57 protein-coding genes, 1 tRNA gene and 2 pseudogenes (2 of these 60 running past the window's edge) are annotated in these 55,986 nt (G+C 56.9%); 21 read left to right on the forward strand and 39 right to left on the reverse strand.

The features are described 5' to 3' along the window. The 3 genes from D109_RS0124540 to D109_RS0124550 form a co-directional block, all read left to right on the forward strand. Positions 1–621: the final stretch of an aldehyde dehydrogenase family protein gene (locus D109_RS0124540; protein ID WP_017479211.1), read on the forward strand. The gene continues 822 nt to the left of window position 1, outside the view; 621 of the gene's 1,443 nt are visible here — the last part of the coding sequence; the start codon falls outside the window, past its left edge; it ends in the stop codon at positions 619–621. A 262-nt stretch (positions 622–883) separates the two neighbouring features. Beyond that, positions 884–2,071 carry a cyanate transporter gene (locus D109_RS0124545; protein WP_017479212.1) on the forward strand — a complete coding sequence of 396 codons (1,188 nt, stop codon included), beginning with the start codon at positions 884–886 and terminating at the stop codon, positions 2,069–2,071. Positions 2,072–2,208: 137 nt separating this feature from the next. Continuing rightward, positions 2,209–3,144, forward strand: coding sequence for a LysR family transcriptional regulator (locus tag D109_RS0124550; protein WP_032869002.1), 936 nt, complete (start codon positions 2,209–2,211; stop codon positions 3,142–3,144). A 47-nt stretch (positions 3,145–3,191) separates the two neighbouring features. On the opposite strand, the gene D109_RS0124555 is transcribed toward D109_RS0124550, so the two are convergent. The 3 genes from D109_RS0124555 to D109_RS0124565 all read right to left on the reverse strand — a co-directional run bounded on the left by D109_RS0124555 (position 3,192) and on the right by D109_RS0124565 (position 5,774). Beyond that, positions 3,192–3,554 carry a 5-carboxymethyl-2-hydroxymuconate Delta-isomerase gene (locus tag D109_RS0124555; RefSeq protein WP_017479214.1) on the reverse strand — a complete coding sequence of 121 codons (363 nt, stop codon included), beginning with the start codon at positions 3,552–3,554 and terminating at the stop codon, positions 3,192–3,194. Between the two features lie 70 nt (positions 3,555–3,624). Beyond that, on the reverse strand, positions 3,625–4,812 hold the full coding sequence (locus tag D109_RS0124560) for a low temperature requirement protein A (RefSeq protein WP_017479215.1): 1,188 nt from the start codon (positions 4,810–4,812) through the stop codon (positions 3,625–3,627). A 26-nt stretch (positions 4,813–4,838) separates the two neighbouring features. Beyond that, positions 4,839–5,774, reverse strand: coding sequence for a LysR substrate-binding domain-containing protein (locus D109_RS0124565; RefSeq protein ID WP_017479216.1), 936 nt, complete (start codon positions 5,772–5,774; stop codon positions 4,839–4,841). A 61-nt stretch (positions 5,775–5,835) separates the two neighbouring features. On the opposite strand from D109_RS0124565, the gene D109_RS1000000134300 reads away from it, so the two are divergent. Further along, a complete protein-coding gene (locus D109_RS1000000134300) occupies positions 5,836–6,081 on the forward strand; it encodes a hypothetical protein (RefSeq protein WP_152416404.1) in 246 nt (81 codons plus the stop codon). Here the strand turns inward: D109_RS1000000134300 and D109_RS0124575 are convergent. The 6 genes from D109_RS0124575 to D109_RS0124600 form a co-directional block, all read right to left on the reverse strand. Then, positions 6,036–7,361 (reverse strand): MFS transporter, encoded by a 1,326-nt coding sequence (locus D109_RS0124575; protein ID WP_017479218.1) that lies wholly within the window; start codon positions 7,359–7,361, stop codon positions 6,036–6,038. The two genes, D109_RS1000000134300 and D109_RS0124575, sit on opposite strands and share 46 nt — an antisense overlap. Positions 7,362–7,419: 58 nt before the next feature. After that, positions 7,420–8,742 carry an MFS transporter gene (locus D109_RS0124580; RefSeq protein WP_017479219.1) on the reverse strand — a complete coding sequence of 441 codons (1,323 nt, stop codon included), beginning with the start codon at positions 8,740–8,742 and terminating at the stop codon, positions 7,420–7,422. 74 nt (positions 8,743–8,816) lie between these two features. Next, complete coding sequence (locus D109_RS0124585) at positions 8,817–9,695, reverse strand: SMP-30/gluconolactonase/LRE family protein (protein WP_026078202.1); 879 nt, start codon at positions 9,693–9,695, stop codon at positions 8,817–8,819. 69 nt (positions 9,696–9,764) lie between these two features. Then, positions 9,765–10,697, reverse strand: a complete 933-nt coding sequence (locus D109_RS0124590; protein ID WP_010176558.1) for a 3-keto-5-aminohexanoate cleavage protein — start codon at positions 10,695–10,697, stop codon at positions 9,765–9,767. Positions 10,698–10,780: 83 nt separating this feature from the next. Continuing rightward, entirely contained in the window at positions 10,781–11,569 is a 789-nt protein-coding gene (locus D109_RS0124595) for an SDR family oxidoreductase (RefSeq protein WP_017479221.1), read from the reverse strand. Continuing rightward, positions 11,566–12,288, reverse strand: coding sequence for a GntR family transcriptional regulator (locus D109_RS0124600; protein ID WP_003211913.1), 723 nt, complete (start codon positions 12,286–12,288; stop codon positions 11,566–11,568). The genes D109_RS0124595 and D109_RS0124600 overlap by 4 nt, the downstream gene beginning before the upstream one ends. Before the next feature lie 134 nt (positions 12,289–12,422). Here D109_RS0124600 and D109_RS0124605 point away from each other — a divergent pair, with 134 nt between their 5' ends. Then, on the forward strand, positions 12,423–12,812 hold the full coding sequence (locus D109_RS0124605; RefSeq protein WP_017479222.1) for a VOC family protein: 390 nt from the start codon (positions 12,423–12,425) through the stop codon (positions 12,810–12,812). Between the two features lie 126 nt (positions 12,813–12,938). Here the strand turns inward: D109_RS0124605 and D109_RS1000000134660 are convergent, their stop codons facing one another. Further along, a complete protein-coding gene (locus D109_RS1000000134660; RefSeq protein WP_017479223.1) occupies positions 12,939–13,085 on the reverse strand; it encodes a hypothetical protein in 147 nt (48 codons plus the stop codon). A 198-nt stretch (positions 13,086–13,283) separates the two neighbouring features. Here D109_RS1000000134660 and D109_RS0124615 point away from each other — a divergent pair, with 198 nt between their 5' ends. Next, positions 13,284–14,576: an MFS transporter gene (locus D109_RS0124615; RefSeq protein ID WP_017479224.1), complete on the forward strand. Its 1,293-nt coding sequence runs from the start codon at positions 13,284–13,286 to the stop codon at positions 14,574–14,576. A 12-nt stretch (positions 14,577–14,588) separates the two neighbouring features. After that, entirely contained in the window at positions 14,589–15,347 is a 759-nt protein-coding gene (locus D109_RS0124620; RefSeq protein WP_017479225.1) for a substrate-binding domain-containing protein, read from the forward strand. Here the strand turns inward: D109_RS0124620 and D109_RS0124625 are convergent. Then, positions 15,339–16,241, reverse strand: a complete 903-nt coding sequence (locus D109_RS0124625) for a LysR family transcriptional regulator (RefSeq protein ID WP_017479226.1) — start codon at positions 16,239–16,241, stop codon at positions 15,339–15,341. The genes D109_RS0124620 and D109_RS0124625 overlap by 9 nt on opposite strands. A gap of 230 nt (positions 16,242–16,471) precedes the next feature. Here D109_RS0124625 and D109_RS0124630 point away from each other — a divergent pair, with 230 nt between their 5' ends. Next, positions 16,472–17,323: a hypothetical protein gene (locus D109_RS0124630; RefSeq protein WP_026078203.1), complete on the forward strand. Its 852-nt coding sequence runs from the start codon at positions 16,472–16,474 to the stop codon at positions 17,321–17,323. Here D109_RS0124630 and D109_RS1000000135365 read toward each other — a convergent pair. From D109_RS1000000135365 to D109_RS0124670, 9 genes and pseudogenes are all read right to left on the reverse strand, one after another. Further along, positions 17,292–18,155, reverse strand: coding sequence for a methyl-accepting chemotaxis protein (locus D109_RS1000000135365; protein ID WP_371103596.1), 864 nt, complete (start codon positions 18,153–18,155; stop codon positions 17,292–17,294). The genes D109_RS0124630 and D109_RS1000000135365 overlap by 32 nt on opposite strands. Further along, positions 18,150–18,941: pseudogene (locus tag D109_RS1000000135370) on the reverse strand (MCP four helix bundle domain-containing protein); the annotation flags it as partial. The gene D109_RS1000000135365 and the pseudogene D109_RS1000000135370, both read right to left, overlap by 6 nt. A gap of 138 nt (positions 18,942–19,079) precedes the next feature. Further along, entirely contained in the window at positions 19,080–19,463 is a 384-nt protein-coding gene (locus D109_RS1000000135020) for a DUF6124 family protein (protein ID WP_017479229.1), read from the reverse strand. A 503-nt stretch (positions 19,464–19,966) separates the two neighbouring features. After that, a complete protein-coding gene (locus D109_RS0124645; protein ID WP_017479230.1) occupies positions 19,967–20,734 on the reverse strand; it encodes an anti-sigma factor in 768 nt (255 codons plus the stop codon). After that, on the reverse strand, positions 20,731–21,228 hold the full coding sequence (locus D109_RS0124650) for an RNA polymerase sigma factor (protein ID WP_050555085.1): 498 nt from the start codon (positions 21,226–21,228) through the stop codon (positions 20,731–20,733). Before D109_RS0124650 ends, D109_RS0124645 begins: the two co-directional genes overlap by 4 nt. Before the next feature lie 59 nt (positions 21,229–21,287). Then, positions 21,288–21,839: a tetratricopeptide repeat protein gene (locus D109_RS0124655; protein WP_017479232.1), complete on the reverse strand. Its 552-nt coding sequence runs from the start codon at positions 21,837–21,839 to the stop codon at positions 21,288–21,290. A gap of 43 nt (positions 21,840–21,882) precedes the next feature. Beyond that, on the reverse strand, positions 21,883–22,440 hold the full coding sequence (locus D109_RS0124660; protein ID WP_017479233.1) for a cytochrome b: 558 nt from the start codon (positions 22,438–22,440) through the stop codon (positions 21,883–21,885). Between the two features lie 76 nt (positions 22,441–22,516). Further along, positions 22,517–22,951, reverse strand: coding sequence for a DUF86 domain-containing protein (locus D109_RS0124665; RefSeq protein WP_017479234.1), 435 nt, complete (start codon positions 22,949–22,951; stop codon positions 22,517–22,519). Continuing rightward, the gene (locus D109_RS0124670) at positions 22,941–23,336 is read right to left on the reverse strand and encodes a nucleotidyltransferase domain-containing protein (protein WP_017479235.1); all 396 of its coding nucleotides are present in this window, start codon (positions 23,334–23,336) and stop codon (positions 22,941–22,943) included. Before D109_RS0124670 ends, D109_RS0124665 begins: the two co-directional genes overlap by 11 nt. A gap of 241 nt (positions 23,337–23,577) precedes the next feature. On the opposite strand from D109_RS0124670, the gene D109_RS0124675 reads away from it, so the two are divergent. Further along, the gene (locus D109_RS0124675; protein ID WP_017479236.1) at positions 23,578–25,041 is read left to right on the forward strand and encodes a site-specific integrase; all 1,464 of its coding nucleotides are present in this window, start codon (positions 23,578–23,580) and stop codon (positions 25,039–25,041) included. Positions 25,042–25,136: 95 nt separating this feature from the next. On the opposite strand, the gene D109_RS0124680 is transcribed toward D109_RS0124675, so the two are convergent. After that, positions 25,137–25,685 carry a hypothetical protein gene (locus D109_RS0124680; RefSeq protein WP_017479237.1) on the reverse strand — a complete coding sequence of 183 codons (549 nt, stop codon included), beginning with the start codon at positions 25,683–25,685 and terminating at the stop codon, positions 25,137–25,139. Between the two features lie 141 nt (positions 25,686–25,826). On the opposite strand from D109_RS0124680, the gene D109_RS0124685 reads away from it, so the two are divergent. Further along, entirely contained in the window at positions 25,827–26,606 is a 780-nt protein-coding gene (locus D109_RS0124685) for a hypothetical protein (RefSeq protein ID WP_256219575.1), read from the forward strand. Between the two features lie 267 nt (positions 26,607–26,873). On the opposite strand, the gene D109_RS0124690 is transcribed toward D109_RS0124685, so the two are convergent. Further along, positions 26,874–27,497 (reverse strand): recombinase family protein, encoded by a 624-nt coding sequence (locus tag D109_RS0124690; RefSeq protein ID WP_017479239.1) that lies wholly within the window; start codon positions 27,495–27,497, stop codon positions 26,874–26,876. Between the two features lie 424 nt (positions 27,498–27,921). Continuing rightward, on the reverse strand, positions 27,922–28,131 hold the full coding sequence (locus D109_RS0124695) for a hypothetical protein (RefSeq protein ID WP_017479240.1): 210 nt from the start codon (positions 28,129–28,131) through the stop codon (positions 27,922–27,924). A 376-nt stretch (positions 28,132–28,507) separates the two neighbouring features. Here D109_RS0124695 and D109_RS0124700 point away from each other — a divergent pair, with 376 nt between their 5' ends. After that, positions 28,508–29,368 carry an AbiJ-NTD4 domain-containing protein gene (locus D109_RS0124700; RefSeq protein ID WP_017479241.1) on the forward strand — a complete coding sequence of 287 codons (861 nt, stop codon included), beginning with the start codon at positions 28,508–28,510 and terminating at the stop codon, positions 29,366–29,368. Between the two features lie 728 nt (positions 29,369–30,096). On the opposite strand, the gene D109_RS0124710 is transcribed toward D109_RS0124700, so the two are convergent. Further along, entirely contained in the window at positions 30,097–30,717 is a 621-nt protein-coding gene (locus D109_RS0124710) for a hypothetical protein (protein WP_017479243.1), read from the reverse strand. 739 nt (positions 30,718–31,456) lie between these two features. Between D109_RS0124710 and D109_RS0124720 the strand changes: the two genes are divergently transcribed. The 4 genes from D109_RS0124720 to D109_RS0124735 all read left to right on the forward strand — a co-directional run bounded on the left by D109_RS0124720 (position 31,457) and on the right by D109_RS0124735 (position 37,622). Then, complete coding sequence (locus D109_RS0124720) at positions 31,457–31,708, forward strand: helix-turn-helix domain-containing protein (RefSeq protein WP_017479245.1); 252 nt, start codon at positions 31,457–31,459, stop codon at positions 31,706–31,708. Positions 31,709–32,056: 348 nt separating this feature from the next. Further along, positions 32,057–32,272, forward strand: coding sequence for a hypothetical protein (locus tag D109_RS0124725; RefSeq protein ID WP_026078206.1), 216 nt, complete (start codon positions 32,057–32,059; stop codon positions 32,270–32,272). Positions 32,273–32,544: 272 nt separating this feature from the next. After that, positions 32,545–34,353: an NACHT domain-containing NTPase gene (locus D109_RS0124730; RefSeq protein ID WP_081585385.1), complete on the forward strand. Its 1,809-nt coding sequence runs from the start codon at positions 32,545–32,547 to the stop codon at positions 34,351–34,353. A gap of 488 nt (positions 34,354–34,841) precedes the next feature. Next, the gene (locus D109_RS0124735) at positions 34,842–37,622 is read left to right on the forward strand and encodes an NACHT domain-containing protein (RefSeq protein WP_026078207.1); all 2,781 of its coding nucleotides are present in this window, start codon (positions 34,842–34,844) and stop codon (positions 37,620–37,622) included. An 85-nt stretch (positions 37,623–37,707) separates the two neighbouring features. Here the strand turns inward: D109_RS0124735 and D109_RS01000000132130 are convergent. From D109_RS01000000132130 to dapA, 6 genes and pseudogenes are all read right to left on the reverse strand, one after another. Further along, positions 37,708–38,561: pseudogene (locus D109_RS01000000132130) on the reverse strand (hypothetical protein); the annotation flags it as partial. 412 nt (positions 38,562–38,973) lie between these two features. Beyond that, positions 38,974–39,063, reverse strand: a tRNA-Ser gene (locus D109_RS0124745). Positions 39,064–39,146: 83 nt separating this feature from the next. After that, on the reverse strand, positions 39,147–39,860 hold the full coding sequence (purC, locus tag D109_RS0124750) for a phosphoribosylaminoimidazolesuccinocarboxamide synthase (RefSeq protein WP_003211975.1): 714 nt from the start codon (positions 39,858–39,860) through the stop codon (positions 39,147–39,149). 28 nt (positions 39,861–39,888) lie between these two features. After that, on the reverse strand, positions 39,889–40,647 hold the full coding sequence (locus D109_RS0124755; protein WP_003211977.1) for an MBL fold metallo-hydrolase: 759 nt from the start codon (positions 40,645–40,647) through the stop codon (positions 39,889–39,891). A 4-nt stretch (positions 40,648–40,651) separates the two neighbouring features. After that, positions 40,652–41,767, reverse strand: a complete 1,116-nt coding sequence (gene bamC, locus D109_RS0124760; RefSeq protein WP_017479250.1) for an outer membrane protein assembly factor BamC — start codon at positions 41,765–41,767, stop codon at positions 40,652–40,654. Positions 41,768–41,784: 17 nt separating this feature from the next. Further along, on the reverse strand, positions 41,785–42,663 hold the full coding sequence (gene dapA / locus D109_RS0124765; RefSeq protein WP_010176584.1) for a 4-hydroxy-tetrahydrodipicolinate synthase: 879 nt from the start codon (positions 42,661–42,663) through the stop codon (positions 41,785–41,787). Between the two features lie 261 nt (positions 42,664–42,924). Here dapA and D109_RS0124770 point away from each other — a divergent pair, with 261 nt between their 5' ends. Together D109_RS0124770 and D109_RS0124775 are read left to right on the forward strand one after the other, a co-directional pair. Further along, positions 42,925–43,485: a glycine cleavage system protein R gene (locus tag D109_RS0124770; protein ID WP_003172487.1), complete on the forward strand. Its 561-nt coding sequence runs from the start codon at positions 42,925–42,927 to the stop codon at positions 43,483–43,485. A 10-nt stretch (positions 43,486–43,495) separates the two neighbouring features. Next, positions 43,496–43,969, forward strand: a complete 474-nt coding sequence (locus tag D109_RS0124775; protein WP_017479251.1) for a peroxiredoxin — start codon at positions 43,496–43,498, stop codon at positions 43,967–43,969. Positions 43,970–44,099: 130 nt separating this feature from the next. Here the strand turns inward: D109_RS0124775 and D109_RS0124780 are convergent, their stop codons facing one another. Together D109_RS0124780 and D109_RS0124785 are read right to left on the reverse strand one after the other, a co-directional pair. Continuing rightward, positions 44,100–45,170 (reverse strand): AI-2E family transporter, encoded by a 1,071-nt coding sequence (locus tag D109_RS0124780; protein ID WP_017479252.1) that lies wholly within the window; start codon positions 45,168–45,170, stop codon positions 44,100–44,102. A gap of 40 nt (positions 45,171–45,210) precedes the next feature. After that, positions 45,211–45,450, reverse strand: a complete 240-nt coding sequence (locus tag D109_RS0124785) for a sulfurtransferase TusA family protein (RefSeq protein ID WP_003211989.1) — start codon at positions 45,448–45,450, stop codon at positions 45,211–45,213. 95 nt (positions 45,451–45,545) lie between these two features. Here D109_RS0124785 and D109_RS0124790 point away from each other — a divergent pair, with 95 nt between their 5' ends. Then, entirely contained in the window at positions 45,546–46,979 is a 1,434-nt protein-coding gene (locus D109_RS0124790) for a M48 family metalloprotease (protein WP_017479253.1), read from the forward strand. 67 nt (positions 46,980–47,046) lie between these two features. Here D109_RS0124790 and D109_RS0124795 read toward each other — a convergent pair whose 3' ends face one another. The 4 genes from D109_RS0124795 to rpoE all read right to left on the reverse strand — a co-directional run bounded on the left by D109_RS0124795 (position 47,047) and on the right by rpoE (position 50,903). After that, positions 47,047–48,483 carry a DegQ family serine endoprotease gene (locus D109_RS0124795; protein WP_026078208.1) on the reverse strand — a complete coding sequence of 479 codons (1,437 nt, stop codon included), beginning with the start codon at positions 48,481–48,483 and terminating at the stop codon, positions 47,047–47,049. A 246-nt stretch (positions 48,484–48,729) separates the two neighbouring features. Then, entirely contained in the window at positions 48,730–49,686 is a 957-nt protein-coding gene (locus D109_RS0124800; RefSeq protein WP_017479255.1) for a MucB/RseB C-terminal domain-containing protein, read from the reverse strand. 16 nt (positions 49,687–49,702) lie between these two features. Continuing rightward, positions 49,703–50,290 carry a sigma-E factor negative regulatory protein gene (locus D109_RS0124805; RefSeq protein WP_003172479.1) on the reverse strand — a complete coding sequence of 196 codons (588 nt, stop codon included), beginning with the start codon at positions 50,288–50,290 and terminating at the stop codon, positions 49,703–49,705. A 31-nt stretch (positions 50,291–50,321) separates the two neighbouring features. Beyond that, on the reverse strand, positions 50,322–50,903 hold the full coding sequence (gene rpoE / locus D109_RS0124810; protein ID WP_003172477.1) for an RNA polymerase sigma factor RpoE: 582 nt from the start codon (positions 50,901–50,903) through the stop codon (positions 50,322–50,324). A 467-nt stretch (positions 50,904–51,370) separates the two neighbouring features. On the opposite strand from rpoE, the gene nadB reads away from it, so the two are divergent. Then, the gene (nadB, locus tag D109_RS0124815; RefSeq protein ID WP_017479256.1) at positions 51,371–52,987 is read left to right on the forward strand and encodes an L-aspartate oxidase; all 1,617 of its coding nucleotides are present in this window, start codon (positions 51,371–51,373) and stop codon (positions 52,985–52,987) included. On the opposite strand, the gene D109_RS0124820 is transcribed toward nadB, so the two are convergent. Together D109_RS0124820 and D109_RS0124825 are read right to left on the reverse strand one after the other, a co-directional pair. Further along, entirely contained in the window at positions 52,956–53,408 is a 453-nt protein-coding gene (locus tag D109_RS0124820; RefSeq protein WP_017479257.1) for a hypothetical protein, read from the reverse strand. The genes nadB and D109_RS0124820 overlap by 32 nt on opposite strands. Further along, entirely contained in the window at positions 53,392–53,646 is a 255-nt protein-coding gene (locus tag D109_RS0124825) for a succinate dehydrogenase assembly factor 2 (RefSeq protein ID WP_003212000.1), read from the reverse strand. Before D109_RS0124825 ends, D109_RS0124820 begins: the two co-directional genes overlap by 17 nt. Positions 53,647–53,785: 139 nt before the next feature. Here D109_RS0124825 and D109_RS0124830 point away from each other — a divergent pair, with 139 nt between their 5' ends. Both D109_RS0124830 and D109_RS0124835 read left to right on the forward strand, forming a co-directional pair. After that, positions 53,786–54,727: a folate-binding protein YgfZ gene (locus D109_RS0124830; RefSeq protein WP_017479258.1), complete on the forward strand. Its 942-nt coding sequence runs from the start codon at positions 53,786–53,788 to the stop codon at positions 54,725–54,727. A gap of 36 nt (positions 54,728–54,763) precedes the next feature. Next, positions 54,764–55,585 (forward strand): HDOD domain-containing protein, encoded by an 822-nt coding sequence (locus D109_RS0124835; protein WP_017479259.1) that lies wholly within the window; start codon positions 54,764–54,766, stop codon positions 55,583–55,585. Here the strand turns inward: D109_RS0124835 and D109_RS0124840 are convergent, their stop codons facing one another. After that, a protein-coding gene (locus tag D109_RS0124840) for a sensor histidine kinase (RefSeq protein WP_017479260.1) crosses the window boundary here: on the reverse strand, positions 55,586–55,986 show its final stretch. Its footprint extends 985 nt past the window's final position; only the last 401 of its 1,386 coding nucleotides appear in the window; its start codon lies beyond the right edge, outside the window — the gene reads right to left on this strand; its stop codon occupies positions 55,586–55,588.

The following is a 55,986-nucleotide window of genomic DNA, read 5'->3' on the forward strand; positions in this document are numbered from 1 at the left end:
GGCGGTGGTTTCTTCAACGCCGGGCAGATGTGTTCCGCTACCAGCCGGGTGTTGGTAGCCGACGAATTGGCGGACGAATTTCTGACCCGTTTGCAGGCCAGGGCCGAGAGTATTCGCGTGGCGGACCCGTTTGCCGAAGACGTGGAAATGGGCGCGCTGGTCAACCGTGCGCAGTACCAGCGGGTGCTGGGGCATATCGAGCGGGGGGTGCAAGCCGGCGCGAAGTTGCTGTGTGGTGGCGGGCGCCCGGCGGATTTGCCTCACGGGTATTTCATTCGCCCGACGGTGTTTACCGAAGTGCCGCTGGACAGCGCGTTATGGAACGAAGAAATTTTCGGCCCGGTGCTGTGCGTGCGCAGCTTTGCCAGTGAAGCCGAGGCGGTGGCGCTGGCCAATGACAGCGAGTTTGGTTTGGTGGCCAGCGTGCTGAGCGGCAACCCGGAAACGGCTGAGCGGGTGGCCAATGCGTTGCAGGTAGGTTTGGTGTGGATCAACGCGCCGCAGGTGATCTTCCCGCAAACGGCGTGGGGTGGTTACAAGCAGAGCAGCATCGGCCGGGAACTGGGGCCGTGGGGGTTGCAGGCGTTTCAGGAGATCAAGCATGTGATTCGGGCGGTCTGAAAACCACCACACAACACTGTGGCGAGGGAGCTTGCTCCCGCTAGACCGGGCTGGCGATCCAGTGCGAAGCGCTCTCAAAAATCTTGGGGCCGCTGCGCAGCCCAGCGGGAGCAAGCTCCCTCGCCACAAAAGCTTTCCTCACCACAAGGGTCCTTGGCAGAAAAGCCCACCCGCATTTTTTCAATAGCCCCAACGACTTTCTCATTTGCCCCCCTCCCCCACGCCCGGCCTAATACTGCCCTTGTCAGTTCAAGGCTCGCCCATGGAAAACGTCCGCGCAAAACCCGCTACCGCCCTTTGGCTGATGATCAGCGTCGTGCTGGTGGCTCTCAACCTGCGCCCGTCGATGGCCGCCGTCGGCCCGTTGTTGTCGTCGATTCGCGCCGACGTGGCCCTGAGTTTCAGCACCGCCTCCCTGTTGACCATGCTGCCGGTCATGGCCATGGGCCTGGCGATGTTTTTTGGCATGGGTGTGGCCAAGCGGTTCGGCGAACATCGCAGCATTATGCTGTCGCTGGTGGTGATCGGCCTGGCCACGGTGTCGCGGTTGTTCCTGGACTCGGCGGTTGAGCTGATCCTCAGCGCCATCGCCGCCGGCGTAGGCATCGCGATGATCCAGGCGCTGATGCCCGCGTTGATCAAGTCTCGCTTCAGCGACAACGTTTCCCTGTTCATGGGCCTGTACGTCACCGCGATCATGGGCGGCGCTGCCCTCGCCGCTTCGTTCTCACCGTTTATCCAGGTGCAAACCGACAGTTGGCGCATCGGCCTGGCGATCTGGGCGGTTCTCGCCGTATTGGCGCTGGTGTTCTGGTACGCCCAACGCTCGGCGTTGCCGCCACTGCCCCAAGCCGGCTCAGGCCCACAGGAATCATTCTTCGGCAATCGCCGGGCCTGGTTGCTGGCGATCTTTTTCGGGCTCGGCACCGCGTCCTACACCTGCGTGCTGGCCTGGCTCGCGCCGTACTACGTGGAACAAGGCTGGAGCGAGCAGAACGCCGGCCTGTTGCTGGGCTTTTTGACGGCCATGGAAGTGGTCTCTGGCTTGATCACCCCGGCCATCGCCAACCGGCGCCGGAACAAGCGCGGTGTAGTCGCGGTGCTGCTGGTGCTGATCATCGCCGGCTTCTGCGGCCTGATCCTTAGTCCGCAGCACCTGAGCCTGCTGTGGCCGTGCCTGCTGGGCCTGGGGATTGGCGGGCTGTTTCCGATGAGCCTGATCCTGTCCCTCGACCACCTCGACAACCCGCGCCGCGCCGGTGGCCTGACCGCCTTTGTGCAGGGCATCGGCTATTTGATCGCCGGTGTTTCGCCGCTGATTGCCGGGATGATCCGCGACCAACTGGGCAGCTTCGAATGGGCCTGGTGGTCACTGACGGCCGTGGTGGTGGTGATGCTGCTGATCGTGCTGCGTTTCGACCCCCGGCATTACGCTCGGCATATTCGCTGAGGTCGTGTTGTAAACATTATTTGTCTCACCTCAAACAGAGAAAGGTCCGACAGAGCTTTCTATTGGTACGAGCGTTCCGTTAACATTTTGTATTGTCTTGTACCAAGTTCGGTACAAAGCGCTTGCGGACGGAACGGATGCTAAACAGCAACTTGCTTAGAAAGCTCGATATGCAGGACCTGATGGTGTTTGTCGCTGTTTACGACCAAAGCAGCGTCACCGAGGTCTCCGAAACCCTGTTCGTCAGCCAGTCCACCGTGAGCTACAGCCTGAAGAAGCTGCGCACCAGCTTCGAAGACGAGTTGTTTATCAACACCCGGGCGGGCATGCGTCCTACGTACAAAGCCGCCACCATGTACGGGCATGTGCAGAAAATCCTCGAAAGCATCAACCTCTGCCATGCCGGCAGCCAGGCCTTCGACCCCACCCAGAAGGCCGTGACCTTCAACGTCTGCGCCCCCGAATACTTCGAACAGCTGATCCTGCCGCGCCTGCTGAAAAACTTCGACCACGCCGACCTGCCGGTGATCGTCAATGTGCAGAAGCTCGAAACCGAGATCCCGGCCGACGCCTTGCGCGACGGGCGCCTGGACCTGGTGATCTGCTTCGGGCCGCACTTTCATCGCGAGCACAGGGACATCAAGACTCAGATGCTGCTGGAAGACGACCTGGTGTGCGTGTTCGACAAACAGTCGGCGCCCCGGGAACCCGCGTTCAGCCTGCAATCCTTCGTCGCACGGCGCCATGTGTTCCCCACGCCCTGGAGTTCCGACACCAACATGATCGACGGCTGGCTGGCGCGCCAGGCTCACAAACGCCAGGTGATCGCCCGGGCCAACAGCTACAGCGCGGCGCTGAAGATGATCACCGGCACCGACTTTATCGTCACCCTGCCCCGTCGGGTGCAGAAGCTGCTGGCGGACAAAACCCTGTTCGGCCATTGCGAAGCGCCGAACGGTTTGCCGGGATTTACCCTGGATATGCAGTGGAATGAACACAGCGAGCAGGACAGCGCCAACACGTGGTTCAGGGAGCAAGTGGTGAAGGTGTGCGCGGATCAGAGGTTGCTATAACCCCCTGTGGCGAGGGAGCAAGCTCCTTCGCCACAGAGTATTGCCCGTCAGCCAATGGTGATTTTGCTGTAGGAATCGCGATCCATGTCTACCAGCAGGACGCTGAGCTGAACCTGCAAATCCGTAGGCCATTCGCCCAGGTCCTGCAGCGCTGCCAGCAGGCTTTCCGACAACTGTTTCTTGACCTGGGGTGAACGCCCGCTGAGCAGCGACAGTTTTACCGCGATAAACGCGCGCGGGCTCAAGGACGTACCGACCTGAAAGGTCTCCACCTTGACCGCCCGGCTTTTGATATCAAACTCGGAACCGAACTGCCCGGACGCCATCAGCACGTTGTTGAGCCGCAACAAGGTTTTCTCAACGGCCAGCTCTGTGAGGTTGGCGGTATATTCCAGATGCAGATGCGGCATGAAAGGCTCCGAGTTGTTGTAGGAAAAGAGCCATACATATAGCACGAGGCCGGGTCGAATCAGACCGCTTTCAATGTGAAACTTCGGTCAAGCTGCGCAGCGAGCGGTTTTCCCAGATTGCCACCATCACCAATACCGCCGAAGTCAGCGCCCCCAGTACCAAGGCCGAAAACACCTGCTGCAATCCTAACGGCAACAACACCAGCAACATCAGCAATCCGCCCAGGTGCGAAAGCGGTGGCAATGGCCGGTCGCTCATCACCCACTTGAACAACGCACTGCCCAGCAGGAACAACCACGGGCCGGCGATGATCGCCACCACGCCCGCCTGGCTGGCATGCCCCGGATGCACCAGCACCAGTTCGTCGGCCACGGCGCTGACGATAATCCCGGCGACGATCAATACATGCAGGTAGGTGTAGGCAATCCGCGCCTGGCGGCCGGGGTCGGCGGAGCTGGCGATGCGATGGTGGGCACGCTCGGCGCCGCTGTCGAAATAGATCCACCACAGGGCGATGCTGCCCACTACCGCCACCAGGAAGGCCGCCAGCCCGTCCACGCTCCAGGGCAACTCAGCGAAGGTCGCGCCAGTCACCAGCAACGACTCACCCAAGGCGATGATCACAAACAGGCCGCAGCGTTCGGCCATATGGTTGCCTTCCACATTCCAGTCCGCAAGCGTCGAGGGCCCAAGCCCCGGCACCCAGAAATACACCGACGGGGAAATCAATTCGATCAACAGCGCCAGGGCCCAGAAGGCCAAACGCTGTTCACCTTCGAGCAGCGCGCCGGTGATCCAGAACACCCCGGAAAACAGCATCCACGCCAGGATCCGCTGGAAATTGCGGGTCATGTTCAGGGGCTCGCCGCGCACCGCCCACAGGGCAAACAGCGTACGTCCTACCTGCATGAATACATAGGCACCGGCGAACAGCAGGCCACGGTCGGTAAACGCCTTGGGAATCGACGAGGACAACAGCAGGCCCGCCACCATCAAGCCGAACAGGCCGATGCGGATCGGGATTTTTTCCGGGTCCAGCCAGTTGGTGACCCACGAAGTGAAGATCCACACCCACCACACCGCGACCATCATCAGCGCTACCTGCACCGCGCCGCCGATGGACAAGTGGGCGAGCAGCGAATGGGACAACTGGGTCACCGCGAACACGAACACCAGGTCGAAGAACAACTCGACCATGCCAACCTTGCCGCTGTCATGACTGCCGCGCCCACGCAGCAAGGACCGGGATGGGGTCATGGGTGGATCTCCCTGAAAGGTTTATCTCAAGAGTTGGGGGCGACTACCGGCAGCATGTCCCGCTCGCTCATGAACGCCTCGAGTCGCGAACGCATCCAGCGTTCCGCCGGGTCGGTATCCACATGGCTGAGCCAGACCATGGACAAATCCAGGGTCGGGGTTTCGAACGGGAACGGCTCGCAGAACAGATGCCCCCCGGCGGCCATGGCCTGGGCGGTGTAGTCCGGCAGGCTGGCGATCATGTCGGTGCCGGCAAGCAGCGCCGGCAGCGCGCTGTATTGCGGCACCGAGAGCACCACGTGGCGTTTGCGACCGATTTCCGCCAGCCACTCATCGGCAAACCCGGACACGTTGGCGGTGTGGGACACCAGCACATGGGGCCGTGCGCAGTATTCGTCGAGGGTCAGGGGTTTGTCCGAGGCGTCCGCCCGCAGCAAACAGGGGCGGATATGCCGCAACAGCTTGCGCTTGGCATTCGCCGGCAGGCCGCGGGTCTGGGTGATGCCGACGGTGATATCGCCGGAGGCCAGCAGGTCCGGAATGCGCCAGTAATCCACATGCTGCACCACGAACACCACCAGCGGCGCCTCCTGGCGCAAGGCCCGCAGCAGCGGCGGCAGCAGGCCGAACTCGACGTCGTCGGACAGGCCGATGCGAAAGGTCATGGTGCTGATGGACGGGTCAAAATCGTGGGTCAGGCTCAGGGCCGACGACAAGGAATCGAGGGCCGGCGACAGGTGCTTGATGATTTCCTCGGCCCGCGCGGTGGGCTCCATGCGGTGGCCGACGCGAATAAACAACGGGTCATTGAACAAGGTGCGCAGGCGGTTGAGGGCCGAACTGATGGTGGGTTGGCCGAGAAACAGCTTCTCCGCCACCCGGGTCACATTGCGCTCGAGCATCAAGGTTTCAAAGACCACCATCAAGTTGATGTCGGCCTTGCGTAATTCATTGCGATTCATCGGCGCTCGCCCCACTGCCCTGGATAAGCCGCAGTTTAGAAACACCCGGGGCCCTGCGTCTATGCGCACACTGTTCAACACGGGGCTTTGGGACTATAAAGCAGCTTCCAAGGCTTGCGAGAACACCATCGTGCTGGTCATTTCTGCCTTGAGCGTCCTGGTTGCCGGGATTTTGCTCTGGGCCATCAAATTCATCGCTCATCCCACCGCCAGGACACTGTTACGGGCATTTGTCGGTTTATGCCTGGCAGCCGTCGTGGCTTACCTGGTGCTGGCTTCCGGGTTTCCGACCTCATTGCTGGTGTGATCCGGCTCCTGTCCCTGGCGCAAACGCAAGGCGGCCAACGCGGCCACCACCAGCACCACGGCGATCACTTTCAAACCGTTCATGGCGTTGCCAGTGCTCATCTCGATCGCGCCCATCACCGACGGTCCGACAAACCCGCCGAGCAATCCGCAGGCATTGACGAAGCCCAGCCCGCCCGCCAGTGCCACGCCCTTGAGGCGCGAAGCCGGGTAGAGAAAGATGATCGACTGCACCACAAAGAACATCACCGCCGACACACAGAAACCCAGCAGGCTGAACACCGGCCCCGACACCGAGGCAATCCCCAACCCCAATGCCATGGTCAGCAAGCCGGTAATCAACAGCCGCCGGGCACGGGTGGGCGTGGTGGCAAAACGCGGCAGCAACACGGCGCCGGCCGCTGCGGCAATCCACGGCAATGAGGTCAGCAAGCCGACACTCATGGTGCTCAACTCACCGTACTTGCTGATGATGCTCGGCAGGAAAAAGATCACGGTGTAGATCGTGATCTGATGGCAAAAATACACAAAGATCGCCAGCAGGATCTGCGGTGTCAGCCAGTTCTTCAGGGAATGCCCGCCCTCGCCTGCGCCCTCTTCGGTCTCCATCGCGATGCGCTGTTCAATCCCGCGCGCCTCTTCGGCCGAGAGCCAGGGTGCCTTGCTCGGGCGGTCCGGCAACTTGCACCACACCACCCAGGCAAACGCCACTGCTGGCAAGCCTTCGAGCAGGAACATCCACTGCCAGCCATGCCAGCCGAGGATCCCGTCCATGCGCATCAACGCCGCGCCCACCGGGCCGCCGATGATGTTGGCAAAACACACGCCGAGCAGGAAATACCCGGTGGCCCGCGCCCGTTGCTCGCGGTTGAACCAGTAGGTGAGGTACAACATCACCCCGGGAAACAGGCCGGCTTCGGCAATGCCCAGCAGCAGGCGCAGGATATAGAACGAAGTCTCACCCTGGACGAACGCCATGGCCGCCGAAATCAGGCCCCAGGTCACCATGATCCGGGCAATCCAGAACCGCGCGCCGACCTTGTGCATGATCAGGTTGCTGGGGATTTCCGACAGCGCATAGGTCAGGAAGAACAGCCCCGCCCCCAGGCCGTAAGCCGCCGCTGAAATCCCCAGGTCAACGTCCAGGTGGTGCTTGGCCAAGGCGATGTTGGTGCGGTCCAGAAAGCTCAGCACGTAGGCGATGATCAGCAACGGCATCAGCTTGACGAACATCAGTTTGTTCAACTCCCGTGGTTCACGGGCAGTGTTGGCAGTCTTCATCGGGCATTCCTCTTGGCGCCCCGCCAGCGCAACAGTTGGGGGGCGCATCGGTGTTGTTCTAGGGTTCGAGTTGCGCAACCAGCGCCGGCGGGCGATGGGAAAACAGTTGCAGCAGCGCCCCGCCCAGGGCACAGCCGGCCATCACGAAGAAGCACACCGTGTAGCCGTGCAAGGTGGTCCAGCCGCCGCCCATGGCAATCAGGCTGCCCATCAGCACCGGCGCCAGGCCGCCGCCGATAAACATCGCGGTGGTAATGATGCCGTTGGCGGTGGAAGTCGCCGACGGCTCGGCCGAGTCGCAGGCCACCGCGTAGTAGATCGGCCACACCGCATTGGCCACCAGGCCGAACAGCAGTTGCACGACGATGATCAGTGTCAGGGTGTTGGCGAAGTAGAACGCACCGACACTGGCGGCCATCCACACGCCGCAGATGATCAGGGTGACGCGTCGGCCAATGATGTCCGACAGCGACGGCCACACCAGTTGCCCGAGAATCCCGGTGAGGGTGAACACCACGCTCATCCCCGCCGATTCGGCCAGGGACAACCCGGCGATGTTGTACAGGTACGCCGGCAGCACGATGTTGACGCCCATGTACACCACTTGGGTCAGCATCGTATTACCCGCCGTCAGGGCGATATTGCGATTGCGCAACGTGGCAATAAACGTGCGCCAGGCGTGGCCTTTCACTTGGCTGGTGGGTGCGTTGTCCGGCGGGGTCATGCCCTTGGCAGCGATGTCGACGTACAACGCGGTGATGCGTTCGGCAGTGGAATACCGCGCCCAGAAAATCATCAGCGGCAACGCCACCACAAACGCGAAGAAGAACACGTAGCGCCAGTTGTCTTCGCCAAAGGTGCTGATGACAAAGCTGGCGACGATGCCACTGAGCATGGCGCCAATCGGGTAACCGGTGTGGTGCGCACCCAGGGCAAAACCACGACGCTCCACCGGCCACCATTCGGCGGTGTTGCTCACGCCCACCGGCTCGCCCCAGCCTGCGCCGAGGTTGACGCCGACCCGCAGCGCGATAAAGGTCGCGAGGTTGCCGCTCAGGGCCTTGAACCCGGAGAGAAGCGAGATCGCCGTGTAGCCCAGCACCAGCGGCACCTGGAACCGCGCGCGCTTCCAGCCACCGCCGTAGCGGTCGCTCCACATCGAGCCGGGAATATCCAGCAGGGCCAGGGCGAGCATGATCACTGTGGCCATGGTGCCCCACTGATCGGCGGATAAATCGAAATGCTTGGAGATGGTCGGCCCCAGCCGCAACACGATCTCACGGTCGTAGGCGTTGAGGATCCAGATCATCCAGCACACCAGCAGCGACACCCAGGAGTGCCGGTGAATACTGCGCAGCGAGGCTTTTTTCAAGGTTGCCATGGGTTTCTCCAGGCGCGCGAGGGCGCGCACTGACACAAGGTTGCGAAAGGAAAGTGCCTTGTTGAAAAAACGCGCTAGCTGGCGAACCGTCGCTCGGCTATTCCTTGCACGCCCAGCCCGGAGATCGCAAAAAGCGCCCCGCGCTGCTGACCGTCGGCCGGGAAACGCGGCAACGGCGGCTTGGCCATGGAGGTGACGAACAGGGTGTCCAGGTTCGGCCCGCCGAAGGTCAGGCTGGTGACCTTTTTCACTGGCATCTGGATGATCCGGTCGACCTGGCCATTAGGTGTGTAGCGCACCAGTTTCCCGGCGTAGACCAGCGCCTGCCACAGACAGCCTTCGGCATCCACGGTGCAGCCGTCGGCGGCGCCACCACTGCGGGTGTCGACCTTTGCGAAGGTGCGTCGATTGCTCACCGCTCCCGTGGCGAGGTCGTAGTCGTACGCCCAGATCTCGCCGGACCAGGTGTCGCAAAAGTAGAAGATGTCACCCGACGGGCTCCAGCACGGGCCGTTGGACACGATGATGCCTTCGTCCAGGGTGTGCAGGCTCAGGTCCGCATCCAGGCGGTAGAGTTTGGCGCTGGCGCTGTCTTCCAGAGTGTCCATGGAGCCGAAGACAAAGCGCCCTTGGCGGTCGACCTTGCCGTCGTTGAGGCGGTTATTGGGCAGTGCGGGTTCCGGGTCGATGACCAGCGTCAGTTCGCCGCTGTTCAGGTCAAGGAGGTGCACGCCGTTTTGCAGGGCGACGATGGCTTGCTCGCCACTATGGCGCAGGGCCATGGAGCCGATTTTCTGGCCCACGTCCCAGGCGCGCAGTTCGCGGCCATCCTCGGTGCAGCGCAGGATCCGGCCGTCGGCGCTGTCGATCCAGTACAACCGTTGTTGTTCGACGTCCCACACCGGGCCTTCGCCCAGGGTGGTCTTCACGTCCACAAGCACTTCGATACGCATGGTGTTATCCCCTTTTTTGTTGTTGTGCGGGATGGACATGGCCGCGCCGTGACGCGGCCGGTTTATCGCTTAGAAGTTGACCTGGTCGCGCCCTTTCAGCCCGAGGATTTCCCGCGCTTCATCCGGCGTGGCGACCCGGTGGCCGAGGGCTTCGATCACTGTGCGAATGCGCCGTACCTGGTCGGCGTTGGACGCGGCGAGCTTGCCCGGGCCATCCCACAGCGAATCTTCCAGGCCGACCCGGGCGTTGCTGCCCATGGACAGGCCCATGGTGGCCAACGGGATCTGCCCACGGCCGGCGCCGAGGATCGACCACACGTAGTCGTCGCCAAACAGCCGGTCGGCGGTGCGGCGCATGTGAGCGAGGTCTTCTGGATGGCCGCCGATACCGCCGCGCAAACCGAATACCGACTGGATAAACAGCGGTGGCTTGAGCAGGCCGCGCTCCAGGAAGTGGGCGGCGGTGTACAGGTGGCCAATGTCGTAGCACTCGATTTCAAAACGTGTGCGGTTCTCGGCGCAGGAATTGAGGATGTGGGTAATGTCGCGGAAGGTATTGCGAAAAATCCGGTCGTCGCTTTCTTCCAGGTACGGACGCTCCCAGTCGTGCTTGAACTCGGTAAAGCGGTTGAGCATTTCATAAAGGCCGAAATTCATCGAGCCCATGTTCAGCGAGGCCAGTTCCGGCTTGAACTGCATCACCGGTTGCAGGCGCTCTTCGACGCCCATGGTCGGTGCGCCGCCAGTGGTGATGTTGATCACCACGTCGCTGGCGGCTTTGATCTGCGGCAAAAATTCGGCGAACAGCGCGGGGTCCTGGCTGGGACGGCCATCGATGGGATCACGGGCATGCAGGTGGACAATGGCGGCGCCGGCTTCGGCGGCACCGATGGCGGCGTCGGCAATTTCCTGCGCGGTGATCGGCAAATGCGGCGACATCGACGGCGTATGGATGGCACCGGTGACGGCGCAGGTGATGATGACAGGACGATTTTTGGACATGACGATTCTCCGACTTTTATTCTTATGAAAAAAAATCCCGGGTGTGGCTTGTGTGTTCTTCCTTGGCTAAACGCTGACGCGGCCTACAGGTATTCGACGTTACCGTCGACACTGATCGCTTGGCCGGTGACATTGCGGGCGGCGGGCGAGCAGAGAAACAAGGCCATGGCCGCGACGTCTTCGGCGGTGACCATGCGCTTGAGGGAGATCTTGTTGAGGTATTCCTGGCGCATCTCGGCTTCCGGTACGCCGACCTGCTCGGCACGGGCGCGGATCACGCCGTCCATGCGCGGGCCTTCGACGATGCCGGGCAGCAAGGCGTTGACGCGAATGTCGCTTTCGCCCAGCTCCGAGGCCAGGGATTTCATCAGGCCGACGATGGCCCATTTGGTCGCGGCGTACGGCGTGCGCCAGGCGTAGCCGAGTCGCCCGGCGACCGAGGCGATATGCAGCAGATGGCCGTGGGACGATTCCTTGAGCATCGGCACTGCGTGGTGGGCAAAGCGGTATTGCGCCGTCAGGTTGATGTTGATCGTGGCTTGCCACTCGGCATCGCTGATGGCGTCGATACCGCCAGTGGGCCCGGCAATCCCGGCGTTGTTGACCAGCACATCCAGCCCGCCGAATTGCTCGCGCTGCACCTGGAACACCGCCTCGATCTGCGCGGCATCGCTCACGTCGGCACGGGTGGCAACGGTGCCCGGGTACTTGTCGCGAAACGCCGCCAGGGCCGGTTCGCTGATATCACACACATGCACCTTGGCGCCCGCCTCCAGATAGGCCGCCGCCAACACTTCACCGATACCGGCAGCCCCGCCGGAAATCAACACACGTAACCCAGGATAGGGCTGCAGCCGCTGTAGGACACTCATGCACGTTTACCTCCTGAAACAGACGACCGCGAACGGTCGTTCTTGACGAGCAGGCGCGCCAGGGAATCGGCGGCCTGCATGATGTCATCGGTCACGGCAGCGCGGGCGCCAGCGCCATCGCGGGCGGCCAGGGCCTCGACGATGCGCGTATGCGCCTCCATCGAGCGCTGCAAGTGAGCTTTATCGGGAGCGACCAGGGCAAAACACGGGCCCATGTGCAGCCAGAAGTTTTCCACGGCGGCCATGGTCAATTCGGCTTGGGCGACGGCATAGATCCGACGGTGAAAGGCGAAGTTGGTCCACAGGTAGCGGGAAACGTCGACCTCGTCGGCGGCCTGTTGCATCTGTTGGCAGAGGTCAGAGATTTCGTCGAGGTCGGCTTTTTCCAGGAGCAACACGGCTTTTTCTGCCAGCAAACCTTCCAGGGCGACCCGCGCATCGCGGATTTCCCGCAGGCGTTCGACCGTCATCATGCGTACCCGCAGACGGGAGGTTTCGGTGACTTCAAAAGCGTTTTCGGCGCTGAGGCGCTGGAGGGCTTCGCGCACCGGCATGGGGCTGGAGCCGAGGGCTTCGGCGAGGCCGCGGATGGTGAGTTTCTGGCCGGGCTGGAAACGACCACTCATCAAGGCTTCGCGAATCTGGCGATAGACCTGGTCTTGCAAGGTGTCGCGGGACACTTGGCGCAAGGTGGGAAGGAGGAGCGGGCCATCTGTCATGAGTCAAAACCTGTGTTGTCGTTCTTATGGCTCCAATATGTGATCACAAATCAAATATGTCAAATAGTTTCCCGTTGACCATGAGTGTGACGCTGACTTAAATGGGCTCTCTCTCAAGCAAGGACCGCTGAACCATGAAATTCGCCTACACCATCGTCTATGTGCCGGACGTCGCTGCCTCCCTGCAGTTCTTCGAAAAAGCCTTCGGTTTGAGTCGTCGTTTCCTGCATGAATCGGGGACGTATGGCGAGTTGGAGACGGGTGGCACCACCCTTTCCTTCGCGGCCCATGAGTTGGGCGAGATCAACTTCAAGGGCGGGCATGTGGAGGCGCATGCCTCACAGCAGCCGCTTGGGATGGAGTTGGGGTTTGTTACTGAAGATGTGTCAAAGGCCCATGCCAGAGCGCTGGCGGCGGGTGCGAAAGAGCTTGCTGCGCCGAGCACCAAGCCTTGGGGGCAGGTGGTGTCGTATGTGCGGTGCCCGGATGGCACGCTGGTGGAGTTGTGTACGCCGATTCAGTGAATTTTAGCCAGGTTGAACGTGGCGAGGGAGCTTGCTCCCGCTGGAGTGCGAAGCGCTCCCAAAAATCTTGGGGCCGCTGCGCAGCCCAGCGGGAGCAAGCTCCCTCGCCACAGTGAATTGCCTGCATCAGGGCTTGAGCGGGCGCTCCTGGTCGCGCTCGGACAGTTCGGTGCCATCGTCCGGATGCTTCCAGGTCTGCGGCTTTTCTTCCTCGCGACGCTGCCTGGCGCGCTCCTGCTCCAACTCATCACGTTGCTTGTGTTCGTTGCTCATACCCACCTCCCGTCCGTAAGAATTGGACACAATGGACAAGCATAGATGAGGGAGCGGTTTTGTGTGATCCCAGTCATTGATAACCAAGGCACATCAATCCATGTAAACAACTCACTTATCATTTCTAAATGTGTCAGCCACTATCCGCGGTCTTAAGCGAAACAAGCACTTCAAAAAGAACGCTGGAGACACAAGAAAATGCAAAACCCTTCACGACCTGACTCTGCCCGCTCAAAAGTCGGCGCGGTCTTTCGCGTCACCTCCGGCAACTTTCTCGAACAGTTCGACTTCTTTCTGTTCGGCTTCTACGCCACCTATATCGCCGCTGCCTTCTTCCCTGCCGCCAATGAATTTGCGTCATTAATGATGACCTTCGCCGTGTTCGGCGCGGGCTTTTTGATGCGTCCGCTGGGAGCCATCATCCTCGGCGCTTACATCGATGATGTGGGCCGTCGCAAAGGCTTGATCGTGACCCTGGCGATCATGGCCAGCGGCACCCTGCTGATCGTACTGGTACCGGGCTATCACACCATTGGTTTGTGGGCACCGCTGCTGGTGTTGATGGGCCGTCTGTTGCAAGGCTTCTCGGCCGGTGCCGAACTGGGCGGTGTGTCGGTGTACCTGGCCGAAATGGCCACACCGGGCCGCAAGGGCTTCTACACCAGCTGGCAATCGGGTAGCCAGCAGATCTCCATCGTGGTCGCGGCCGCCCTGGGTTATGGCCTGAACCAGTGGATGGAACCGGCCGTGGTTGCCGATTGGGGCTGGCGCATTCCGTTCGCCATCGGCTGCGTGATCATCCCGTTCATCTTCGTCCTGCGCCGCAACCTGCAGGAAACCGAAGAGTTCGCCAACCGCAAGCATCGCCCCACCATGCGCGAAGTGCTGGCCACCCTGGTGAAGAACTGGACCATCGTAATCGGCGGCATGATGATGGTGGCGATGACCACCACTGCCTTCTACCTGATCACCGTGTACGCGCCGACCTTCGGCAAGACCGTGCTTAACCTGACTACCTCCGACGCCCTGCTGGTGACCTTGCTGGTAGCCGTGTCGAACTTCATCTGGCTGCCCATCGGCGGCACCCTGAGTGACCGTTTTGGCCGCAAGCCGGTGCTGATCGCCATGACCGCCCTGACTGTGCTGACCGCCTACCCGGCACTTTCCTACGTGGTCAATGCGCCAAGCTTCGCGCATATGCTGGAAACCCTGCTGTGGTTCTCCTTCCTGTACGGCATGTACAACGGCGCGATGATCCCGGCCCTGACCGAAATCATGCCGGTGGAAGTGCGCGTGGCGGGCTTCTCCCTGGCCTACAGCCTGGCGACCGCGATCTTCGGTGGTTTTACCCCAGCGATCTCAACCTGGTTTATTCACGAGACGGGCGACAAGGCATCGCCGGCCTACTGGCTGATGTTCGCCGCACTGTGCGCCCTGTGCGCGACGTTTGCGCTGTATCGCCGCGCCAGTGCCCGTCTGCAAGTTGCCTGAGGAATCACGCTGATGAAAACCCTATTCAAAACACTGGCGGCACTGGCAATCGGTTCGCTGGCGATGGTCGCCCACGCAGAAGAGCTGAAAGTCATGACCTCCGGCGGCTTCACCGCCGCCTACAAGTTGCTGGGTGCGCAATACGCCACCCAGAGCGGCGACACTCTCGACACCATCCTTGGTCCGTCGATGGGCAAGGCGCCGGAAGCAATTCCCAACCGCCTGGCCCGTGGCGAACACGCCGACGTGGTGATCATGGTCGGCTACGCCCTGGACGAACTGATCAAGCAAGGCAAGGTCGACAAAGCGTCCCGCGTTGAACTGGCGGACTCGCGCATCGGCCTGGTGGTCAAGGAAGGCGCAACCAAGCCTTCGATTGCCACCGATGCCGAACTGAAGACGGTACTGACCAACGCCAAGTCCGTCGCGTACTCGGACAGCGCCAGCGGCGTCTACGTCGAAAAGGAACTGTTCAAGAAACTCGGCATGCCGCCCAAGGGCACCATGATCGAACGCATCCCGGTGGCCTCCCAGGTCGCCAAGGGTGACTACGAGGTGGGCTTGCAGCAGGTGTCCGAACTGCTGCCGATTCCAGGCGTGACCTACGTCGGAAAAATCCCTGAAGACGTGCAGTCCGTCACCCGTTTTGCCGCCGGCATTCCGGTGAACGCCGAACACCCCGAGCAGGCGAAAAAACTCCTGCAATTCCTCGCCTCGCCCCAGGCGCAACCCGTGGTGCAATCCACCGGCCTGGATTCGGTCTCACACTGACCGGAACGGCATCTCCCGCGTCAACCGCTCCAGTTCCAGTGCCGCCGGCGTCAACGTACGCCCGCGGCGCTTGATCAACCCCACGTTGCGCACCACCTCCGGCTCCACCAGCGGCACACTCGTCAGAATCGGGTGCTTGCCGCCTGGCATCGCAATCGACGGGACCATCGCCACCCCCAACCCCGCCTCCACCAGCCCGATCATCGTAGTGACGTGATGGGTCTCGCAGATGCTGGGCTTCTTCACCCGCACCCCGCGCAGGGCCTGGTCGAGCAAGAAGCGATTGCCTGAGGTCTTGTCCACGGTGATGTAGTTGTGCTCGTACGCCTCGGCCCACGTCACACTGGCGCGGTCCGCCAGCGGATGCTCCCGGCGACAGGCCAGCACATACCGCTCCTGCAACAACAGCTCGAACTCCACGCCGTCCGCCAGGCTGCCGCTGAAACTCACGCCGAAATCCGCCTCGCCGCTTTCCACCGCCGCACACACCTCGCCCGCACTCGCGTCAAATACTCGCAGACGAATCTTCGGATAGAGCTTGTGGAATTCGGAAATCACATGGGGCATGAAGTAATACGCCGTGGACGGCACGCAGGCGATGGTGACATCGCCCATGCGGGTCGAGGCGACGTTGCTGATGCCCATCAGGGCGATGTCCAGGTCATCGAGCATGCGCTCGACCTGCGGCAGAAAGGCACGGCCAACCATGGTCAGGCTGACCCGGCGCGTGGTGCGTTCGAAGAGTTTGACGCCGAGGGCAGATTCGAGCTTTTCGATGCGCCGGCTGAGGGCCGGCTGGGAGATACGAATGGCTTCGGCCGCCGCACGGAAACTGCCCTTCTCTACCACGGCACGGAAGGCTTGGAGGTCGTTGAGGTCGAAGTTGATGATCATCGAGTAGGCCGTTGGGTAGTCGCGGGTGACGTCATTATGGGGGACAGCGGCTTGTACCCGCCTGAAAAAAGCAAGGTGATGTTGGGCCCTGTGCTTGATACGGTGGCGGACGCGTGCAAATCCTCTTCACAAATACCTATCGGCAGTCATCAATGGATAAAACAATAAAAAGGGCTCATGCAACCCACTCGCCTTATCGAGCACTCCGATCGGGTTTATGGCTATCGGGCCTGCTGTGCACCGTCACCCTGGGCTTCTTCGCCTGGCAAAGCTTTTACCCGGTCAGCGCCGCCGATGGCTGGAGTGTTCAAGTAGTCCACCGCGATGTGGAAAAGGCCGCATCACTGATGCCGATGCCCGACGGCTCGCTGATGGTGAGCCAGGAATTGAGCAACGGGCTTGGCAGTATCGTGCGCATCTTGCCCGACGGAAAACGCGAACTGGTGGTAGGCAATCTCTCCAAGCCCGATGGCATGGTCGCCACTCAGGGCGGCTGGGTGTTCAGCCAGGAAGTGGATGGCGCGCCGGTCAGTTTCCTCAAGGACGGCGTCGTCACTGAGCTGTTCAGGGGAGACAGCGTGCAAGGGCTGTGGGACGACGGTGAGTACCTCTACGCCATCGAAGACCGCAAGGTAGCTGCCCGGATCCTGCGCTATCGCTGGAGCGACAAGACACTGAGCGTCGTGCGTGACCAACTCAGCGAAGGCGAGTCGATTGTTCGCTGCACGGATGGGCGCATGCTCTACACAGAAAAGAAGAAGGGCGTGGTCCGAGAGCTGACCAGCGACGGCAGCGACCCGGTGGTGCTGGGCCAACTGAACAAACCCACCTTCCTGATGTGCGATGAACGCGGGTTATGGATCAACGAGGATTCCACACACCGCGCGCGTTTGTTGTTGATCGACAAGCAAGGACGCCAGCAGACGATTCTGTCTTTCCTGAAGGCGCCACAGTCGATTGTGCGTACGACAAAGGGAACGTACCTGGTGGCCGAAGGGGGTCGTGACCGTATCCTGGAACTGGTGCCGTCCGTGACACGGGCAGACCCGGTTACAGCTGAAACCGCGCCACCGCCTCGTTGAGCGACACGGCCAAGCGCGCCAGCTCTTGGCTCGACCCGTTGATCTGCCCCGCTCCCGAAGACGATTGCGCGGACAGGTCACGAATATTGACGATGTTGCGATCCACTTCCTTGGCCACTTGCGCCTGCTCCTCGGCGGCGCTGGCGATGACCAGGTTGCGCTGGTGAATCTGATCGATGGAGTCGGTGATCTGGCTCAATGCGCCACCGGCGCCTTCGGCCAGGATCAAGGTTTCGCTGGCACGCTGGGTGCTCGACTGCATTGAGGTCAGTGCCTCGCTGGAGCCACTGCGCATCGCGGTCACCATCTGGTCGATTTCCAGGGTCGATTGCTGGGTGCGATGGGCCAGCGCACGCACTTCGTCGGCCACCACTGCAAAGCCACGCCCGGACTCACCGGCACGCGCAGCCTCGATGGCGGCGTTCAGGGCCAGCAGGTTGGTTTGCTCGGCGATGGAGCGAATCACATCAAGCACCTTGCCGATGTCCCGCGATTGATCGGCGAGGTTTTGCACCAGGTTCGAGGTTTCACCGATGTTGGTGCTCAGCGCCTGAATCGCGCTGACGGTTTCGCCGACGCGCTGCTGGCCGTCGCGGGCCGTTTCATTGGAGAGGCGGGTGGATTCGGAGGTGGAAACGGCATTGCGTGCCACCTCATCGGCGGCGGAGGTCATCTCGTTGACCGCCGTGGCGGCTTGCTCGATTTCAGCGGTCTGCTTTTGCAGGCTGCGGTTGCTCTGGTCGGTGATACCGTTGAGGTCGGTGGCCGAGGCCGCCATTTGCCCGGCCGACTGGCGAATCAACTGCAAGGTACCCCGCAGGCTGCCTTGCATGCTCTGCAGTGCCACGAGCAGGCGCGTCACTTCGTCGTCGCCGGTGACTTCAACGGTCTGGGTCAGGTCGCCCCGAGCGACGTTTTCCGCGGCACGCACCGCGTGGCTCAGGGGCCCCACAATGCTGCGCGTCAGCAACCACGCCAGGGCCACGGTGCTCAACGCCGCCAGCAGCACGAAGCCGAAGACCATCGTGCGTGAGCGGCTGTACTGCGCCTGCGCGGTCTGGCCCTGCAGGTTGATCTGGGCGTTGTAGTAGTCGGCCAAGGCATTGAGCTGATTGCCGGAACCGTCGACCACGGTTTTCATGTCCACCAACAGCAACTTGTTCAGCTCGGTGGTCTGCTGCTTGTCGGCGAGGATGAATGACTGAGTGAGACCTTGCTGATACTGACGCAGGGAGACCTGGAACTGATCATAAAGATTGCGTACCTCGGGGGTATCAATCACCGCATTCAGGTCGGCCAGTTTCTTCGTCAGGTCCTGGCTGCGGGTGTCCATCTGGCTACGGTATTGCGAGAGGCTCGCCGGGTTGGGATCAAGGGCCATGCGCAGGGAAATGGTGCGGATGCGCAGCATGATTTCGCGAATGTCCGAGACCAGGCGCATCTTGGGCACCAGGCCACTTTCAACCTGCACGGCGCTTTCGCGGATGCTCGCCATGTTCGAGAGTGCAAAGAACCCCAGCAGCGCCACGAGCAAGGCAATCAAGGCAAAACCGAGACCCGCGCGGCGGGCGATGGACAGGCTGCGGAGCGACATGGCGATTGTTCTCATTATTGGCATACGACATCGTATGACAGAGTTTCGGCCAGCCAGGGCAGGACTTGAGCGCAATTCGTGCAAGTTGCCAGATATAAAATTTCCCACGAAAAAGCCCGCTGGCTTTTAGCTACAGCGGGCTTTGCGGGGCGTCGTTGGCGTTCACGGGTTGGCGGGTTTATCAGCTGCAAATTGACGGTCGAGTACCGAGTCGACCAACGCCTGAGCATTCTCGATCAACTGGGCCAGCCCCATGGTTAATCGATAGTGAATGCTGTCTTGGCCATCGGCGCAGCGGTAGGCCGTTTCCAGCGCTGACGACAGGATTTCGGTGGCGTTGGCCAGTGCTTCTTCGGTGCCTACATCCGCACCTACGAGGAAGATTTTGCGTGGTGGGCGCTCGTCGATTTCAGCCGATTCGGGCGCAGGTTCACTCAGGTAATAATCAAGCGCTCTTTGCGCCGCGTCGGACATTTTTCCGTCAGTGAGTTTGTCGTGCGCGCGAGCGCCGAAAGAATCAGGGGGATTGGGGGTAATCTTTTTCATGGTGTAGCTCCTGTATGTAATCGGAGCTGCCATTCCCCTGCTGTCAAACAGGATTGGGTGGCAGCTGTACGCGGGTTGACAGACCGGTATACAGGACCCGGCGCACCCGAAGATGCCCCACGTACAGCCGCCATAAAACGACGCCACAGCTAAAGCAGCCTGTAATCGTATGGAGGTTGTACACCTGTAAATCGGTCTGTCAAAACCGGTCGCCATGGAGGCGACGGGGCGAAGGTTACCGCCGTGCCTCTGGCAGCGCAACCCTGCACTGGCAGCTAAAGAATCAGGCTACAGACATCACTGAAAGGATGTAACTAGCAAGGCACCTTGCGCCCTCTTGCCTCCTACTGCGATGACTATCTGTTACTAACCGTTATCGGGCCTGATGCCCACAGTCGGGCCGAGTGGGGCTCATTTCTGCGCACCGTGCATAGCGATGGGGTTGCGCCTTGGATACTCGGGCGAGTCGTCTATCCCGATAGTGATGATTGAGTGTCGTATTTCTAGGCGGACAACGCCTTCTCGGCACTGCGCGCCATGATCTGCAAATCTTCAAACGGATTTCTGCCAATCAACATGAAGGCGTGAGACGGGCTGGACCAAAACACCACGTTCATGCCCCGGCGCTGTTCGGTGGCCATGGCCACGGCTCCTTTCTTCGCCGCCGTAATGCACAGCGCCAGCGGGCCGTGCCGCGCGTCGAGGTAAGTCAGTTGGCCGATCAGTACGCCGTCATAATCGAGGATTTGTGCACGGCGAAATTCGGCGCCGGGCAGGTGCACTGCATCCGGGCTCAACGGCAGGCCGAGCTGGCTCCCGACCGAACTCAGTTGGGCGATATGGGAGTCGGGGTCAGTGCTGAGGTTTTCCAGGGTCCGGGGCGTGTAGAGCGCCATGTATTCGGCGACCGAGGCACGCCAGCCCGAACCGGGCTCTGGTCGGGGCCAGGTCATGAACAGTCGATCAGCGACCACGCCGGCCACCGCAAAGCTTGCCGCAACCGCGAGAAACCTGCGCCGACTCAGGGTGGGTGTTTGTGCTGCCGGCAAGGCGCCGAGCATCGCCTGCAAACGTTCGGCAGGGGCTTGGTCGAGAACCGAATCAAAGGCGGATTTGAACGGTAACTCACCACGCTTGAGCTGCTCCAAGCGGGCGGTCACGATGGGATCGATGCCCAGCAGGTTATCGATAAGCTGGCGCTGCTGCGGGTCTAACTCGCCGTCCAGATAAGCCACCAGCAGTTCATCCGACGGTGGTGTATTTTGAGTCATCGTCGTTCTCCGCTCGATTTATCCAACAAGCCGCTTGAGTGCGCCGTTTCAGCCAGTTTCAAGCGCGCAGCGGCCAGCCGGCTCATCACCGTTCCCACGGGAATATGCAGGACTTCGGCAATTTCCTTGTATGAAAGCCCTTCTACGTAGGCCAAAAACACCGTCTCCCGCTGGGCTTCAGGCAACGCATTGACGCGCCTGATCACCTGCGCGGCCAGCACTTGATCCTGGGCCAGGGTTTCGCCGTCGAATGACAACTCCTGCTCGGCATCGACAAACCCCTGCCCTTGCCGTACCCGTTGTGAGCGCAATTCGTTGAGCCAGATCGAATGCATGATCGTCAGCAACCAGCGGTCCAGCCGCGTGCCGACCATGAACTGGCCTGCACGCTCCAGTGCCCGCACGCAGGTGGCTTGCACCAGGTCATCCGCCACATGCTTTTGTCGCGACAGCACCAACCCGTATCGCCATAAACGTGGCAATAGCTGGCTCAACTCACGGCGCAACTCAGCGTCTTGGGTGATGGTGATCTCCCGACTGTTCGCTCACGGGTTCAAGCCTGAGGCGCGGCGGCGATGGCTTCGGCCAGGTCTTCGTATTCTTCGCAGGTGGTGCTGCACAAGGCTTTGATTTTCACCAGTTGCTCCTGGGCCAGGTCCACACGGCCCTTGATGACGTAGGCCTCACCCAGGTACTCACGGACTTGTGCGTAGTTGGGGTCCAGTGCCACGGACTTCAGGTAGTAACTGATGCCTTCATCGGTGCGCCCCAGTTTGCGGGTGGCGTAGCCGCGGTAGTTCAGGGCCTTGGCGGTGTTCGGGTTCTGCAGGGTGTCGAGCAGTGACAGGGCTTCTTCATAACGCCCATCCTTGGCCAGGCGATAGGCGTAGTCGGTGCGGTCGGCGTCCGACGTGGCTTTGCTGGTTTGCAGCACGCACTTGCCGGTCTTGGTATCCCAGACCTGGCCTTTGGGGCAATTGGGTTTGGGTGGCGCCGACTCGTCACCGGAAGCGTGAGCCTGCCCGGCCAGTAATGCGGCGGCCATACAGGCACCGAAGAACAGAGCGGTGCGGTAACCAACGGCGTGTTCGGGACGATTCTTCATGGCGTTCATGCTCCGTAACGATAGGAAAAGTACAGCAGCAAACTCAGTGTTGAAGATCGCCCCGAGGGCCGGGCAGCATGCGGCGCAGCGTGCTGTCGCGCTGGATGTAGTGATGCCACAGCGCGGCGCAGGCATGCAGCCCCGCGAGCACGATGATCGCCCACGCGACGTTGTTGTGCAGGCCACCCAGGGTGCCACGCAACTCGTGATCAATCACAAATGGCGCGGGGACGGGGAACAGGCCGAAAAAGCTGAAAGGCTCGCCTTGGGCCCAGCGGAACAGGAAGCCCAAGATCACCTGCATCAGTAGTAACAGGTATAGACAGCCGTGGGCGATTTTGGCGGCCACGTTAAGCGCTGGGTGATTGTCGGCCCTTGGGTGATTGCCGCCAAACAGACGCCAGAGGATACGTGCAGCGATCAGCACTGCCATGGCGATGCCGAGGGAGATATGGACGGATTGCAGGCCCTTGCGCAGCGGCGTGCCTTTTTCCAGGTTTTCCCAGATATGGGCGCTGGCGAACATGAAGATCACCAGGGTGGCGGTCAGCCAGTGGAAAGTGCGGGTCAGGCGGTCGTAGCGGTCGGCGGGGCTGTTCATGGGCGTTTCCTGGGTGGTCTGTGTGGTGAACACCGCAGCAGGAAAACTTATTCAGAGGGAGAGTAAAATTCACAGATTAGACCTGTTTATTTTCCAACCCCGCATCCTTGGTCAAAATATGCGAACTAAATGCTAGAAACTCCCCCAGGTGTTTTGTGATGATCGCTACGGTAATCGGCAGTTGAAGCGTCTGGTACTCGTGAACAGCAATGTTACGGAACCCGACCATGTTCTTCAGGTTGGTCAGCAACGCAGGATTGACCCAACCGCCCTGGCATAACAACTCAAACACGTCACGAGCGCCTTGTGGAACGCCCAGGCGGTCACGACGAATCAAGTGCTGGCCCATGTCCAGCGCTGCCTCACAGGCACGCTGAATATTCAAAATCGCCGCATCCTGGCGCGTGAAATCTGTGGCGAAGCTGGTGGGATCTTTATCGTATTCCTGACGGGCGCGCGCAACGCACCGCTCAATGCTGGCTGCTTTATTGATGAGAACATCATCGACCATAAACTTTCCCTTCCTTCTGGATATCCGCCAACAACTCAGCCCTTGCCGTGTCCAGCGCGGTTTTTTCGCTCAGGACGTAGCTCTCGAATAGACCCGCCTGGACGTTCCCGGACCAGAGCCGACGCCCAGTGGTCAATACTTGGTATTGCATTACTGTTGAGGCTGCGCGCAAATCAAGCAAGTCGACTGGAACTCCAACTATATCGGCCAACTCCCCGGAGAGCTGCCATAGCAATAAAGGCTCGACCACTCCCGCAGAAAGGACCGCAACATCCAGATCACTCTCACTACCTGCCTCACCCGTCACTTGGCTACCGAACACATACACAGCCAATAGTTCGGGAACTTCAGCCTGCAAACGCGCCAGTACTTTTTTAAAATTCATGACTGATGTCCGAAGCGCCAATTAACGAAGACCGTAGCAGAATTCATTATGCAGTTTCTGACTGAAAGCAAAAAACCCCCGACAACATTGAAGTTATCGGGGGTTTTTCATTTTTCAATAATGGCGGAGAGATAGGGACTCACCACCCGCCACGAAAAAACCCATTAACCATTGTACCACAGGGCTTTCCATGTGAATCTACGTAGAATCTTTACGTAGAATTGGCCGCTGGTAGGTGATCATGGCAAAGGCAAACAACCTAGAACTCCAAGGCGGCACATACCACGTAAGGCTGGACGTTCCGAAGGACGTACGGGAAGCATTTGGCGGTCGCCGGGTGCTATCCCAATCGTTGAAAACGGGATCGAGAGAAGAGGCACTATACCGTCGCCTGCCTATCCTTCACGCTTGGAAAAGTCAGATAAAAATCGCACGGCAAGGCAAACAGTTGCCGGATGGTTGGCAAGACAACGTAGCCATGATGGTTGAGCAACTTGACCAAATGGCTACTAGCGCCAAACGAGAAAGAATCGGCGAGAAAATCCCACCTCTGCCAGTCCCTGATCCCGAAGCGGTGAAGCAGGCGATGGAAAACCCGGAGGTAGTAGCAGCCCTTAAAGCGATGATTGAGCGCCGCAGTGGTGAGCCAATGGGGATGATCAGGCTTGAGGATGACCTAGCCGACATGTTCAAGGGGTTTGTGGGAAGACGACTTACCGAACGTCACAACCTCACTCCTGATCAGAAGGACGAACTGGCAGTCCTCATCAAAGACCCTTCCAGTTACAAAGCTCGCTCCCCTATCACCAAGACACGTCTGGCAGCATTCCGCACATACCGCCTTGAACATCACGTAGCACTCAAGACGGTTAACCAGCAGGAAGCGAAACTGTTGAGCCTATCGGACCATCTTCAACAATCCGGTAGTCCTCTCGACTTCGATGCAGTTAGCACTTGGTTGCAAGGTATGACGCTCAGCAGCAAAACCAAGCAGCAATACCTGCTCGCGGGTAGTCAATTTTGGCAATGGGCAAGCACACATGAGCCACAGTGGCGTCAGAGCTACAAAGGTCAAGTGAACCCCTTCGAGAAACACACCCTTCCCACCATCAAGGGCAAGGCCAAGAAAGAAGCAGCACGGAAAGCATTCACCATTGAAGAGATTGGCAGCCTTCATGCGGCGGCAAAGGAACAGGGCCTAAGCACACTTGCAGACTTGATCCTGTTGGGGGCTTACAGCGGCGGGAGAATCGAGGAGTTATGCCAGCTTCGCACGGAGAACTTGATCACCCTCGAAGGCGTGACAATGTTCGATATCACGGATTCAAAAACTGTCGCCGGAATCAGACAAGTCCCTGTTCATCCCCAGCTAAAGAAGCTCGTTGCGCGCCTTACCGAAACCTCTACCGATGGATTCTTGGTGCCGTCCGAAAGCAAGAACAAATACGGCATTCGATCAGATGCACTGTCCAAGGCATTTGGCAGATTGAAAACTGCCAACGGGTTTGGAAGATCGCACGTATTCCACTCGATCCGTGCGACGGTTATCACCCAGCTAGTGCGTGCAGATGTGCCAGACAGATTGATCAGAGAGCTTGCTGGTCATGAATCGGGGACGGTGACGTTCGATGTCTATAGCAAGGGCTCATCACCCAAGCAGAAGCTTACAGCGATCAAGAAGCTGCCCACGATCCCAAGCCGTTAGCTGCCCTTGACTGAATCCTACAGCTCACGACCACCCGCCTACACAATCCTTGAAGGCATAAAAAGGTCTAGCATCTGAAGGCTTGCAGAGAACAACTAAGTCCGTCTTAAATTATCCGGATGCAGCGCATACCTTCGCCCTGCTGGGGTGAGGCCAATATAGACCGCGTTACCAGCCAGCTCATCACCGACAAGGCCGCGTGTGGTCAGGACATCTAGAGCGGCTTGTACTGGTAACGGTGTTGTACCGACGCGCTCCTGAAGATCCCTTCTACTGGCGTGCATGTTGTTCTCCAGAAAGCCTGCAATCGTCATCAATACCATATGCTCAAGGTCGTTCAGGGGCGTGTCTACTGGATGCCTCAGCCGGTGAATTTCGCCCTCTGATCGCCGTAGCTCCATCAGTGCGTACGCAAGCGCGGCAATGACGCTCAGACCAGAGATGGTCGTACATACCAAAAGCCAAAGGGGCATCGGAACCTCCTGAAAAAGCCACTCACTACGCTGGACAAGCCAGTCCCACAAGTTTGCCAGAATCGTTATGTCGAGATAGGCATCAAGAATCTTAGTCAGAAGCCAAGTAGCGACGATGCCGCCGATGGGGAGGAGTACAGATTTCTTTAAACTGAAGTTCCAAATAGACATTTATCCGCGCGCCATCCCTGATTTAGTGGCGAGAGGATAGCATTTACGAAAGTCGCGGGTGCACAGCGTGTCAGATGTGCATACTCAGCCTGAAACCGTATTGAGCGCGAGGCGAAGATGGGCACCAAAATGAAAAGGACCTTGGACGAATTCGTTGCCGGATATCAGACCCCCACAGAAAGTGCGTGGATCAACGATCTAGCTATAAGAAGCTTTAGGGATATAGGGGATGGTGATTATATAGCTGCACGACTCGCGCTCAGGGCCGGTCTGCCGACTCAGGCTATTTGGTCCGGATTGCAGGCAATAGAGAAGTATTTAAAGTGCATGCTCCTGTTGGGCAGGGTTAGTTCCAAGAACGTAGGACACAACCTCAACAAGGGCCTGCAGCTCGTAAATGAACGGTTACGATTCGATATTTCGCTTCCGGACCATGAGCGAAGAGTCTTCGAGCATCTAGCCGATTCGGAGGGCGATAGGTATTTAGTATCCTCAGTCTTCTTGCTTCACGACGAACTGCCGGGGCTCGATGCGCTCATTTGGCGACTCCGACAGTATTGCGTCCCGTTGGATATAAAGCACTACAACGACACGCCAAACGAGTCTGTACTCCTAGCCAACCTCGCGGAGCTTAGAGAAAGACTTGAAGGTGCTCCAACTGACGGCTACATCCCTAATGGATTGCTGGAGAAAGTTTTAGCAGAAGAAGGCAAACCCGCCCATGAGGGCCTTGTCTGGCGTAATGCAATGTTCGGCAATGCTGAACCTATTTCCCCTGGTGCAGGGCTGAACCCTTTTGTCGCTATAAATTCGCCCTTGTATCTTCATCCTGAAATCGCACGCCCTGTGAGCGAGTTAATCAGATTGCCTGCCGGGGCACTGCAAGCCTTTGAAACGTTAGCTGCTACCAAGAAGAGGTAATTTTCAGCCATATCTATTGCCCGCCGCTGAACTAGGATCGCAACTCAATGGGCGATTGGCTTGTGGCGGGGGGAAATAACCAAGCCCCCCAGAAATTTGCTGGAACGGCTTAACCGTGGACGCTGACGGTCATCGAAAGCAGTTGCTTCCTGAAAATAAGTCTTGTGCGCCGTGCCGTCGGGATCGCTTCTGGCAGGCGTCGAGCCGAGTGCCTTGGTATCAAATGGAACGAAGCCCGCTCAAGGCGGGCTCTGTGGGGCGTCAAAGTCAGGCTTTCAATTCACGCTTGATCCTATAAACCGTAGCAACACCACAATCCGCCAACTTGGCTACATCATCAGCCGATAGGGTTGGGTTCTTCACGATCAGTGCCTCTACTTTCTTCCACAATTCGGCATTCTTGCCCTTACCGGCTGGCTTCCAGTTGGGATCTTCTGCTCGCTTCTTGGCTAGTCCTTGGTTGATCCGTTCAACACGCTTCTCTTGATCAAGGCGGGCCATGGTCGCCATCAGGTCAAGCAGCATGTTGTTGATCACCTCCATGATTTGCCCAGTTATGCCTTTGTCCTCAACCATCATGTGGGAGGTGGGCAGGTCAGCGATCACCAAGCGAAGGCCCTTCGCCTTGATAGCGGCCCTTAGCGTGTCCCAGTCGCCCATGGAAAGACGGCTCAGCCGGTCTACAGACTCGCAAAGGAGGATGTCTCCCGGTTGAGCTACATCGAGCAGCCTCATCAGTTCAGGGCGGTTGAGCTTCGTCCCACTGATGTTCTCGGCGTAAACGCCTGCAATGGTGAGGTCCTTCCCAACGGCGAATGCTTCAAGGGATCCCTTGGCACGATTAGCGTCCTGATCCTTGGTCGATGCACGAAGGTAGAGGTGGGCGTTCATGGCTGGCTATCCTTTAGCCAATCGATTTGATAGATCAAGGATAATCTATCCGATAACAAAGAGTGGATAGGTATTTGATAGTTGATTTATCTATCGGACGGGCGGTTATCCGACTACTAGAGAAGTCTACTTCTTTGATAGAGATCCAGAGAAAAGGCGAGAAAGCAAAAGCCTCCCCGCCTGAGTGTCATTTCTTCTTGCCGCCGCTCGGTGGCTTCTTCGGAGCAGGATTGTCTTTTTCTTTCACCGTCTCCCTTGGCCTCTTCTCTGCCTCTCGCTCCGTTACATATTCCCCAGTAACCGCATCACGATATCTTGTAGGCATATCAGCTCCTTGGTAGCACGTCGCCACACCGGCGACCATACCGAGGCTAGTTCAGGGAGCTGGGTTAGCAAGGTTGAAGAAACGAGTTTTCAGGCTGGCCTACCGACGCAGCACGCGGATGGCACCGGCGATGCCTTCATTGCTTGTATTGAGAGTTTCAAGGGCGCCAGCAATGTTGCTGTGAGCTGCCTCCGCCCCCTCTTCACGAAGCCACAGGGCTATCTCTTCGATGCAAGCGCCCAAAGCGTTCTGGTTCAGCATAAGCAACTCCAAGGCATCGGCAGTCACTTCGTTCAGGTCATCGTCCATGAGGCATCCTCGGCTGTGGTGCCCGAAATCCTAGACCATCGGCGAGCCGGCCGGGGCCGAGTGTTGCCGTCCGTGGAAAAACGGTGATTCAGGCCCAGAATCGGCATTCTGGTGCTAAAACCTCGATTTGAGCGTAGTCACGGGAAAAAGCTTAACCCTCGCCCCACACACCCCATGGAAACACTAGCGTTCAGCCCTATCGCCTTAGAACTCCGATCTTGGGGCGCCCCCTCGTGCGGGAGGTTATCGTGGGGATATTAGGGGTTTCAGCGGAGGTTTCACTGGGGATATACCGCCACATCGCCAGCATGGATAATGACGTGAGAAAGGAAGCGGATAGTCGGCTCTCCTAGATAATCGTACAAGTGAGGTAGCGATGGATTTCTCACAGCGCATGGGATTTCGGACGGCAGCGAAAATCATCCAAGTTGATGAGATCGACGATGATCTACGTATAGGGCTGTGGAACGCCGTATTTACCCATTACCTAGGGCGATTTGCTCATCGGTATGTGGGTAGTACTGCTACCCGTGGCTCAAACATGGAAGAATTCATGTCTGCGATCCACTCCCGCTACTTCAAAGAGCGCCTTGATCAATTGCCAGTCTTGTACTCCGCAATGGTAGAGAAACTAAGTGATATTTTTGAAGAGGATCACTGGCATCGCGTATATAGCTTCATCGAATTTACGGCCGCACATGGTCCTAATTTCAATAGTGAATACGATGAGTTCTCGACGGCTGACGAATTCATAGCGGAATGCAATCAGACACTTCAACTTGAGAGTTCTGCATTTCGGATCGTGAACGGACTTGTGACTCAGATTACGGACGAAAACGAAATCGCCGAGATAGATAGGGCTTTAATAGTTTCGGATGAGTATGCAGGTGTAAAGACACACCTCCAAACAGCGCTGGCTATGCTTACAGATAGGGATAAACCAGATTACCGAAACTCCATAAAAGAGAGCATCAGTGCGGTAGAGTCGCTGGCAAAACACTTAACAGGTAACCCCCGTACTACTCTAGCACCTGCATTGAGCGAACTTGAAAAACATCATGATCTCCATCCTGCGCTGAAGAGTGCGTTTTCTTCTCTCTACGGTTGGACATCGAATGCAGATGGAATTCGACACGCACTCATGGATGTATCCGAGCTGACCCATGCAGACGCCCGCTGGATGCTGATCTCGTGTTCAGCGTTCATCAACTTCGCCATCGACAGCGCGAAAGGTTAATCACTCCCAGGGCAGAGGGTCCACCGCATACTTTGCCGTATGGACCTGTAGCACCGGTAGGGGCATGTCATCCATCTGCTCATCCAACTCATCAGCGAACGAGCGGAATGTCTTGAGGACTACCACTGCGGGCTTGGCTGCTGTCTCAGCCTGGAGCTGTGACGGCTGTTGCAGGCAGAATGCCACGCGTGGTGGACTCCAGAAAGGGGAAGCACCTATCGGGTCACTCCCATGACAAAGGGTGTTCCACTTCATACGTCGCCGTATGGCCCCACCAAGCACAAGGGTGGCAACAGCGTGAGCTGCAAGCCTGATTCACTTCAATGTCTCCACCTCTCGGTGGACGTATCGCCACAGGACTTCCAGTCCAACCGAAGCCATACATGAAGAAATCACCACAGAACCGCTTCTGCCCTTGATCTTGGATTTTTGTGCATAAAGGAATGCGCTCGCATTCAGTAGTTAACCGTCAGCGCTCGCTGACAACTGCTGCCCATCACCTTCGGTGTAGAAGATCAAAAGCAAGAGCATTTTGGGTTGTGGTGATGCTGGATGTATTTACTGTTGGGCTGATCCGGAATCGGGACGATACGACTAATGTCACGCCATGGGGTGATTCAACTGTAGTGCTCCGCACTGCGTAAAGTCTTCTTATAGGTAAGGGATTTTGAAGGGGCCTTGCCTGCCAAGTGTTGCGGCTTGATTTGTGCGTAAGTTTTTTTGAAAATTTACGCAGCCTTGGTGATGTTCACTTGCTCGTATGGGATTTCCATTTCGGTAAAGCCATCCCTGTACCATTGTTCAATGTATCTGTCACGATTACTGTCAAAGCCCCGAAATATCAGCCGTGGGTTAACCAGTAGCTTGATCTCGCCCGTTCGAATGCCATGGCGGGAAGTGAACACCCGAACAAGATTTGCGTTTACCAGCGGTGTCAGCTTTTTCATCAAGTTGGATTCTAGTACGCCCAGTCCTTTCGCCAAATCCGCCTTTGTCATCATGATGATGTTTCCATACTTTACCAGTCCCCGGAGAGCGACAAGCGTATTCATCATTGGAACGGTGATTCGGCAATCAATCTTGGTGTCACGCCAAACACCATGGGCGTGGTCGCGGGCGTCGATCAGCGTAGAAGTGTTGAGTGGAGGGAGCTTGCGTAGGTCAATTCCGTCGAGAAAGTCGTGTAAGTCATCAACGCTACGGCATAAGTACAGCGGCTGCTGAGGTTTGGATTGGTCGAGATAGATGGAGCTGAACTGGTCGGGGCCGATGATTTCACCGGTAGCGATATCGACAACGTAGCCATCGACGTAGATTCGTGTCGGTTGGTAGGTGCAAGAATGTTCCATAGTATTCTACTGTGGTCAGTTCATTTCATAGGCGAGTGCCTCGGGTAGTTTGCTGGGTCAAAATCCAGACGGCAGAAAACCGACGCCTGACGTTGCACTGGGGCAAGTCGAGATCGTTCGGTTCTGGTTTACTGCAAAGTTATTAATATGCACTTTAAGGCCATATCCGTCAAGTAACTTTACACTTGCAAGCTCCTGTAGTGCGATATGAGAGCTTTTCTCTTGCCAGGCAGCCCAAAGCTCACCTTTCAGCGTACGCGACATCTAGGAAGCTAGCAGTGACTTAGGAATGAAACTTTGCTCTCCTCTCTTAACCAACGCCACTCAGTGACGGGAGTTAAGATAAACAATGAAGACGATCACAACAATGATGACCAACAGTACTTTATTCTTATATTGATCTTTGTTACGAATTTCCTGATACGCCTCCACATCGGTTTTCCCAGATTCTTTATGTTCCAATATTCGACTGATTTTCTTATCAATTCTTCTGTTGTGCCTACTATTCTGCATGGCGACAAGAAACCAAAACACTAGCCACAACCCGGCTGTAGGTATGCATAGGAGTAGATGGAGAATGTGATTGGTAGTCTTCTTCTGCCCGTTCAGCACGTAGATTCTTTCGTTCATGGCTGCTTTCACCTGATAAACAATGAAGGTTGAGCAGCCAAAATATCTGAAATTCAGATATCTGAAAAGCAGATATAGCTTTAGCAGCTAATTCCCATAGCTGACGACCATGCCTAAAACGATCTACAGACGTGAGCACGCTGTGCTCTTGTCACTACTGAAGAAATATCGAAATGAGGCCGGCCTGACCCAGGTCCAATGCTCAAAGGCGCTGGGGCGCCCGCAATCTTTCATGAGCGACGTTGAAAGCGGGACACGCCGCCTGGACGTCATTCAGCTTCGTGATTTGTGCATAGTACTTGGCGTGACGCTCACAAAATTGGCAACCGTGCTTGAAAAACTACTGGCAGAGGAAGGATGAGACTACAGATCCAACCTAACGCCCCAGAGGAACCCGTTTCCACAGCATGAGTAAGGTAAGGAGGGGGCTGTATAAGTATGCGGACGATCGCTCCTTAGCGATTGCCTAGATGTAGCGAGCAGTACCGAATTTCCTCTCGCCACCCACAGGTCTAATCTGGGTACGTACAATGATGGATTGGAACTACTAAATCTGTGGCCCGCGTAATACAAACCCTGTATGGGTTCCTGAAAAACCAAGTACCAATTTCGACCATCACCGACCTAACACATGCCCCTCCTGCCCTTCTCTCCCATCCATAGCATTAGCACTGCTATGCTTCATTTCTTTCAAAACGAGTCACCCACCATTGCTAGCGAGTACTCACTGACGAACGTACTGGAACGTTTTTATCGAAATCAACTGGCCCTGGAAGCGGCATTGATGGAGCTGACTCTTTGGGCTGAGCAGCAAAACGCTTTGGACCTCGGTACGAATGTTCGAGGAGCACTTCAAACGATTGGTGAAAACGCGGGCCATATCAAGCAAGGACTGGCTCGATTGAGGGGGGCGGATCTCTCCTAAATGGCAGCTATCAGCGAGGCCGAAAGCTGTCCTTTGCGAAGGGTAGCGTTGAGTCGATTGCTGCCAGTCAGGCGCAAAATGAATAGCTTTCTCGGTGACTGAATGTAAGAGGACTGAAGACTTATGCCCCTATAAATTGGCGCTTTCAGCCAGTTCAAGAACGCTTCGTAACGATTTTAAACCAACTGGTCGTGCAGAATTTTGCTCAGGATCGCTTTTTCTAACCTACCGCTGGTATTCTCGCTACCCTGATCCACTAATAGGGATATTTTATGACGGGCGCTACACTGACAACGATTGCTTTAACGAACACCCTAAGGCCAATTATCACTGACTTGTATAACGGTGCAAAAGGCAAAGTCAAAACAGGATTGCATAAATGGTCAACTGATTCGGGCATACATAACACCGCATCAACACTCATAGAGCTAAACTACGTAAAGACGATATGGTCAGGAGAGGAAGAAAAACCCCTCGAAGACTTTTACTACCCATCAAAAATAGAACATCAGAAAAAAGCAAAAAAAATCGCCTCTATAGGTGAACTTCCTCCAGGTAATCTAGTAATCGAAGGCATTGTCGGACAAGGAAAATCAATGTTCCTGCGGCATCTTGCCGCGTCGATGATAAAAAATAAAAAACCAGAAAAAATCCCAATATTTTTAGAGCTACGCACGATTACATCAAAGCGTTCACTGCTAGATTCTATATCGCTTTTTTTTGAATCTATCGGCATAAAATACGACGATGAAATTTTCGATTATTTGGCAAAATCTGACAAGATAATTCTACTTTTAGATGGTTTTGACGAAATACCTAGTGAGTGTGTATCAGATGTAATTCTAGAGCTGAACATAATTCAAAGAAAATACAAATCACTAAAAATAGTTATATCTAGTCGACCTAGAAGCAATATTCAAAACGCCTCGGGCTTCAAGGTAGTTAAACTTGTCCCGTTAACAACCAGCGATTACGATCCATTTGTTTCAAAGCTTATAATCGATATAATAAAAAGATCTGATGTAATTGCAGCTTTAGAGAATTGCGCAGAAAGCATCAAGGGTGTGGTACATACACCACTGATGCTGACATTAGTAGTTATGATCTATCAGACTGAAAAAGAAATACCATCAACCCTTTCTGGGTTCTTTGACAAGCTGTTTGGCGTTGTCTTTGCTAAGCACGACAAACAGAAGGCTGGATTTAATAGACAACACTACAGTAACTTATCCGAAAGCGATTTAAAGATTCTTTTCGAAACATTTTGCTTCATGGCCGTACAGAGCAAAATGGGCCGTTCAATGACCAGTTCAGAATTCGACAAAGCATTTGCGGCTGCAAAAAAATACAAAAAAAATATGGTATGCGAAAATGAAAATTTTCGAAAAGACATTATAAAAGTCTCCTGCCTAATGTTAGAAGAAGGACTCGACACGATAACCTTCCTACATAAAAGCATCCTCGACTATCACGCAGCAGCATTCATTCGAGACCTATCAGAAGCGAAAGCAATCAAAATTTATAATTCGACTATCAAAAACTTTCAACAATGGGAGCATGTACTTCAATTTCTTAAAACTATCGACCCTCTTCGATACTCAAAACACTACACCTTAAAATACCTACCAACAGAACTCGAAAAACTTTCAGCCCTTATTGAAGAACAAAACTCAAGCAACCTATTAAACTTTATTGACAAGCTGATGCCGGGCTCGAGAATAGAACTAACTAAGAATAGCGTGGAAAAATTCAGAAGGCCCTTTACTTCATCTTCTGAACTTGACGTGGAAATTTGCAACGCTTTCTTCGTAGCACTCTTTAAACAATGCCAAAATAAAAGTTTTGAAAATTTAATAAAAAGCGCCGCATTTGACGAAGCTGAAAGTTCAGGAAACCGTAAGGTATTCTCCGGTCCAGTGCGCCCCGTACTAAGAGAATTCGGCGACGATGAGATATGGTCGATGCTGAGGAGGATAGAGGCTACAGCGCTTCAATCCCTACAAAAAGCCGCGATAGATATTAATAATGAGATTGAAGAGGACGACCTGCTCGAAGAAATTCTATCTGAAAAGGACGACTAATCTTCCATACGTCTACGGGGGGCCTAATAAACTCGGTGAGGGAAGTGAGATCTGTTCAGCTTCCCAGCTGATGACGAGGTGTACGATTCCATCCACCCGCGCCACTATTTTCAAGGCTTCGAGCAGTGCTGATGTAATGTTGCGCGAAACTGGTGACAGTTACTGAATGCTGGTAATGACTGCGTGCGCTCGAGGTTGCGTGCACGAAATCTGACGCACCATTGCCAGCGCCCCCCCTTGGCGCTTCCGGTTTTTCATGTTGACCCAAGGGAAAGAGGTAAGGATGGTTAGTTTTTTGCTAATCGCCTTGAATACCTTTTGTGGTGGGTGTAGGTACGGGATAGAGCCAAGACACCTTACTGACTTTCTGGTTTTACGGCCTACGACCCTGGTCCAACGACGATTCAGTTTGATTGCCACAGTGGCATTAGGCTATCTTTGTCACACAAGCATTGCATTTTTGGTTTTTTACTGGAGCAGGGTTTTAAATGGATATTAGTGATGTCATTCAACGTCTTGGTAGCTATATTTCTGAATTTGACAAAAATAAGGACTTAAATATTGCAAGAAAGGCAGCAGAGTCTTTTTGTCGAATACTATTACTTAATTCGGAAATCACAGGCGCCCATGAAAAAGCGGCAGACTCTAATCTAAACACTCTAATTGAATCATTAAACTTTAAAAATGTAAAAATCCCTGAAAATCACCTAAAGCGGATTAAGGATGATCTTCGAACCATTCAAACATTTGGAAACATTGTATCTCACGACAACGATGAAGTCTTGACAACTGACGACTCAGATCGAGTTACTACGGCAATGGACAGCCTAATAAAGTCAGTTTTCGGATCAAAAGATAAATTATACATAGATCAAAAAATACCAAGTGAAATCTATTATAAACTCCACAAATCAGTAATCAGCGATGAAAACTGGCGGTGCGAGAAAATAATATCCATCGTTTATCCCAACCGAAAAATTTTCAAACGAGAGGTCTCAAAAGATTTTGAATTTTACTGTCTCGATGAGGCAGATGGTCGGAAAATTGGAATTCTCTTTCTCGGAAGAAACATCTGGTTCAAACAGGTTTTTGAAACAGTTTTCAAACTTGATGGTTTGGAAAAACTGTCTAGCTTAACCTTCTTATTTCCAGTTGAAATTAGTGAAACAACTGGCACGCCAGTTAGAAACCGCAAAGAAAATATAGAACGCATATCAAAAGAGTTCACAGCTAAATTTTCAAATATGAAGTGCGGCTTCGAGTTTATTGAAGACTATATTTGGGATCGCTGCCTACCGGAAAGTGCTAAGGAAATTACGAACCCTCCGGACGAACCGTATTTCATTGACCAGAAGCTCCACTCTGAAGATTTCAGCTTACTAGGTTTAAACTTCATTCAATCGCTAGTAACAAATAAACTTAGAACCAAAAAGCCCATTTATGTGATATTTGGAGACGGGGGCGCAGGTAAAACTACGTTCTGTGACCAAGCCGTTCAGCTTATAAACAAATATCAAAGTAATGGCCTAAAGAAAAAAGCGATTCTTATTTCATCCTTTGACATTCCAGACGAGTTGCCATCATCCGGCGGCATAGTGGACTCTCTGCAATCACTATATGCCTTGGTTTCAGGAGAGGATGACATCATCGATGCTCACAGCCTCGGGCTAAATGTGAGTTCCGGAAATGTGTTAATTATCATCGATGGGCTGGATGAGATCCAATCGAAACTTAAAGAACGATTCGTGCTCGATAAGTTCATTGACTCTGTGCGAGAGCTGAATGACACATACTTAAATTGCTCTGTTTTAATGGCATCCCGAGAAATCAATCAAAAATCTTTTGAAAGCGACGATGTTCACATTTTCTTTATCAAAGGATTTGATGAACAACTGATAGAGAAGTACCTCGCAAAACGTTTTAAAGGTTTGGATTCGGCACACAGATTTGTATCTCGTGCCCGCGAATACATGGCTGAATTGGGAAGCAGTTCCCAAGTTACTCCGTTAATTCTTCGGCTTGCTTGTGAGTTGGCTGCCGAGGGAGGAGAAAAGCTCAAGCATCAACAAAGCGAATACTTTAAATTCGATCAACCGTTAGATAAAGTTATCTACCAACTCATGGATCGGGAAATCGGAAAACAGTTTTTGGGCATACGAACATGTGATCAATATTTCGAAATACTCCGCGATATTGTTTTCCAGTATGATGGCCGAGTAAAAGAGGATGAATTATTTGATCTCGTCGCGCTTGCACTTGCCGGCACAGGCGTAGACTACGATGAGGGGACAAGTCGAAACTACCATACATCTACACTTCTAGCCAGAGATAAGGGCCACTTCGCCGTCAAATACGACTCACTTGAGTTCTGGGTAAAAGCGCGTTATCTCACCTACCTTATCAATACGAAACATGCAGAAAAAGATTTTAACATCTTAAAAGAATTTGCTCAAAGCTGTTATCGCGGCGGCGTACTTGTCAAGGAAATATGCAAATACAAAGAATCGTCGACAGATTACGAGTCGACAGTTCTCCAAGAATTTAGTAAGTCTATGGATGGTGCGAAAGACCAGATCGTAGGTAGAAAACTGATCTCAGCATTGCTACATATAAATTTTGAGGGTATCGCAAGCGGGAGAACAGAGAATTCCGAAAGAATTCTGGGTCTTTTTGGTGAAAGCATTGGAAATGAAGTTAAAAACTTATCAATTTTCGGTGAATTTTACCCCCTGGACTTTTCTTCATTTAAAGTTCGAGATGGTTATTTCAGCGGTTACTCGGGACTCGGTCGCAGTTCTATCCCTGAGGATGAGGTAGTTTTTCTATCGAGCACATTTATTAATTTCGAAAAGGCTTTTTTTGGAAAAAAACATTTATCCTGGAATAACTTCGACAGCGATTGCGTTCTGTGCGATGAATTAAGAGAGGTGATAGAGGCTACAAGTGAAGACAAAGAAAAACGCAGAGATCATGTAATAAACGACCTTAAGAAAATATTCCGAGTCGGATTCAAAGGTGGCGCCTTTGTCTGGAAATCCGAATCAGTATATAAGCAGCAATGCGCCAGCCTAAAGTTAAATGTGGGACTTAGCTCACTAATCAATTCTCTGGCATCAGAGGGCATTTTACTAAAAGAGCTATCTAAAGCCTCGTCAGGCATCGGCTTTAAACTGGCAAGTGAATTCTCACTTGAAGTCAAAGACTTTCTTACGCAGAGCCTACCAGGGGATCGTCTGGAAAAGCTAATTGCTAAGTGGCTCACCATGTAACTCTTTAAAAATCCATGTTTCAACTGTGGCGGAATGGAGTAAAATCTCAATCAGCCCGCCACGGTTGAAATATGCCCCCTTAACATTAGCTATATAAATATTCAAAAAATTGAAGAGTAATTCCCCTTAGACTTGCGTAAAGTCTCATAGTCGTTTTAGAATCATTTAAAAACTCCTGCGCATTCGTATGCTTGTGATTAGCCAGCTGAGTATTCATCTGCTGCAATAAAACTAGCAACTCACACACTATTTCAAAGATGTTCACGCTCTCAGATCCAGCATGGTTTTTTGAGCAACCAACCGCTGACTGACTGCCGCCACGCTCTCGCGAGCGCCCCGAATCCTTTCTTCCATATCGCCACCCACAATGGTGCTGTGCTTTTGCCCCACCACTAGGTTCAAATCCCGCCCGTTCGCCTGGTGTCTGATCGTCCACCGCCGCCAGGCTCGCGGATCCGCCCGACAACAGCTTTAGCGCGCCCAGCGCCTCGATCTTCTTGATCCCACCCACTGACTCGGTTGAATACTCGTCCACCCTCCTGGTGTGGCTCTGGAAGCTCTCAGTGTTCTGCATCGCCTCCACTTTCCGCTCAATCGCCTTGTCCTGGATCTTGCCGTCCGTTTGGCGCAGCCAGTTGCCGTCGGTGTCGACACGCTGCTGGCACGCCTCGCTGTGCTGCCATACCTGATCGTCCTTCGGCCCCCGGGGCAAGCTCCGGCCGTGGGCAGGATCTGCGTGATGAAGGGTTTGTGCGGCAAGCCATACGCAAAGCTGACCACCACCGTGGTGCCCTCCTCCGGAAAGCCGAACATACCCGCCTCTTGCCCGCCCATCGGCGCCGGCAACGGCAGGCCGGTCAGTATCGGCAGTGCCGGATCCGGCTCGCCATCAGGCAGCAGCACTTCCACGTCGACGCCAAAGCGCGGTCGGAAGTCGTCACGGGGATGATCTTTTGATCGAGTTGAATCCATCCTTAGCCCCCACCTCAAAGATCAATTTCCAGCCTAGGTACCGTCGACATCGCGACAAACTTCGTATGAGCGCTAAAACCGGTCTGTACACATCAAAGGTCAGTGTCCGGGTCTTTCAAGAAGGAGGCGTATTCCGCCATAGTGGCGTAAAGGCTGGAGGCCCTAACACACCCGTAGCCATGGTGCAGCTTGGGGATACGTACAACACCGCTCAAGGGGAACTGTCGAAGTGCTTGGGGGGTTGTCGCGAATAAGGCCAATTGACGTAGAGAGGGGCTACAAGGAGCACTAGAGGAGATGTATTTTACGTAGAATCTTTACGTAGAATCTTAAAATGCGAAAAGCCCCGAGACATTAATCTACGGGGCTTTTCTAAGTATGGCGGAGAGATAGGGATTCGAACCCTAGGTACCGGTGAAGGTACAACGGATTTCGAATCCGTCCCATTCGGCCACTCTGGCATCTCTCCAACGGCGCGCATCATAACAGCCTGTTTCCTGGAAGCAAAGCGCCAAAGCGATTTTTTTCCGTGCTATCAGATGCTTGCGTCGATTACAGCGGTACGCCGAGACGGTTGGCGACTTCTTCGTAAGCTTCGATGACGTCACCGAGGCCCTGACGGAAGCGGTCTTTGTCCATCTTCTTGCGGGTGTCCTTGTCCCACAGGCGGCAGCCGTCCGGGCTGAATTCGTCGCCCAGGACGATGGAGCCGTCGTGGAACACACCGAATTCCAGTTTGAAGTCCACCAGCAGCAGGCCGGCGTCGTCGAACAGTTTGCTCAGGACGTCGTTGACCTTCAGCGACAGTTCTTTCATGCGCGCCAGTTGTTCAGCGGTCCCCCAACCGAATGCCACGACGTGGGATTCGTTGATGAACGGGTCGCCCTTGGCGTCGTCTTTCAGGAAAAGTTCGAAGGTGTAAGGATTGAGCTTGAGGCCCTCTTCCACGCCCAAACGCTTCACCAAGCTACCGGCCGCGTAGTTACGCACGACGCACTCGACCGGAATCATGTCGAGTTTTTTCACCAGGCATTCGTTGTCGCCCAGCAGTTTGTCGAATTGGGTCGGAATGCCGGCCGCTTCGAGTTTCTGCATGATGAAGGCGTTGAACTTGTTGTTCACCATGCCTTTGCGGTCGAGCTGTTCGATGCGCTTGCCGTCGAACGCCGAGGTGTCGTTGCGAAACAGCAGGATCAAGCGGTTGGCGTCGTCGGTCTTGTAAACCGATTTGGCTTTGCCGCGGTAGAGTTCTTCACGTTTTTCCATGATGGGCTCCGCTTGCTAAGTAGGTGGGCTAGGCGATGTGTCGCCAGTCGAGCCCTGAATCTTGATCGGCCAGTTGCAGCCAGTCCGGGTCGCACCCAAGGGTGTCGACAAAACATTGCCGGGCCAGCTGCGGCAGGTTGTTCTTGCTGCTCAGGTGGGCCAGGACCAGGTGTTGCAGGTCTTGCCAGCCCAACTCATACACCAGGTACGCCGCCTGATGGTTGTTCAAATGTCCAAACTGCCCGCCAACCCGCTGCTTGAGAAAGGCCGGGTAGTGACCCCGTGCAAGCAGGTCACGGCAGTGGTTTGACTCGATCATCAATGCGTCGAGGTCGCGATAACCGTCCAGCACCTTGGCGCAGTAGGAACCCAGGTCGGTGAGCAGGCCGAAGCGCCGTTCACCGTCACTGAATACGTATTGCGTCGGTTCCTGGGCATCGTGGGCCACTTCAATCACATCAATGCTCAAGGCACCGATCTGCAATTGCTCACCACCGGCCAGCAAACCTGCGGGTTCGATCGGTTTGCGCATCCCGCGCAAGGTACCGCGACTCAGGTACACCGGAAGATTGTAGCGCCGAGACAGCAAACCCACGCCATGCACGTGGTCGGCATGTTCGTGGGTCACCAGAATCGCGCTCAGCTGCGCGGGGTGAACCCCCAGGCGCAGCAGGCGCCGCTCGGTTTCCCGCAGGGAGAAACCACAATCCACCAGGACGTACGTGTCGTCGTGGGCTACAAGCGTGCCGTTCCCTTGGCTACCGCTGCCGAGAACGGCAAAACGCATCGGATCAGCCCAGGTTGTCCTGAATCACGCCCAACACTTTGCGCGCCACTTCTGCCGGCGCCACGGTGTTGATGTTCTTCTCGACGGTGACTTGCACGCTTTCGCCTACCTTGCTCAAACGAACCTGGTAACGCTCGGCGCGGGTCTCGACTTCTTCCTTGGTCGGCTTGCTGCCGAACAGCTTGCCGAAGAAACCTGGCTCGTCGTCTTTCTTCTCGGCCTTTTCGGCCAAGTTGATGTAGTACAGGCCCAGGCTGCGGTTGATGTCTTCAACGCGCCATTCACCGTGCTCCAGCGCGCGGCCGACACTCGACCAGGCGCGATCCAGGTCTTCACCCAGGTTGAGCACGACGTTACCGCTGCCGTCTTCGCTGAGGCTGACGCGGCTAGGTGTGTCAAAGCTACCGGCAGCGAGCAGGGAGACGGAACCGCCCTTCTCGGAGATACGGCTCATGCTGGCGAGCATTTCGTCGACCAGGGCAGCGTCCACGCCGGTGTTGACCGAACGCGGTGTGAAGTCGACGTTGGCGGTGCTGCCGGCAGGACGCTCGGCGCTCACCACATAGACTTCACTGGTGTTGCGCTGCACGCCTGGCTCGATGCGCACGCGGATGCGGGCTTCGCTGTCATTGGCTACGCCACCGGCCTGCAGGCGCTTGGCCATGGACGCCGACAGTTCGCTGGTGTGCTGCCACGCGGTGGTGAACTCACCGGTCTGCGGGCGTTGTTCGTCAATGCGGAAACCGTTGTCCTGGAAGAACTGCACGGCCACCGGCCAGACTTCGGCAGGTGGGCGCTGGGCCATGACCCAACGGGTGTCGCCGCTCTTCTGCAGGCTGTAGTCGCTGGCCTCGGCCACGGCCGACAGCGGCTGTGGACGCGGCACTTCGTATTCACCCTTGAAGGTGTCGTCGGCCACGTTGCGCGGAATCGGCAGCAACGGGTCAAGGCGCTTGGCGACATTGACGTCCGGCGGCAATTTCATCGGGGCAGTTTGTTGGGCTTCCAGGTAATCGCTACCGCGGTCGCGGAAGTAGCCTTCCGGGCCCCAGATCCAACCGCAGCCACTGGTGCTGGAGATAATCAAGGCAAGTGCGGAAAGTCCGGCCAATCGCTTCATGCGTAGTGCTTCCTCAATTAAACCAGGACGCCGGACTGGCGCAGGGCCTGTCGCAGCGGTTCGTGACAGGCTTCGCTGAGCCAGGTGAGCGGCAGACGGATACCGTCCGGCATCAGGCCCATCTCATGCAGCGCCCATTTCACGGGGATAGGGTTGGATTCGATAAACAGGGTTTTGTTGAGCGGTGCCAGTTGTTCGTGGATCGCCCGGGCCTTGACCGCATCACCGGCAATGGCTGCGGCACACAGCTCGCTCATGGCGCGCGGTGCGACGTTGGCAGTCACCGAGATGTTGCCTTTGCCGCCCAGCAGGATCAGTTCGACGGCAGTGGCGTCGTCACCGGAATACACCAGGAAGTCGCTGCTGACGCCGGCCAGGATGTCCTTGGCGCGTTGCAGGTCACCGGTGGCTTCCTTGATACCAATGATGTTCGGAACGGTGGACAGGCGGATCACGGTCTCGGCCTTCATGTCGCAGGCGGTGCGACCCGGCACGTTGTAGAGGATCTGCGGGATGTCGACCGCTTCGGCAATAGCGCGGAAGTGCAGGTACAGGCCTTCCTGGGTCGGCTTGTTGTAGTACGGGGTCACCAGCAGGCAGGCATCGGCGCCGGCTTTCTTGGCGTTGCGGGTCAATTCGATCGCTTCGCGGGTCGAATTGGCGCCCGTGCCGGCGATGACGGCAATACGCCCTGCAACACGCTTGACCACGAATTCGATCACTTCGATGTGTTCTTCCACATCCAGTGTGGCCGATTCACCTGTGGTGCCGACCGCCACGATGGCGTTGGTGCCCTCTTGCAGGTGGAAGTCCACCAGTTTGCCCAGGCTGTCCCAGTCGAGATTACCTTGTGCATCCATGGGTGTGACCAGTGCCACCATACTGCCCGCAATCATGCAACCGCTCCTGCCGGAAAAAGAGAGCGGTAATGGTACTGGCGCCAAGATGCTTGTACAAGCGAAGTACCGCCTGAGGATGCGTTCTGGATCAACTTAGTTCGCGGCAACGCCATCATTCGGCCAAAGCGGGGTTTGATGAAGCTGATTACGTAATGAAAACGCCACCTCCTAGCCCTTGGCGATGGTTTTCGCTACCCTTGATCCTTTGATTGATACCGCTTTCATCGTATCGACCGCTCATCGCTTTAGGAAGGCTGCATGTCCACCCCCACAGTCCGCGAACAATTCCTTGTCATCAGTGCCCTTGGCGCCAACCCCATGGAGCTGACTAACGTCCTGTGCCGCGCCAGCCATGAAAACCGCTGCGCCGTCGTGACCTCCCGCCTGACCCGCCATGGCGAGTGCAGTGCGCTGGTCCTGCAGATTTCCGGAACCTGGGACGCCTTGGCCCGCCTTGAAACCGGCTTGCCGGGTTTGGCGAAGAAGCATGACTTCACGGTCAACGTGGTGCGCAGCGCCGCCCTGGAGAACCGTCCCCAGGCCCTGCCTTATGTTGCCTATGTCAGTTCGGCCTACCGCTCGGACATCGTCAACGAGCTGTGCCAGTTCTTTATCGACCATAACGTCGAACTGGAAAACCTGACCTGCGACACCTATCAGGCTCCACAGACCGGCGGCACCATGCTCAACGCCACGTTTACCGTGACCTTGCCGGCCGGCGTGCAGATCAGCTGGCTGCGCGACCAGTTCCTGGATTTCGCCGATGCCCTGAACCTCGACGCGCTGATCGAGCCATGGCGCCCACAGAACCCAATGTAAGGAAGTTTTCATGGCAGTAGTCATCGACAAACCGGTAGCCGATTTCGAAGCCCAGGCCACCAGCGGGCAGACCTTCAGCCTTGCCGGGCTCAAGGGCAAGCAAGTGGTGATCTACTTCTACCCCAAAGACAGCACCCCGGGCTGCACCACTGAAGGCCAGGGCTTCCGTGACCAGCACGCAGCGTTCAAGGCAGCCAACACCGAAGTGTTTGGCGTGTCCCGGGACAGCGTGAAGTCCCACGAGAACTTCAAGGCCAAGCAGGAATTCCCCTTTGAGCTGATCAGCGACAAGGACGAAGCCGTTTGCCAGCTGTTTGATGTGATCAAGTTGAAGAAGCTGTATGGCAAGGAATATTTGGGCGTTGATCGCAGCACCTTCCTGATCGACAAGGATGGTGTGCTGCGTCAGGAATGGCGTGGTGTGAAAGTGCCAGGCCATGTGGATGCCGTGCTGGCAGCGGCGCAGGCGCTGAACAAGGCTTGATTCACTTGCTGGCTGAAATAGCTATTGCAGGCAAGCCAGCTCCCACATGTGATCATTGTTCGACAGGACAACTCAGTCAATGTGGGAGCCGGGCTTGCCCGCGATGAGGCCTGCACCGGCACCACAACTATCAGAGTAACGGCGCTACAACAGGCTCCTGCCGAGGCCAGGCATCCAGCACCGCCTTGAACAGTGTCGCCAGGGGGATCGCAAAGAACACCCCCCAGAAGCCCCACAACCCGCCAAACAACAACACCGCACAGATGATCGCCACCGGATGCAGGTTCACCGCCTCGGAGAACAGCAGCGGCACCAGCACATTGCCATCCAGCACCTGGATGATGCCGTACACCGCCATCAGGTAGATGAACTGATCACTCCAGCCCCACTGGAACAGCGCGATCAACATCACCGGCACTGTCACCACCACCGCGCCGACGTATGGCACCACCACTGAAACACCCACCAGCAGCGCCAACAGGGCAGCGTAGTTCAGGCCCAGTGCGACAAAGCCGATGTAGGTGACGCCACCGCAGATAAAGATCTCGATGACCTTGCCACGGATGTAGTTGGCTATCTGCCGGTTCATTTCTTCGGCGACCCGGGTAATCAGCGCGCGCTCACGGGGCAGGTAGCCACGCACCCAACGACCAATCATCTCGCGGTCCTTGAGGAAGAAAAACACCAGGAGCGGCACCAGTACCAGGTAGATCATGATGTTGACCAGCAACGGCAAGCTCGAAAGGGAAAAGGTCAGCGCCCATTGTCCGAACTTTCCGATTTCACCGCGGGCTACTTCAATGGCCTGCAATACCTGCTCGTCCGACACCAGATGCGGATAACGCTCGGGCAACAGCAGCAGCAATGACTGCCACTTGGCGAGCATGCCCGGTAGCTCGTTGAACAAGGTAATCAACTGATGCCACAACAACGGCACCACGATCACGATAAACACCAGCAACAGCCCCATGAACAAGGCAAACACCAGGCCCACTGCCGCCCCGCCCGGCAATCGCAAACGCTCCAGGATGGAGACCAGGCCTTGCATCAGGTACGCCAGCACCATCCCTGCCAATACCGGCGCCAGCATGCCGCCCAAGGTGAGCACGGCCGTAAAGGCAAGAAACAGCAGGACGGCCAGCACCACGGCTTCCTCATCGGAAAAGTAGCGCTGAATCCAGTCACGTAACACTTTGAACATCAATAAACCTCAGGCGATAAGGACAGCATATTCAAGCGATTCAGGCCTTGCGCAACCAGTAACGATAGACGCCCGCTTCGTCTTCTTCATGCAACAGGGTGTGGCCGGCCAACTTGGCAAACGTGCGGAAATCCCGCTGGGAACCCGCGTCCGTGGCGATCACCTTGAGCACCGCGCCGCTGGCCAGCCGATTGAGTTCCAGCTTGGCCTTGAGCAATGGCAGCGGGCAGTTAAGGCCACTGGCATCCAGTTCGGCATCGAAGGCTACAGCGTCAGTCATGGTTTAACTCCGGGTGGGCATCGGGGGCGCTTAGAATATCTGGTCCGAAGCTCAGTGTCCGGCTACAGTAAGCTCTTTGTCGAAAGGCTTTGTGCATGACTTTTTTGCGCCCTACCCTGCTGACGCTGGCTTGCCTGCTGGCCTCTCCAGGCTTCGCTGACGACCTGCCGTCACTTGGCGACGCCAGTTCTGCCATTGTCTCGCCAAAACAGGAATACGATTTGGGCCGGGCATGGCTGGCCTACCTGCGTGGCCAGGTCTCGCAACTCAACGACCCGCAGCTCAAGGACTACGTCGAAACCAGCGTGTACAAACTGGTGGAGACCAGCCAGGTCAATGACCGACGCCTGGAGTTCATTCTGATCAACAGCCCGCAGTTGAACGCCTTTGCCGCGCCTGGCGGCATCGTCGGGGTCAACGGCGGCTTGTTCCTCAATGCCCAGACCGAAGGCGAATATGCCTCGGTACTGGCCCACGAATTGGCTCACTTGTCCCAACGCCACTTCGCCCGAGGCGTGGAAGCGCAGCAGCGCATGCAGATCCCGATGATGGCAGCGCTGCTCGGCGGCATCATCGCCGCCGCCGCGGGTGCAGGTGATGCGGGCATTGCCGCAATTGCCGGCAGCCAGGCCGCCGCCATCCAGGAGCAACGCCGCTTTTCCCGGCAAAACGAGCAAGAGGCTGATCGTATCGGCATTCTCAACCTGGAGAAGGCTGGTTACGACCCGCGCTCCATGCCGACCATGTTCGAGCGCTTGATGCGCCAGTACCGCTTTGACGCCAAGCCACCAGAATTCCTGCTGACTCACCCGGTCACCGAATCGCGGATCGCCGATACCCGCAACCGCGCGGAGCAAGCCAAGCCGGGCGGCATTGAAGACAGCCTGCGCTACCAGCTGATCCGCGCGCGCGTGCAGTTGTATTACGAAGACACTCCAGGCCTGGCAGCCAAGCGCTTCCAGGCTCAGCTGGATGAAAATCCGAAAAATGATGTGGCGCGCTATGGCTTGGCCATCGCCCAGATCAAAGGCGCGCAGTTCAACCTGGCCCGGGAAAACCTCAAGCCGCTGCTGGCCAAGGCACCCAACGACATCACCTATAACCTGGCGCAGATCGAGTTGGACATGACCAACAATCGCCTGCCAGACGCCCAGCAGCGCACGGACCGGATGTTGACGCAATATCCAGGCAACTACCCGCTGAACCAGGTGCGGGTGGACCTGCTGCTCAAGCAGAACCGTACCGCTGACGCGGAAAAAGCCCTGGAAGGCCTGCTTAAATCACGCACAGACGATCCGGATGTCTGGTACCAGGTCGCGGAAACCCGTGGCTTGTCGGGCAATATCATCGGCCTGCACCAGGCCCGCGCCGAGTACTTCGCCCTGGTGGGAGATTTCAAGCAGGCCATCCAGCAACTGGACTTCGCCAAGCGTCGCGCCGGCAGCAACTTCCCGCTCTCATCACGCATCGATGCACGACAGCGTGAACTCATCGACCAGGAACGCATGATCAAAGACATGATGGGCTAAACCTTACAGCCACAAAAAAGCCCCGCTCTCGTACATCGAGAGCGGGGCTTTTTATTGGACTAGCGGATTACTCGGCCAGCTTGAAGGTAATGAAGCTGGCACGACCCTGACGCAGGACGCGCATCGACACCGAGCGGTTCTTCGGCAGCGCCTTGGCGATATCGGTGAACTCTTTGGTGGAGTTGATGGCCTGGTTGTTCAGGTGGGTAATCACATCACCTGGTTGCAGGCCAATCAGGGAGGCAGGGCCGTCCTGCACTTCCTTGATCACTACACCGCTCTTGAGGTCGAAGCTCTTCTTCTGCTCGTCGGTCAACTCGACGACGGCAATGCCCAAGCGGTTACTGCTGCGTTCGGCACCCGGCTTGCTGTTGCCCAACGCATCAAGCGCCGCGCCTTCTTCCGGAATCGCGCCGACGGTCAGCTCAACGTTCTGGCGTTTGCCGTCGCGGATCACTTCCAGCTTGGCCTTGCTGCCGGCCTTGAGTGCGCCCACCAGGTGTGGCAAGTCCGCAGACATGACGATCGGCTGGCCGTTCATGCTCAGGATCACGTCACCCACTTGCAGGCCGCCTTTGGCTGCTGGGCCATCGTCCTGGATCTGCGCGACCAAGGCACCGGCTGGCTTGTCGAGACCGAAGGATTCAGCCAGGTCTTTGTTCACTTCCTGGATCACCACACCCAACCAGCCGCGGCTGACTTTGCCACCGGTTTTCAGCTGGTTGGAAACGTCCATGGCCACGTCGATCGGAATCGCGAACGACACGCCCATGAAACCACCGGAGCGGGTGTAGATCTGCGAATTGATGCCGACCACTTCGCCCGCCAGGTTGAACAGCGGACCGCCGGAGTTGCCCGGGTTGATCGGCACGTCGGTCTGGATGAACGGCACGTAGTTTTCGTTCGGCAGGCTGCGACCGATGGCGCTGACGATGCCTTGGGTCACGGTGTGGTCAAAACCAAACGGCGAACCGATGGCGACGACCCATTGCCCGGCTTTCAGGTCCTGGGATTTACCCAGCTTGAGCACCGGCAGGTCCTTGCCATCGATTTTCAGCAGGGCCACGTCGGAACGTGGGTCTGTGCCTACCAGCTTGGCTTTCAGCTCACTGCGGTCAGCCAGGCGCACCAGAATCTCGTCGGCATCGGCAATCACATGGTTATTAGTGAGGATGTAACCGTCAGGCGAGATGATGAAGCCCGAGCCGAGGGACTGGGCTTCGCGCTGGCCGCCACCACCACGAGGCGTGCGCGGCTGGGGCATGCCACGTTCGAAGAACTCCCGCAGCATCGGCGGCAGGCCTTCCAGGTCAGGCATCTGCTGGTTGGAGACTTTACGGTCCGGCAGCTTCTGCGTAGTACTGATGTTCACCACGGCAGGCGACGCCTGCTCCACCAGTTGGGTGAAATCAGGCAGCTCGGCCGCTTGCGCGGTAACGGCCTGACCCAGCACCAGCACCGTGGCGACTATGGATAGGTAAGACTTCAAACGTGGTATCGACATACAGCTCCCGTTACGACGAGCAGGGTTGAGCGACAGGGTTCAATAAACGCCGAAAAAACTGCGACCGACATTTTTGTTCCGCGAACAAAACAAGGCCAGGGCCGAGAAGCCCTGACCTATAAAAAACATAGGAGATTTTAGCAAGTGAAAAAAATGATCCAGACATTTCATGTCTCTCGGTAGAGGCAGGCATCGACTCTCTCCTGCGCAACATTGAAATATCAGGATGAACATAGGATTAACAACTCACGGCTTGGCGGGCGTGGTGCCGCTGCGTAAAGACAGCGCAATTCGCTCGGCGGTGCCAATCGGGATTTCGCCGACGACGGTCACCATCACCTCGCCTTCCAGGGTATTCAGACGCCGCGATACGGCAACTGTCGGGCCCAACTGGGTGCGCGTCTCGGTCACGGTTGCGCCGTTAAGCGGCTCCAGGAACACCGAAAAACGCGCGAGGCCATCGTCATACATCAAGCTGCTGACAGTGACCTTGGTGTGGGAGTCTTTATGAGCGCTGGTGTTGACTAACTGAAAGCCTGGCGGCAACCAATCGAGGCGCCAATCCTGAGGGATCTCGACCTCCGGGGCCTTGGCGCTGGTCACAGCGACCGGCGTACATTCGCCGCTGGGCAGCAAATCACGATCATCAGGCACCGATGTATTGAGCCGGGTGAACTGGAATCGCTCCAGTAACTGGCCCTGATCATTAAGCAACAATGACTTCAGTGGCAACGCGGTTTCGCGATCCAGATGCAGCTCAAAACCATAGCGGTATTGATCGCGAGGGGTCACTGAGACGATCACCGCATTTCGACCGGCCACGCGCGATTTGCCGATGACGGCAAGGTCGTAGAACGCTTTGAGTTTTTGCGGATCAAGGGTGCGTGTTGTGGCGTTGGGGGAGGCCCCAAGCCCGGCAACCAGCGTGCCGCTCACGCATTGGGTACGGCCATCCACGCGCAGGACTTCCTGGGCAGAACCATCGAGCTGCAGAAGCCGCTCACGGACCTGACCATTCTGGACACGATGCCAGATGTCATGGGTAGAAAAACTACCGTTACGCTCGTAGATGAAGGTGCCTTGAAAGCTTTGTTGCTGCTCTGCCCGCCCAAGACGCGTCAGCCAGTCTTGGGCTTCATCGGCATGGGCGGGGACTACAAACCAGCCACTGAGCAAAAGCGCAAGGAGCGGTATGGCGCGCATAAAGCTCCTTGGCGGACTAGCGGTTTTCCAGGCTTGCAGCACGAGCGTATGGCAGAGCGCTTTCAGTGCCTTTCAAGGCCGATTCCTGTGCGTGTTGGCGCAGGTAGCCAGGAAGACGCTGATCTTGCCAGCCGGATTGCCCTTGAAGTACACCGTTGGCCATAGGCCCGGTGGTATCGGAGCTTTCCTTGTAGCCGGCCAGTACCGCTGGACCCTTGACCTGCGGACCGGCCATGACCGGTTGCTGGGTCTGCTGGGCCAGTTCGGCACCGGCGATTTCGTCCTGGTTGTACAGGCGAACACCTGCCAGAACAGCGACGGTCACCGAAGCAGCAACTGCCAGACGGCCAAGGCTACGCCAAGGACCGCGAGCAGCTTTTGCCGGAACGGCTTCATCAGCCAACGCAGCAGAAACGGCCGCAGCAATATCCAGACGAGGGATTAGAAGATCCTTGTGCATCACCGCCCGAGCGACTTGGTAACGAGACCAGGTATCACGGGTTTCGGCGTCATCAAATGCATTAAGCACTCGACGAAGTTCCAGTTCATCCGCTTCGTTATCCATCACTGCGGACAGCGATTCCTGCAGGGCATCACGACTCATGGCGGTTCCTCTCTTGGCTGTCGCCGCTGTCTCAGTTTTCCTGCAACAACGGCTGCAGGGCTTTATCGATGGCTTCCCGAGCCCGGAAAATCCGGGAACGTACGGTACCCACCGGACATTGCATGACGCTCGCAATGTCTTCGTAACTCAGACCATCGAATTCACGTAAAGTTAACGCGGTACGCAAATCTTCTGGCAGTTGTTGAATAGTGCGATGGACGGTTCCCTCAATCTCGTCGCGCAGCAATGCACGCTCCGGCGACTCGAGATCTTTGAGGCCGTGATCACCATCATAAAATTCAGCATCTTCCGAACTAACATCACTATCTGGCGGGCGGCGACCGCGAGAAACCAGATAGTTCTTCGCCGTGTTAATGGCGATGCGGTAGAGCCACGTGTAAAACGCACTATCACCGCGAAAATTACCGAGTGCACGGTAGGCCTTGATAAAGGCTTCCTGTGCAACGTCCTGCGCTTCATGGGTGTCGTGCACAAACCGCACGATCAACCCGAGAATTTTGTGCTGGTATTTCAGCACTAGCAGATCAAATGCCCGCTTGTCGCCACGTTGAACGCGCTCGACCAGCTGCTGATCCTCTTCCTGGGTTAGCATGAACACTCCTCGTAGTACTTGAAGGAGGCTTGCATAACTAATCGATCAGGCTTGCAAACATAGACTCGGGCTTTTCGCAAAAGTTCTCCCCCTCCAAGCAAGTTTCCGGTACGCACTGATTTGGCACACACGAAAAACGCAGCGCGGGCTATGCCGGCTGCGCGAATAATCTGTCGCCAGTTTCCTGACGCACCTGACACAGGCGCCGATCAGCAAATCCAGCGTGTTCCCAGCTTTCGGGCATCCTGCTATTGAGTCGGGGCTTATGCAAAAAGTTCCCATCCCAATCGCTGTCAGTTTCATGAAAGCCGTGCAGTTCGTTGACCGTAGTCTCACAATGCCACGAATGCCCGGCTATTGTGCCGCTCCCCCCCTCTATATACTAGTGGGCCGTGTGACCCTTTGATTCGCCGATCCAGGCGTCCTGTTTGCGCCCCCTTCGGATCGCTTTTTGCGGAATCCTTCAAATGAGCCAACAGTTTCAACACGATGTCCTGGTGATTGGCAGCGGCGCTGCGGGCTTGAGCCTTGCACTGACCCTGCCGAGCCACCTGCGCATAGCCGTTCTGAGCAAGGGCGACCTGGCCAATGGCTCGACATTCTGGGCCCAAGGCGGTGTCGCCGCAGTGCTGGATGACACCGACACCGTGCAATCCCACGTCGAAGACACCCTGAATGCCGGTGCTGGCCTGTGCAATGAAGAAGCAGTGCGCTTTACCGTCGAGCACAGCCGCGAAGCCATCCAATGGCTGATCGACCAGGGCGTGCCCTTCACCCGGGATGAGCATTCCGGCACCGACGACGGCGGCTTCGAGTTCCACTTGACCCGCGAAGGCGGCCACAGCCATCGACGGATCATCCATGCCGCCGACGCCACCGGCGCCGCAATCTTCAAGACCCTGCTCGACCAAGCGCGGCAACGCCCCAACATCGAACTGCTGGAACAGCGGGTCGCCGTCGACCTGATCACCGAAAAACGCCTGGGCCTGTCGGGCGAACGCTGCCTCGGCGCCTATGTACTCAACCGCGCCAGCGGCGAAGTCGACACCTACGGCGCCCGGTTCACGATTCTCGCCTCGGGCGGCGCAGCAAAGGTTTACCTCTACACCAGCAACCCTGACGGCGCCTGCGGTGATGGCATCGCCATGGCCTGGCGTTCCGGCTGCCGGGTGGCGAACCTGGAATTCAACCAGTTCCACCCCACCTGCCTGTATCACCCGCAAGCCAAGAGTTTCCTGATCACCGAAGCCCTGCGCGGCGAAGGCGCGCACCTGAAACTGCCCAACGGCGAACGCTTCATGCAACGCTTCGACCCACGAGCCGAGCTGGCCCCACGAGACATCGTCGCCAGGGCCATCGACCATGAAATGAAGCGCCTGGGCATCGACTGCGTCTACCTGGACATCAGCCACAAGCCCGAAGCTTTTATCAAGACTCACTTCCCGACGGTCTACGAGCGCTGCCTGGCGTTCAACATCGACATCACCAAAGGCCCGATCCCGGTCGTCCCGGCGGCGCACTACACCTGCGGCGGCGTGATGGTCGACCAGCACGGGCGCACCGACGTGCCTGGCCTGTATGCCATCGGCGAAACCAGCTTCACCGGCTTGCACGGTGCCAACCGCATGGCCAGCAACTCACTGCTGGAATGTTTCGTGTACGCCCGCTCCGCCGCCGCCGACATCCTTGAACAACTGCCGCGCATCCCCGTGCCAGCCGCCCTGCCCCGCTGGGACGCCAGCCAGGTGACCGATTCGGATGAAGACGTGATCATCGCCCACAACTGGGACGAGCTGCGGCGCTTCATGTGGGACTACGTGGGGATCGTGCGCACCAACAAACGACTGGCGCGGGCGCAGCACCGGGTTCGGCTGCTGCTGGATGAGATCGACGAGTTCTACAGCAACTATAAAGTCAGCCGCGACCTGATCGAGCTGCGCAACCTGGCCCAGGTGGCGGAACTGATGATCCGCTCGGCCATGGAACGCAAGGAGAGCCGGGGCCTGCATTACACCCTCGACTACCCGCAAATGCTGCCCGAAGCGCGCGACACTATTCTGGTGCCAACCACCTACGGCGGCTGAACTTCAAGCGCACCCGCAGGCGCCGATGCACATCGGTGGCCTGCGCATCCTGTGGCACACAGACCGAACGCACCCACCAGTCACCCTGCACCCGAAAGCGCAGCACCACGATCAACGGCAACGCCAGGCTGTCGGGGCGCAGTTGCACGCGGTGCCAGCCACGGGCGGCGCTCCACAGCTGCCAGCCATCCTTATCGCGACGCAGGCCACGGATCGACGAACGGTGAGTCAGCAGGAGATGACGCGGCACCACCCAACCGGCATGGGCCAGGCACGACAAGGCGCCAAAGGCTGCAACCCACGGGGATACATCGAGAAACCACAACGCACCCAATGCGAACGCCTGGGCGAAAAGATAAACCGCCAGCAACTGCCCGGAGGCATGCCAGCGGCATTCGAACGTATTACTTGGGCTGGACACGATCCAGAATCATCCGAACCATGCGCTGCAGCTCCGGGTCTTCCGATTCGGCGCGTTCCATGAACCAGCCGAACATGTCCTGATCTTCGCATTCCAGCAGCTTGCGGTAGCAGTCGCGGTCGACGTCGTTGAGGTGCGGATAAACCTCCCTGACGAACGGTACCAGCAACACATCCAGCTCAAGCATGCCGCGGCGGCTGTGCCAGTAGAGGCGATTGAGTTCTACATCTTCGACCATGGAGCGCTCCTCAAATAGAGCGCAAGTATACAGGCCGAAGCTGCCCGGAACAGTCGGCTTTGGTCGGCCATACGGAAACTATCCATTTGCCGGGCGCCCCTCTATGATGCACTCATGACTTTTTAACCTGCGATGACCCATGGCTGACTCTGCTTTCTTCTGCCCCCTGTCCCACGAAGGCGTTCTCGCCGTCCGCGGTTCCGACGCTGCCAAGTTCCTCCAGGGACAACTGACCTGCAACCTCAACTACCTGAGTGACACCCAGGCCAGCCTGGGCGCGCGATGCACCCAAAAGGGGCGCATGCAGTCGAGCTTCCGCATTCTGCTGCAAGGCGATGGCGTGCTGCTGGCCATGGCGACCGAACTGCTGGAGCCGCAACTGGCAGACTTGAAAAAGTACGCTGTGTTCTCCAAATCCAAACTCACCGACGAAAGCACCGCCTGGGTACGCTTCGGTGTGTCGGATGCCGATCAGCTACTGGCCAGCCTAGGCCTCGAGCTACCCGCCGAGACCGACAGCGTGGTGCGCAGCGACGACTTGATCGCCATCCGCGTATCGCCAGGCCGCGCCGAACTCTGGGCCCCCGCCGCCCAGGCTGAAACGCTGCACAGCCAACTCGCCGCGCAATTGAACGAAGGTGAACTGAACCAGTGGCTGCTGGGCCAGATCCGTGCCGGCATCGGCCAGGTCATGCCTCAGACCCGCGAACTGTTCATCCCGCAAATGCTCAACCTGCAAGCCATCGGCGGCGTCAGCTTCAAGAAAGGCTGCTACACCGGCCAGGAAATCGTCGCGCGCATGCAGTACCTGGGCAAACTCAAGCGCCGCCTGTACCGCCTGAGCCTGGCTGCCAGTGAACTGCCGGAGCCAGGCACCCCACTGTTTTCCCCGACTCACAACAGTGCAATTGGCGAGGTGGTCATTGCCGCCCGCGCCGACCAAGGGATTGAACTTCTAGCGGTGCTGCAAGCCGAAGCAGCAGAGAGTGGCGATGTGCATGTAGGCACGCTGGAAGGCCCCGGTCTTCAGTTGCTCGACCTGCCCTACCAACTGGACCGTGATCGCGAGATCCAGCGCTGATCGTCGTACCTTTTTGCAACACCCTAGAGATCATGAATGAACATGCTGGCGGAAAAAGTCCAACAGGCGTTGGTTGTGGCCATCGATAACGATGACCTGGTTCTGCCAACGCTGCCGGAAGTGGCCCTGAAGATTCGTCAGGCCGCCGAAGACCCGGACATCAGTATCAGCCATCTAAGCAAAGTGATCGGCCGCGATACCGCCTTGTCGGCGCGGCTGATCAAAGTGGTCAACAGCCCGCTGTTGCGCGCGACCCAGGAAGTCACAGACCTGCACACCGCCATCACCCGGTTGGGCACCAACTACAGCAGTAACCTGTCGATCGGGCTGGTGATGGAACAGATCTTCCACGCCCGTTCCGACGTGGTCGAACAGAAGATGCGCGATGTGTGGCGACGCAGCCTGGAAGTGGCCGGCGTGAGCTACGTGCTGTGCCGCAACCACAGCCAGTTGAAGCCAGACCAGGCGGCCCTCGGCGGCTTGGTGCACCAGATTGGCGTGCTGCCGATCCTGACCTACGCCGAAGACCATTATGAACTGCTGGCTGACCCTGTCAGCCTCAACCACGTGATTGAAAGCATCCACCCGCTGCTGGGGGACAAACTGCTGCGACGTTGGGACTTCCCGGAAATGCTGGTGAACCTGCCAGGGCAATACCTCGACCTGGAGCGCGACTCCGAGCGCCTGGACTATATCGACCTGGTGCAGGTCGCCGTACTGTATTGCCACCGCAACACCGACCATCCGCTCGCCAGCGTGCCGCTATCGACGCTGCCTGCAATCAAGAAACTGCGCCTCGACCCGCACAGCGACGCCTTGCGCGCCGAGCTGGATGAAGCGCGGTCAATGTTTTACTGATTACCCCGCATTAAAACTGACCCGCACCTTCAACCCCGCCAACTCACCATCATGCAAGCTGATCTGCGCCAGATGTGCCCGGCAGATCTCACCGACAATCGCCAGCCCCAAGCCCGCACCCAAGCCCTGCTGACTGCGCCGATAGAACCGTTCGAATACCCGATCCCGCTCATCCAGCGGGATGCCCGGGCCGTCGTCTTCCACCTCAAGCACCGCCGGCGCCGTCACCCGCAGGATCACGTTGCCACCCGGCGGCGTGTGGGCCAAGGCGTTGTCCACCAGGTTGCTCAACAACTCGTTCAACAAGGTCGGCTCGCCTCGCAGCCACACTGGCTCATCGGCTTCCAGGGCCAGGGCTACGCCACGTGCATGGGCCAGCGGCGCCATGGCCATGCCCAGTT

This window comes from Pseudomonas sp. PAMC 26793, from assembly GCF_000313235.1.
GTDB lineage: Bacteria > Pseudomonadota > Gammaproteobacteria > Pseudomonadales > Pseudomonadaceae > Aquipseudomonas > Aquipseudomonas yamanorum.

Bases quoted from the DNA above. Each gene is read 5' to 3' on its own strand.
- D109_RS0124545 (WP_017479212.1), top strand. From the start codon at position 884: ATGGAAAACGTCCGCGCAAAACCCGCTACCGCCCTTTGGCTGATGATC.
- D109_RS0124550 (WP_032869002.1), top strand. From the start codon at position 2,209: ATGCTAAACAGCAACTTGCTTAGAAAGCTCGATATGCAGGACCTGATG.
- D109_RS0124555 (WP_017479214.1), bottom strand. From the start codon at position 3,554: ATGCCGCATCTGCATCTGGAATATACCGCCAACCTCACAGAGCTGGCC.
- D109_RS0124560 (WP_017479215.1), bottom strand. From the start codon at position 4,812: ATGACCCCATCCCGGTCCTTGCTGCGTGGGCGCGGCAGTCATGACAGC.
- D109_RS0124565 (WP_017479216.1), bottom strand. From the start codon at position 5,774: ATGAATCGCAATGAATTACGCAAGGCCGACATCAACTTGATGGTGGTC.
- D109_RS1000000134300 (WP_152416404.1), top strand. From the start codon at position 5,836: ATGCGCACACTGTTCAACACGGGGCTTTGGGACTATAAAGCAGCTTCC.
- D109_RS0124575 (WP_017479218.1), bottom strand. From the start codon at position 7,361: ATGAAGACTGCCAACACTGCCCGTGAACCACGGGAGTTGAACAAACTG.
- D109_RS0124580 (WP_017479219.1), bottom strand. From the start codon at position 8,742: ATGGCAACCTTGAAAAAAGCCTCGCTGCGCAGTATTCACCGGCACTCC.
- D109_RS0124585 (WP_026078202.1), bottom strand. From the start codon at position 9,695: ATGCGTATCGAAGTGCTTGTGGACGTGAAGACCACCCTGGGCGAAGGC.
- D109_RS0124590 (WP_010176558.1), bottom strand. From the start codon at position 10,697: ATGTCCAAAAATCGTCCTGTCATCATCACCTGCGCCGTCACCGGTGCC.
- D109_RS0124595 (WP_017479221.1), bottom strand. From the start codon at position 11,569: ATGAGTGTCCTACAGCGGCTGCAGCCCTATCCTGGGTTACGTGTGTTG.
- D109_RS0124600 (WP_003211913.1), bottom strand. From the start codon at position 12,288: ATGACAGATGGCCCGCTCCTCCTTCCCACCTTGCGCCAAGTGTCCCGC.
- D109_RS0124605 (WP_017479222.1), top strand. From the start codon at position 12,423: ATGAAATTCGCCTACACCATCGTCTATGTGCCGGACGTCGCTGCCTCC.
- D109_RS1000000134660 (WP_017479223.1), bottom strand. From the start codon at position 13,085: ATGAGCAACGAACACAAGCAACGTGATGAGTTGGAGCAGGAGCGCGCC.
- D109_RS0124615 (WP_017479224.1), top strand. From the start codon at position 13,284: ATGCAAAACCCTTCACGACCTGACTCTGCCCGCTCAAAAGTCGGCGCG.
- D109_RS0124620 (WP_017479225.1), top strand. From the start codon at position 14,589: ATGAAAACCCTATTCAAAACACTGGCGGCACTGGCAATCGGTTCGCTG.
- D109_RS0124625 (WP_017479226.1), bottom strand. From the start codon at position 16,241: ATGATCATCAACTTCGACCTCAACGACCTCCAAGCCTTCCGTGCCGTG.
- D109_RS1000000135365 (WP_371103596.1), bottom strand. From the start codon at position 18,155: ATGCAAGGCAGCCTGCGGGGTACCTTGCAGTTGATTCGCCAGTCGGCC.
- D109_RS1000000135020 (WP_017479229.1), bottom strand. From the start codon at position 19,463: ATGAAAAAGATTACCCCCAATCCCCCTGATTCTTTCGGCGCTCGCGCG.
- D109_RS0124645 (WP_017479230.1), bottom strand. From the start codon at position 20,734: ATGACTCAAAATACACCACCGTCGGATGAACTGCTGGTGGCTTATCTG.
- D109_RS0124655 (WP_017479232.1), bottom strand. From the start codon at position 21,839: ATGAAGAATCGTCCCGAACACGCCGTTGGTTACCGCACCGCTCTGTTC.
- D109_RS0124660 (WP_017479233.1), bottom strand. From the start codon at position 22,440: ATGAACAGCCCCGCCGACCGCTACGACCGCCTGACCCGCACTTTCCAC.
- D109_RS0124665 (WP_017479234.1), bottom strand. From the start codon at position 22,951: ATGGTCGATGATGTTCTCATCAATAAAGCAGCCAGCATTGAGCGGTGC.
- D109_RS0124670 (WP_017479235.1), bottom strand. From the start codon at position 23,336: ATGAATTTTAAAAAAGTACTGGCGCGTTTGCAGGCTGAAGTTCCCGAA.
- D109_RS0124675 (WP_017479236.1), top strand. From the start codon at position 23,578: ATGGCAAAGGCAAACAACCTAGAACTCCAAGGCGGCACATACCACGTA.
- D109_RS0124680 (WP_017479237.1), bottom strand. From the start codon at position 25,685: ATGTCTATTTGGAACTTCAGTTTAAAGAAATCTGTACTCCTCCCCATC.
- D109_RS0124690 (WP_017479239.1), bottom strand. From the start codon at position 27,497: ATGAACGCCCACCTCTACCTTCGTGCATCGACCAAGGATCAGGACGCT.
- D109_RS0124695 (WP_017479240.1), bottom strand. From the start codon at position 28,131: ATGGACGATGACCTGAACGAAGTGACTGCCGATGCCTTGGAGTTGCTT.
- D109_RS0124700 (WP_017479241.1), top strand. From the start codon at position 28,508: ATGGATTTCTCACAGCGCATGGGATTTCGGACGGCAGCGAAAATCATC.
- D109_RS0124710 (WP_017479243.1), bottom strand. From the start codon at position 30,717: ATGGAACATTCTTGCACCTACCAACCGACACGAATCTACGTCGATGGC.
- D109_RS0124720 (WP_017479245.1), top strand. From the start codon at position 31,457: ATGCCTAAAACGATCTACAGACGTGAGCACGCTGTGCTCTTGTCACTA.
- D109_RS0124730 (WP_081585385.1), top strand. From the start codon at position 32,545: ATGACGGGCGCTACACTGACAACGATTGCTTTAACGAACACCCTAAGG.
- D109_RS0124735 (WP_026078207.1), top strand. From the start codon at position 34,842: ATGGATATTAGTGATGTCATTCAACGTCTTGGTAGCTATATTTCTGAA.
- purC (WP_003211975.1), bottom strand. From the start codon at position 39,860: ATGGAAAAACGTGAAGAACTCTACCGCGGCAAAGCCAAATCGGTTTAC.
- D109_RS0124755 (WP_003211977.1), bottom strand. From the start codon at position 40,647: ATGCGTTTTGCCGTTCTCGGCAGCGGTAGCCAAGGGAACGGCACGCTT.
- bamC (WP_017479250.1), bottom strand. From the start codon at position 41,767: ATGAAGCGATTGGCCGGACTTTCCGCACTTGCCTTGATTATCTCCAGC.
- dapA (WP_010176584.1), bottom strand. From the start codon at position 42,663: ATGATTGCGGGCAGTATGGTGGCACTGGTCACACCCATGGATGCACAA.
- D109_RS0124770 (WP_003172487.1), top strand. From the start codon at position 42,925: ATGTCCACCCCCACAGTCCGCGAACAATTCCTTGTCATCAGTGCCCTT.
- D109_RS0124775 (WP_017479251.1), top strand. From the start codon at position 43,496: ATGGCAGTAGTCATCGACAAACCGGTAGCCGATTTCGAAGCCCAGGCC.
- D109_RS0124780 (WP_017479252.1), bottom strand. From the start codon at position 45,170: ATGTTCAAAGTGTTACGTGACTGGATTCAGCGCTACTTTTCCGATGAG.
- D109_RS0124785 (WP_003211989.1), bottom strand. From the start codon at position 45,450: ATGACTGACGCTGTAGCCTTCGATGCCGAACTGGATGCCAGTGGCCTT.
- D109_RS0124790 (WP_017479253.1), top strand. From the start codon at position 45,546: ATGACTTTTTTGCGCCCTACCCTGCTGACGCTGGCTTGCCTGCTGGCC.
- D109_RS0124795 (WP_026078208.1), bottom strand. From the start codon at position 48,483: ATGTCGATACCACGTTTGAAGTCTTACCTATCCATAGTCGCCACGGTG.
- D109_RS0124800 (WP_017479255.1), bottom strand. From the start codon at position 49,686: ATGCGCGCCATACCGCTCCTTGCGCTTTTGCTCAGTGGCTGGTTTGTA.
- D109_RS0124805 (WP_003172479.1), bottom strand. From the start codon at position 50,290: ATGAGTCGTGATGCCCTGCAGGAATCGCTGTCCGCAGTGATGGATAAC.
- rpoE (WP_003172477.1), bottom strand. From the start codon at position 50,903: ATGCTAACCCAGGAAGAGGATCAGCAGCTGGTCGAGCGCGTTCAACGT.
- nadB (WP_017479256.1), top strand. From the start codon at position 51,371: ATGAGCCAACAGTTTCAACACGATGTCCTGGTGATTGGCAGCGGCGCT.
- D109_RS0124825 (WP_003212000.1), bottom strand. From the start codon at position 53,646: ATGGTCGAAGATGTAGAACTCAATCGCCTCTACTGGCACAGCCGCCGC.
- D109_RS0124830 (WP_017479258.1), top strand. From the start codon at position 53,786: ATGGCTGACTCTGCTTTCTTCTGCCCCCTGTCCCACGAAGGCGTTCTC.
- D109_RS0124835 (WP_017479259.1), top strand. From the start codon at position 54,764: ATGAACATGCTGGCGGAAAAAGTCCAACAGGCGTTGGTTGTGGCCATC.